Genomic DNA, 57,671 nt, shown 5'->3' with positions numbered 1-57,671 from the left:
ATTCACGTTATGAGGATTTCGATCCATTAGAGATGGACCAATATTCTTCACTCAATCAATTATCGAAATCTTTAGCTGAATCGGCATCTGACTTAGTCGATTTCAAAACAACTTTATCTGAAAAGATCCGTGATACTGAAGGTCTGTTATTACAGCAGTCTCGTATTCAAGCGGAAATTCAGGAAAGCTTGATGAGAACTCGTCTAGTACCTTTCTCAAGATTGCTACCACGATTACAGCGTATTGTTCGTCAAACAGCATCCACATTGAATCGTCCAACAGAATTGGTGGTGAATAATACTGAGGGTGAACTTGATCGTAGTATTCTCGAAAGATTGATTGCGCCTTTCGAACATATGTTACGTAATGCGATTGACCATGGTATTGAAGATCGTGAGCAACGTTTGCAAGCCAATAAACCAGAAACAGGTCATATTGTATTAAATATCGGTCGTCAAGGGACTGATGTTGTTGTGACATTCAGTGATGATGGTAAAGGTATTGATGTTAGCCGTATCAAGCAGAAAGCTATTCAAACGGGTTTGATGACCAAAGATCAAAAGCTTGAACAAGAAGAAATCTTACAATTTATTTTCCACCCAGGATTTAGTACGGCTGCACAGGTTACGCAGATTTCAGGTCGTGGTGTAGGTCTTGACGTTGTACAAAGTGATATCAAAGCATTAGGTGGTCACGTCAGTGTAGACTCAACGCTTGGTAAGGGAACAACTTTCACAATTCGTGTCCCAACAACTGTGGCGGTTAGTGATGCGTTAATGGTGAAAGCGGGTGATCAGCAATTTGCATTCCCTCTTGCACAAATTGATCGTATCGTGCGTATTTCTCCTGCAGCTTTAGAACAATATTTCGAAGGTCAGGATGATTACTTCACAATTGATCAAGAGAAATATCGCTTACGTTATTTATCTGAGTTTGTAGCAGGTCAACCAATTCCACGCTTAAGTGGAATGGTGCATTCTCTGCCTGTACTTTTGGTTAAAGGTGCGCAAGGTCAAACCACGGCTTTACTGGTTGATCAATTGATCGGTTCTCGTGGCCAAATTGTTGTGAAACCTATTGGACAACAGTTCTCGAGTATTGGTGTGATTGCAGGAGCGACGATTCTAGGTGATGGACAAGTCTGTTTGATTCTAGATGGGCAAACTATTGCTCGTCAGGCGCAGTCAACTCATCGCAGTAAACAAGCTGATGATACCTATACCAAACAGCGTTATGATGAACGTCGCTTGATTATGATTGTCGATGACTCTGTCACGGTACGAAAAGTCACATCACGTCTATTAGAACGTCATGGTTATGATGTTGTGACAGCGAAAGACGGTGTTGATGCGATTGAACAACTTGAAACAATCAAACCTGATTTAATGTTGTTAGATATTGAAATGCCGCGAATGGATGGTTTCGAAGTGACGAATCTTGTTCGACATCATGAGTTGCACCGAGATTTACCTATTATTATGATTACCTCACGTACTGGTGAGAAACATCGTGAACGAGCATTGTCATTGGGTGTAAGTCAATACATGGGTAAACCGTTCCAAGAGGAAACACTTTTGGAAAATATCGAAAGTTTACTTACGGTTCGCTGAGAGGTAGAAACGAATGGCAAAAAAAAATGCGAACACTGCTGGATTGGGACAAATTAACCAACAAGAATTACAGCATTTAATTACAGTATCTACTGGTTTTATTGATGCCTATATTATTGATTGTTTTGATAATGTTCCAATGTTATTACCACAAAATATTGTGCTTTCAGCAATGGATACTGAAACCAATGTGGATTTCATTGAGTGGCATGATCTAAAGCTACCTGTCTTTGCTGTTAATGATCCAAAGTTAGAAGAAGCTGTTGCTTTGGTCATTGAGGGTGATGATGTTTCAGAACGCTTTGCTTTGGTATGCAACGAAATGCCAGAATCTATTCGTTTACGTATCTCAGAAATGGTAGATGAAGAACGTGATATTAATGATAGTACGGTCTTCAAGTATGTAAAAATGGGAGAGAAGCAATTTTACGTACCTAATTTACAGCATATTCAAACCAAGCTAGGTTTATAAAATAAAAAAGGAACTCAAAATAGAGTTCCTTTTTTAATGCACAGGATTAAGTTAATAAATTTTCTAAAATCTGCTCATAAATATCAGTTAATGGATCAAGCTCATCTACGTTGACATGTTCGTTAATCTGGTGAATGGTTGCATTTAAAACCCCTAGTTCTAGTACTTGCGCGCCAGTTGGTGCGATAAAACGACCATCTGAAGTACCGCCACTCGTTGAAAGTTCGGTTTCAATGCCTGTTACATTTTTAATGGCTGTTTTTGCTGCATTCACCAACTCACCAACAGGTGTAAGGAATGGTAAACCAGACAAGGTCCATTGAATGTCGTAGGTTAATTGGTGTTTATCTAAAGTTTCGATAACACGTTGTTTTAATATTTCAGCTGTAACTTCAGTCGAATAACGGAAGTTAAAAGTCACTTTCAAAGTCCCTGGTACGACATTGGTTGCGCCAGTTCCTGCATGAATATTTGAGATTTGGAAAGAGGTTGCAGGGAAATATTCATTACCATTGTCCCAAACTGTTTCACATAACTCATTAATTGCTTTAGAGGCGAGGTGAATTGGATTCTGTGCAAGATGAGGATAAGCCACATGTCCTTGCTTGCCGTGGATGGTTAAAACTGCATTTAAAGATCCACGACGACCATTTTTTACAATGTCACCCAATTGATGAGTACTCGAAGGTTCTCCAACAAGACACCACGTCATTTTCTCATTGCGCGCTTCTAAGGTTTCAACAACTTTGACAGTACCATTGATTGATGGGCCTTCTTCATCAGAGGTAATTAAGAACGCAATAGAACCTTTATGATTTGGATGTTTTGCTACGAAACGCTCAGAAGCAACAACCATTGCTGCCAAAGCTGTTTTCATATCAGCTGAACCACGACCATATAACTTGCCATCTCGGATGCTTGGCAGAAATGGATCTGAGTTCCATGCATCTAAATGACCTGTTGGGACTACATCTGTGTGCCCAGCAAAACAAAAAACAGGTTGTTCTGTACCCCGACGTGCCCAAAGATTATCAACGTCTTCAAAGCGCATATTTTCAATTTTAAAACCTGCTTTCTCTAATCGATCAGCCATGATTTTTTGACAATCATGATCGACTGGAGTGACAGAAGGTTGACGAAGAAGTTGTAAACTGAGTTCTAAAGTATCGGAATGCTGGTTCATGCGAGATGTAGCTAAATCTGGTGAATTCTGAACCGATATAATAGGGGAATCTGATTAAGAAAGGTATGTAAAAATAAACCTTATCTGAGATGAGATAAGGTTTTATGAACTTACTGGATCAAGATTACATTTTTTCTTGAGTTTTTTCAGCAGTCTGAGTAACTTTGTCACCTGCTTTAGATACGTCCTGACCAAAACCTTTAAATGTATTACAACCAGTTAAAACAAAAGCAGTCATGATCGAAACAACTAAGATTTTTTTCATCATCTTCTCCGTTTAAATGTAATTATGATGTTCTTAGAGGCTAAAAAAAATACTATAAAATGAACATGATGGTTTGTTTGTAGAACTGTTATGAAATGTTACTTTATAAAAGTTAAACAACTTAAGTTTGCTTGAACAATGATGTCCTAAACATATAAAACTGAGGTTCACTATTGGGATCGTGATAGAGCCCATCTGTCCACCATTTAGTTGAGGTAGAACTTACTTCACGATTTGGGCACAACCATTCATGCCGTTGTAAGCGATGATATTGAGCGATTGGAATATGTGTTCCCCATTTTCCTATTCTGCGACGATTATTTATCCATGTGGGGAGGGGGCGTTGACCGTTGCAAACAGTCGGTAAATACAATTGACCTTTTAAAACACAAAATTTTCTTTGAATTTTATAATCATTTATTTCAGAAAACTGAAATTGTCGTTCAGTGAAATGTTGTAATTTCCTGTTCAATGTATCTTGTCGGTTGAGCCCGTACCAATGTTTTAATTCTAGATCCATTTCACCTAGATAATACTTTAATGCCACTTCCCAATGTTCAATTTCATTACTTCGCTGATTTAAAATTAAAAAATCGAGCTCTCCAATTGTTACTGCGCCGTTGATGATTTGTATGCTATGACCAAGTAATTGATAATGATGAAAATCCTGATCTAAAAGCCAAAACCACAGTAAATTTTCGAAACGCAACCCAAGTCGTGTGCTTTTTAAGCGAGCTATAAATTCGATCAAAGGGCTTGGATCATCATCTAACTGAAATAAACGTGCTTCGTAGGATTGGTAAAGCTCTTGCCAATGATGGTCATCGTGTAGCTCAAAATTGTTTTTTATTACTAATTCATGTGGCTTTTGTGAAAGGATATTCGGGCTCGAGATGCAAAATGCGAGCTGCCTGACGATTGGAGTTTTAAATTGTATCCAAGGTTCAAAAAACAGCGGCGTAGAATCGGCTTCAGACATCATTTAATCCAATCATAGAAATAAGCCAGCCAAGTTTAAGAAAGCAGCTTAAAAACACTTTATACTAGCACGCTTGTGTTGACGTATTGGTTAATAGCGCAATGAAAACTTTATTTTGGCGAAGTCTGGTCGTAATTTTCATTACGCTCGGTATTATTGGTGCAATTTTGCCAGGTATGCCAACAACGGTTTTCTTGATACTTGCTGCTTGGGCTGCATCAAAAGGATGGCCACAAATGGATGCTTGGTTACTCAATCATCCCAAATATGGAGCTACTTTACGCAACTGGCGTGAATGTGGCACTGTGCCACGCAAAGCAAAATGGATTGCATCAATTATGATGCTAATCAGTGGAGTTTTGATGTTATTTACCAATGCACCAATCTTAGTCAAAGTATTCACTGATGTGACGATGTTGATCGTTGCAATTTGGCTGTGGTCACGCCCTGAGCCTGATTCAAAAAATGATTAAGTAAATCTGAGAGATGGCTTTAATGCTGCGTTGATTTACGCTTAAATTTAACAAACCAAATGCTACAATGAGAATAATCATCATTTTTTAGTCATTTTAAACGCCGATAGATCCAAGTTTTTAAAAAATCAAAACTACAGAAATCAGCTATGATTTGTGTTGAAATAATTTAGCGTTATTTAATCTTGAGATAAAAATGTCGTATACCATCGAACAAGCTGATATTTTGATCGATCTAGCACAACAAACCTTATATTTGCCCAAACATAATAAGTTCTATGTGATTTCATCTGGCAAGAATGGCATTGGTGAACAAGAAAATAGTGGTAAAACACCACGAGGCTGGCATCGTGTTGCTCAGAAAATCGGTCAGAAAGCAGCAAAGAATTCAGTCTTCATCGCTCGTCAACCTACGGGTGAAATTTATAATCAGCAATTAGCGGAACAGTTTCCAGAACGGGATTGGATTTTATCTCGTATTCTTTGGCTAGATGGCTTAGAAGTTGGTTTTAATAAAGGTGAGGGCTGCGACACGTTCAATCGATATATCTATATTCATGGAACACCTGAAAGCCAACCAATGGGTATTCCAATGTCGCATGGCTGTATTCGTATGCAGAATGATGAGATTCTTGAATTGTTTGAACTGGTTCCTGAACATGCACTGGTCTACATTTCTGAATCGCCTTTAGAAATTTAGCTGTTAGAAATCGAATAAGTGTTTAAATAAAATACTGAAATATTAGATTTTATCGTGAATTACCTATTTTTTAATCATTCACACTGTTTTTTTAGAAAAGATGAGGAAAAGCGTTTGACAGGCTGTAAAGATTCTCTATAATGCACCTCACAAACGATGAAGACGTTAAGGGCGCTTAGCTCAGTTGGTAGAGCGTCTGCCTTACAAGCAGAATGTCGGCGGTTCGATCCCGTCAGCGCCCACCAAGCCTTTACGTTAAAACTCAAGTGCAGCGGTAGTTCAGTTGGTTAGAATATCGGCCTGTCACGCCGAGGGTCGCGGGTTCGAGCCCCGTCCGCTGCGCCACTTAAGTTTTAATAATCGTTTCTGAAATTGCAAGATCATAGTGCAGCGGTAGTTCAGTTGGTTAGAATATCGGCCTGTCACGCCGAGGGTCGCGGGTTCGAGCCCCGTCCGCTGCGCCACTTTAGGATTGCAAATTCAGTTGGAGTTAAGTAAATTAGACGTTTACTTAAACAAAGCCAAGCTTTGTTACCTCGCTCAGGGCGCTTAGCTCAGTTGGTAGAGCGTCTGCCTTACAAGCAGAATGTCGGCGGTTCGATCCCGTCAGCGCCCACCATAATTTGTGACATTAACTATCAAATAGATAGTTACCCAGTGCAGCGGTAGTTCAGTTGGTTAGAATATCGGCCTGTCACGCCGAGGGTCGCGGGTTCGAGCCCCGTCCGCTGCGCCATTTTCTTGATACCTTATTCAAGAAAATAAATGTTTTAACAAGTATCTTTATACTTGATCTCTGATACGAGATGCCATTAGGGAAATCAAAGATTTTTCTCTTGCGCTCAGACAAAGCCAAGCTTTGTTACCTCGCTCAGGGCGCTTAGCTCAGTTGGTAGAGCGTCTGCCTTACAAGCAGAATGTCGGCGGTTCGATCCCGTCAGCGCCCACCATAACTTCCATACAATATCTTGCTATCTTGATTGTGATTTTAAGTCATTTCTTTTATCATTAGCCGCAATAATGATTCTAAAATTGAAGTGATTTATGAGAAATCCTTATCAACGCAAGGCTGCGTCGAAATCTCAAACTAATTCTAATCTTTCTCCAAAAGATACTTATCGTCAGTTCATTGAACAAATTGTTATGCAGCGTCAAGTGATTGCTTTGTATCATGATGGGTGGGCGTTGTGTGCAACACCTTCTGGGCAACATGCTTTATCAATCTGGCAAAGTAAAGGATTGGCAAAATTATTAATTAAAGATAATTGGGCAAACTATCATCTACAGGAAGTTCCATTATTGTCTTTTATTGAAAAGATGATTCCCTTTTTAAAGGAAAATAATACGATCCTTTCTTTAGATCTGACACCTGAAGGTAATAATTTATTAGTGCCACCGGATACATTATTGTTAGATATTAAGAACTTTCTTTATCAAGTCTATTTACAGCGCCCTGATGTATTTGCTGAGTTAAAATTGCCCCTGCCACGTGATATCCGTTTGCATAATTAAATCAAAAAAAGATTGGGGCAGAGCCCCCCAATCAATATTCATTTAATATCCATCCGCTTGCATAAGCGAAATACTCTCTTAACCATGCATTATATCGAGTGCTTAAAGGCGTAGTTGATCCAAGTAAAATGGTTTGGCTATAACCTTGTTTTTTTGCAATCGCTTGCGCACGTAAGGTATGAAAGTCACTGGTTACGATTGCAATGGGTTGTTGCAGAGTAATGTGATGCGCTGATAGCAAAGGCTGACTATTCTTGAGGTTAAGTTCAGTGCTGGTGCTTTTGTCTTCGAGTAAAATCTGAGTGGCAGGGATTTGATGTTTTTGCTGCAAATAGCGTGACATAACAATTGCTTCGCTATCTTTCTCGCCAAAATCAATTCCACCAGAGACAATCACTTTTGCATCTGGTTGCGCTTTTGCCAAAGGTGCTGCACGATCAAGACGTTTTGCAAGTGTTGCTGATGGTTGACCATTTTCGATGCCCGTTCCTAAAACAATAATTGCTTTAACAGGTCGAATAGATTGCGGTTTCTGATTGTTATCTGTCAGATAATTAAAGAAATATCCTAGACTAATGATCCAAATCCAAAAACACGCCCATGCAAAGCGCCAAATAGAATGCATACGGAAGTGATAAAAGAAAAACCGTTCAAAATGATAATAGAAATAAGCGTAAATACAGAAAAATAGTCCAATTAAAAAGGGTAAAACTGTACCGATGTGAACCTTTTTAAGCGCAATTAGAATAGCTCCATCTAGGAATAAAATAGAACCGACTATAGCTAAAATGATACGAATCCATGAGCTTGCTTGCATAATCTTTTTCGTAAGCGATATAAAACGTGCTAAGTGTATGCAAAATTCATCGAAAGGCAAACGCTTCTATTGATGAATAAAAAATGGGTGAATATCACCCATTTTTATCTATATTCAATAAAGCTTAGTAAACATCTCGACGATAACGACCTGATAATCGTAATTCATCCAATTTTTCCTCTCCTAGAATATCGATCAATGCAGCTTCAACACCTGTTGCCATACCTTCAATGCTTCCACAAATGTATATGACAGCATCCTTAGCGATCCATGCTAAAAGCTCCTCAGCATTGTTGCGAAGAATATCTTGTACATAAATACGTTGAGCTTGATCTCTAGAGAATGCTAAGTCTAGACGTTTTAGAGTTCCCATGTTTTTCCATGCTTCGATGGTATCTTTATAGAAATAGTCACATTCACGTTGACGCTCACCAAAAATTAACCAATTTTCAGTGTAATTTTGACGATTACGTTGTTGCAACAGGCTCATCAAACCTGCGATACCTGTGCCATTACCGATACAAATGATTGGGCGATTATCATCAATCAGATGGAATGATTCATTCGTACGAATTCGTAAAGCTAGTTTATCTTTGATTTGGATATGTTCTGTTAACCATCCCGAGCCTAATCCAAGTTCACCTTGTGGGTCACGCTGTTGACGAACGACAAGTCTGAGAATTTGCTGCGGAGGAATACTAGCGATAGAGTATTCTCGAGTGGGTAGGGTAGGAAGCTGCTCGACAAGTTCATCTAGATGATTGAATGCCTGAACATCTACGCGTAAATTTTTATTCCGTAATGCCTGATCAATTTTCTGATTCAATGATTCGATTTTGGATTCAGCTGAGATTTGGTACTTTTCTAAAAAGCGTTGAATCTCTGTAGGAGTATTTTCTGGTTGAATTTCTGCAATATCACCAGGATGCCAAGTCATATCATGAGGAGCGGTGAATTCAATATTGTAAGCAGGTTGCCCAAGACTATTTGGATTGAGGAGTGTACGAGAACTTAATGTCCAATGATCAAATACTTTTTCAATGTTCATTGCATGTAGTTCTGTGTGCGTAATCTCTGATAAAGCCTGATTCCAGCGTTGGATATCATTAGGATTGACGTTATCGACTTCAATTAAGTCAAATAAAGCTGATGCCTTCGATGCTAATAACCATTGGTTTATTGCATGCCCAAAACTACAGAAACTTTCAGGATATTCTTTAGAACCCAATGCAAGCACTGCAAACTGCATTGAACTTAAATCTAGTGATTGCTTCATCATCTTTTTGCTGAAGCTAGTTGCTAAGTCAGGTGCCTCACCAGTTCCATAGGTACTCACCACAAATAAGACAAGCTCAGCTTGCTGAAGCTCACTCTCAGTCAACTGTTGAAGAGGTTTAACAATTGTTGCTTGCTGTGCTTCTTGTAAGCTTGTTGCTGTACGCCATGCGAGTTGCTCAGCCACACCTGTTTGACTTGCGTATGTGATGAGCCATGGTTTTGTATTTGGGTCAATAACTTGAGAACCGATCGTATTTCGTACCGCGAGTGTGAGTTTTTTTTGTTTGCGACGTTTTAAATAAAGCATCCAACCTGTGACGAAAAATAAAGGCATTGTTAAAGATGCCAGCATTGCTAAAAATTGATAAGTGTCACCAAAAAAGCTTCCACGATGTACAGGGAGCATACTGCTCATAATCTTTTCATTTAGCTTCTTATCTTCGTAAAGCTCAAATTTCTCAAAAGTGTTGGATTGATAATTATAAATAGCTTGGTTACGAGCACGTTCATGTTGGGGGATAGCATCAACAAAGGATAGCTCAAGCTTTGCATCGTTCTTTTTCGGAATATTAAATGTTAATGATGAATATTCACGTCCAATTTGGGCATTCACGCCTGTCCACGATTGCGACAATATGTTGGTCACTTGCTCAGGTTTAAGTTTTTCTTTTTCAGGTTTTTTTCTATCTTGGTTTGGTTCGTTGCGTTTAGGTTGTTCAACTCCCATGACTTTGAACATACCAGCACGCCACCAGTCATATGACCAATACAAACCAGTGCATGCAAATAAGAGATAAAAGACGACAAGCCAAGTTCCAACTACAGCATGTAAATCCCAAATAAAATTGCGACCCTTAAGTTTAGGCTTAATAAAGAACCATTGTTTAAAAGAATGTTTTTTAGGGAAGCGAAGATAAAGTCCACTCAGCACAAAAAAGATAAGCATCAAGGTTGATGCACCTGTAATTTGTGCGCCAAACTCGCCTGCAGTTAAGTTCCGATGCAATCGTTGGATAAATTGTAATACCTCACGGAACCACATTACTATTAATCTCAATATCGGGTTGTTTTTTATTGAAGTGTTGAAATATCTGGGCTGGGGTTAACTTTGGAGTAGAAGCAGCTTCAACAACATAGCTCTCTTTATTGATGAATTCTAAGATTTGCTGATCATATGAATAAATTGCTCCAGTTATGCCCATCAATGAAAGGATTAAACCTGCAGTGATCCCTAAGAACCAATGAATTTGGAAGAAGACTTTTTTAAGCATGGTCAAAAAATGTAAATAAAGTGGAGTTCATGTAAAAAATTATAACTCAAGATTAAGAATATAATATGGATTTTGTAGGTAATATTGATTTTGATTCTCATTTAAATTTTTACATTAAAAAAAACCTCTCATTTTGAGAGGCTTTTTTTGAATATTTTTAATTATAGCGTTTTCGGAGCGCCTACAGTTTCATTCAAATGTTTACGAACAGTATTGAATGAAAAGTTTTTTGAATCCATGCGTTTAGGAAGGATATATGCACCTTGTTGTTCATCACCTTTTGGTGTTTTTACTTTAAAGTTCACCAAAATGAAGTCAGGTGAGCTATACCACTCATAAATATCTTTCCAACCGATTGTTGCAGTACCTTCTTGAACGCCCATTTTTTGGCGCATGACGATACCGTGTGGTTGAACACCAAGACGAAGACCTTTAATTTCCTGAACTGGGAATTCATTCATTTTACGTTTCACATACCACTCAAGACCGAATCGTTTAATCAGGTAGAAGAGGGCAACGAACACGATAACAACCCAACAAAATACAGTTGAGTAAGTAGAGTAGTAGTTAATCAGTCCAGCGGTCACTAAAGAAAGCACCACAAGCGAAATCATAATGATCCACGCTTTGCGACTAAATTTATTAGTACTACGCCAAATCATAAGTTGAGCTTGACGTTGTTCAGCTTCGGAAACTTCGTAGGGAACAGGTTGTAGCGTATAAGCGTATAGCGTTTTGGCGGTCATAGTATAAAAAATGAGTGTAGAACTAGGTTAAGTTTAGCATTAATTAGCAGTCAAAGATATTATGCCAATGGTGGATAAATCAAAGAGATGCAAACTCAGTGCCATCCTGATTTGGCTCATGACTCAAGCTTTGTTTAAGCATGCTTAAGCGAGTCAAAATACCAAACATGAGTGATAATTGTTGCAAAATAATCAAGGACTTTGGATCACCTTCATCATGAGTACTGAGTCGTTGACGTATGGTTTGTAACATGTTTTGCGCGGATAAATCTGGAACCTCATCACGCAATAATGTGCCTTTAATATCGTCTAGGGCTTGATCAAGTAAAGCCAATACTTCTTGATCATGGATTTGTGCTCGATGTGCACCTAAGGCTGCGATATAGCTCAAAAAGGTATGACTCAAACACAAGAACTCGAATGCCAGTGACTTTTGTGTTGGGTCAATATTTGGCTCAGTTGCTAATGTGGAAATTAAAGAAGCAACTTCTGCATCGGTATTGTGCGCTGCGCGACGAACTACACGATAATTGAGCGCATTATTTTTACCTTCGTGGTATTGCTGAACTACTTCCGAAAGATAATTACATTGGGCTTCTATAGAACGCTGGATGGTACGTGGCAGCCGGCGAAATTTCCAATCGGGCCAAATAAAACTCACGCCAAACCATGCGAGGGCACATCCGATAAGTGTATCGATAAATCTTGGAAAGCCAGCAGCAAATGCAGAACCATCAAGATTAAAGTTGATCAGTGCCAAGATAGTGATGAATGCAGTTGCTTGAGCATATTGCTTACTTCTTAGTTCGAAAAATAGCACACCGCTTAAAACAAGCATCACCAATTGCCCTTCAAGTGAAGGAATAAAATAGATAATCGCCAATCCAACAATAATGCCGATTAATGTACCCACTATACGCAAATATAAGCGGCGTTTTGTGGCGTTGAAGTTTGGCTGACATACGAACAGTGCAGTGAGTAAAATCCAGTATCCATATGCAATATGGGTAACTTGAATAAAAATATAGCCAATAAATAAAACGATAGATAAACGGACTGCGTGTCGGAATAAAACAGACTCGGGTGTGAGATGCTGTTTGACTCGAACAAAAATATCATTCCAACCTTTGAGATCATCATCTTTAAGTTGGTGTTCAGTCTGTTGAGCGTTGATCAGTTGCAAATCGCGTTCTGTTTCTAAATTTTGCAGTTGGGCATCGATCGATTTTAAATTTTGATAGAGTGCAAATAAGGCATTTACACGTACTTGATCATAAATATTATCTTCACGTAATTTTTCTAATGACAGTCTAAGATTTTCAAAACTATGTTGAAATCTTTTGTTGTGCGTATAACGTGTGCGATTCAAGATACATTGCGCTAAGTCCTGACATGCTTTGCCTTGAATGGTAAGAATACGTTGGAAACGAAATAAAATATCACTGTGTTGAAACAGTTTAGCGAGTTTTTGATAATCAATATGAGCGGAATCAGCACGCTCGTGAATATCTTGAGCTACAAAATAATACTGTAAGCTGCGTCGCGTATCTTTTTGACCTCGGTCTCCTTTGAGACGAGTGACTAGTGCTACACGTAAATTATTGAATAATGTAATTAATTTTCCATTTTCTAGTGCTAAATCAATCATGCTTTGTTGGTAGCTTGATGCGGTCATATCGACATCAAACAGATTTGATTTAGCATATAAAAAACTACCTAAAGCATTATAAGATGCTGATAGTTGATCTTGTAACTGACGGACTGGAAATAATAAGAAGCTGATAGTTGAAATCAGACCATACCATGCTGCTCCGATCACAAGTAATGCAGGTTGCAAATACCAGTCTTCAAATAGATGAACACCAAGCATGGTATATACCGAAACCACCAAGCATCCATAAGCAATCGTTGCGTAACGTCGCCCTAACGAACCTAACAGAATCCAGCCAATACAAGAGGCGATCAAACCAAAAGCAAATGCGAAAGGGTAGGGAAATAATAATTGAACGGATGCTGCGGTAATAAAAAAACCGATGTAGGTGTAGATTAAGTTCATGATCCGCACAGAAAAGCGATCATCAATATCACTGATACCTGCAGCGACTACACCTAAAGTTAATGGAATCGTAGCCAGTTGAAAATCTAATAAATAAGGAACAAAAGCTGTACCTACAAAAGCGATCAACATCCTCACGTTATACATAAACGTGGTGTTATAAGTTAATTGTTTTAAACGTCCAAACCAAGGATTCAAGCGCTGTCCTTTTCGTATCGTGTCATGGAATTATTGTATGGGAACTGACATCTCAAAAGTGCTAGTCAGCCTGTATTATTATGCACAAAATAGCATGAGAGTGTTAAGCTTAGATCAGGAATAAACTTGAAAAGTGAAGTATTATGAAGGTCGAGCAGTCTAATTCACGTCAATATTCAACAACTTGGATTATGTTGCTTGCACTCCTTACCGCTTTAGGTCCTTTATCAATTGATATGTATTTACCCGCTTTGCCTCAAATGGCAGAGGAGTTTGGGGTAAGCACGCAAATGGTCGCAAATACTTTGCCTGCCTATTTTTTAGGGCTTGCGATTGGTCAACTTATCTATGGTCCAGTGAGCGATCGGATTGGTCGAAAAAAACCTTTGTATTTTGGTTTAACCCTTTATGTGATTGCCAGTCTGGCTTGTGTATTTGCAAGTAATGAATGGGCATTAATCATTGCACGTATTTTTCAAGCGCTTGGGGGCTGTGTCGGTGTCGTTATTGCGCGCGCTGCGATTCGTGATCGGCTGGATGTTCAAGGTTCAGCTCAAGCATTTTCAAGTATGATGATTGTCATGGGGCTAGCACCTATTTTAGCACCTATGTTTGGCGCTTGGATTCTGAACTTTTTCCCTTGGGAAATGATTTTTGCTGCATTGGCTATTATTGGTGTGATCTGTTGGTTATGTGTCCATTTCTTTTTTAAAGAATCTTTGCCAATTGAGCGTCGTCTCAAGCTTTCCACTTATCAAGTCACAACGCTTTATGCCGCAATTCTAAAAGATGCGAGCTTTAGAGTCCCCATGTTTGCAGGCTGTCTGACAGGTGCAGCTTTGTTTTGTTACATCAGTTCTGCATCAGCGGTCTTTATGGGGCAATATGGATTATCTCAACAGCAATTCTCCTATGCATTCGCTTTTAATGCTGCTGGAATTATGTTGATGTCTTCTTTGAATAAGCATCTCAATACACGAATGGATATTTATCCCCGTCTTCGTTTAGGCGGTTCGATTCAGTTCCTTGGTGCTGTATGTGTTGTGTTTGCAGGATCAATGCATAACGCTCCGTTGTGGATATTGATGTCTGGTTTATTTTTTGTAGTGTCCGGAATCGGGTTGACTGGTCCAAATGCAATGGCTTTGGCAATGTCTAAACAAGGTGCTCGAGCTGGAACTGCGAGTGCGATTATGGGAAGTATGCAGTTTGCATGTGGTTTATTAGGTGGTGTTATTCTGAACTTTTTGATTTGGAAAGCATCATTGAATATGGGGCTCATGATGTTGATGTTTACTTCAGCAGGACTGGTCGCTATCTTTAAGGTTGGAAGACAACAGAACAGTATCTCTATGTAGAGATACTGTGGCCATTAAAGTTTACTCATCAACAAAGACAGTAAAATTTTCAACAGGTTCGCGTGGTGTAATGAAGGTATTCACGATGTGATCTGGATCGGCATATCCTAATGCAATTGCACAAATAAGCTCTTCATCATCTGGTGCTCCAAGTACATCTAAGACAATCGGATAAAAGTGATTCCATGCAGCTTGAGGGCAAGTATCCAAACCACGTGCTTTAGCCGCGACCATCACATTTTGAATCATCATCGAAATATCCATCTTCGATCCGATTCCCATCGCTTTGTTGACAGTAAAGAAAAGTCCAACAGGCGCATCAAAAAGCTGAAAGTTACGCAGTTGTTGTGCTGCCATTTTTTCCTTTTCGCCTTTTTGAATACCTAATAATCCGTATAGACCCCAACCATTTGCACGACGACGATCAATAAATGGTGAAATCCAATTTTCTGGATAATATGCAAAAGTTTCTTTGTAGCGCTCTGCTAATTCTGGTTTTTGAAATAACTCAAGTTGAGCTGCACAGACGCGTTCAATCATCTCTGCACGTTTCTTTCCAGTAAGCACATAAACCTTCCATGGTTGAGTGTTTGTACCTGATGGTGCTCGGCTTGCGACTGACAAAATGTCTTTAATCGTTTGTACATCAACAGGTGTGTCTAGAAATGCACGTACTGAGTGGCGAGAAGTTATTGCTTCATCAACATAACGGACTTGTTCCGTATTCATATAAACTCCAGCTCTTTTAGCTATTTTCTCATTGGGTGAGACTATAAATGAATCTGGTGTTTTTGCAGATGGTTTTTTAGTCGTATTGCAAAATTTGTTTTAAAAGTAATCGTGTTTTCGTTTCATCAGTAAAGGCTGAATAATTTATGTGCGGTTTTGTTTTGTTTGTGTGAAAAAGAAATATATTTGTAACATAATGAAATAGAACTATTATTTAGCCAAAATTGTTTAAAACTGAGTTTTTATTCGAATAAAAAAATACACACAATATTCTAAATTTATGCATAATACGCCCTTTTTAAAAATTGATTAGGCTTTCCTTACTGATTGGGTGAGGGGGATTTTCTATTACAAACATAGTGAATTTATCCAATTTTATGTTTGTAGAAATGTTGAAATATACATCGAATACAAGGAGCTTCTCATGAGTTTACCTCTCATCCGCAAGCCGTTCTTGATTCAGGGTTTGGCATTTACTGTTGCTATCTTGATGATGAACACGACACAGGCTGCTACTGAGCAAGAGCAAATTCAACAACTTCGTGATGAAGTGAAAGAGTTGCGCGCTTTACTTGAACAATATGTTCCTCATTCAAAACAAAAAACCACATTGCCTGTTTCAGATTCCGCTCAAGTTCTAGCTGCTCAGACTACAACTCCATCATCTGATACAAATAAAAAATCGCCACTCTCTTTTCAAACAGCATCTGGTGCTGATGTAAAGTTATATGGTTTCTTGCGTGGAGATGCTTCTTATCAAGCCAAAGGTGGCGATGGTATTTTTAACCGAATTAATAAAGTCGATCTCGAAAATAATGAGAAAAATAGTGACCGATTTTATAGCACTGCGACCGTGACTCGTTTGGGCTTAGATTTTAAAGCACCTGTACAAGGTGCAGATGTTGGTGGAAAGCTAGAAGTTGATTTTCGCGGTGGAACTAACAACGATACAATCCGTATCCGCCATGCGTATTTGACTTATAACGACTGGTTGTTTGGTCAAACTACATCAACATTCTTGGCGACAGATCTGCAACCTGAGATGCTTGATTTCAATTCACCTTTAGGTATTGGTACATATCGAACTCCAATGGTTCGCTACAGTGGTTCTTTGAATCCTGTCACGAGTTATGCGATTGCATTGGAAAAAGGTAGTGATGATAATCGCGCGCCTGCACTTAGCTCGAAAATCAAATACGATTTTGCAGAGGGTAAGGGGACAACTTCAGCTCGTGCACTTTTGACAGAGGTGCGTAGTAGAGTGAGTTATGAAGATAAACTAATAGAAATTGATAAAGACATATTTAAATAAGAGCGAAAGCAAATCACCTCGAACGAATCTGACTTAGGTTGGGGGATTGCGCTGGGTGCAAAATACAAATTTACAGATTCTTTGCAAGCGATGCTTGATTACTCACATGTGAAAGGTGATAGCAAATTTTTGCTTTACACCAATAATGCGTTCAATGTGAATCCGACAAATTATGATTTAAATCTCAATGAATTTGATGCTGTGACTGTGGGCACAACGTATCAGATCACGCCAAAAGTTCGTAGCACTTTGGCGTATGGCGCGATGTTTGCTAAAGATAACAATGCATTTGCTCAACAAGCATTGCTAGATACTGCGCAAAACAAAACGCTACAACAAGGTTGGTTGAATGTAATGTTTTCACCTGTTACGCCAATCACGTTCGGTTTAGAGTATATCTATGGCGAACGCAAAACCTTCAATGGTCAAAAAGGTAAGGATAACCGTGTAGGAGCAATGGCTCGCTATAACTTCTAACCTATCCTATAGGTGTAATCATCCGTGAAAACCATCTGTTAATACAGGCTGGGTTCTTACAAAGAACTGTATGTTTTTTATTAACTTGATTGAGTTTTCACTCATTTTGAGAGTTACTGTTTTATTAGTTGTGTGATGGAAAAACTATCTAAAAACTAATGAAATAAACGGAAGAGGATATGGAATTTACTTTCAATGGTTTTTATACCCTAATTTCGGCGGTTATCGTCTTGTTATTAGGGCGTCTGCTCGTTAATAAAATTGACTTCTTAAGACGTTACAACATCCCAGAGCCTGTCGCAGGTGGTTTGGTTGCAGCAGTTGTATCTTTGCTGGTGCACTCAATGTGGGGATATAGCATTGTTTTCAGCAGTCAATTGCAAACAAGTTTTATGCTGATCTTCTTTGCTTCAATTGGTCTAAGTGCTAATTTTATGAAGCTTCGTGAGGGTGGTATTGGACTCGTTATATTCTTGATCTGTGTGGCTTCTTTTATCGCAGTACAAAATGCGGTAGGTATGAGTCTTGCGTCATTGTTAGGTATTGATCCATTGGTTGGTTTGATCGCTGGTTCGATCACGCTCACAGGTGGTCATGGTACTGCTGGTGCTTGGGGTGAAATTCTTGAAACCCAACATGGGATTCAAGGTGCATTAGCACTAGGAATGGCAAGTGCGACATTTGGTCTAATTATTGGTGGGATCATTGGTGGTCCACTGGCTAAATTATTGATCAATCGTTATAGCCTTGCACATGAAAAAAGTTCATTAGAAATCAAAGATCGCGATACGCATCTTGATAAACATCCTGATGAACTTGCTCCATTTGAAAACCCACATCAAGTACGTTTAATCACAGCAGATAATGCAATCACAACATTGGGTATGTTCGCTGCCTGTCTTGCATTTGCTGAGTTTATGACGGGTTATAGCAAAGGGACATGGTTCGAGTTACCAACCTTTGTTTGGGCGCTTGGTGGCGGTGTTATTCTCCGAAATATTCTTGAAAGCGTATTGAAAATTGATATTTTTGATCGTGCAATTGATGTGTTTGGTAACGCGTCGCTTTCATTGTATTTGGCAATGGCATTGCTTTCGTTGAAGTTATGGCAATTGGCAGATTTGGCTGGACCACTGGTTGTTATTTTAGGTGCTCAAACCATTACTATGGCTCTATATGCAGCCTTTGTAACCTTCCGTGTGATGGGTAAAAACTATGATGCTGCTGTTCTTGCTGCGGGTCATTGTGGTTTTGGTATGGGGGCAACACCGACTGCGGTTGCAAACATGCAAGCCATTACGAATATGTATGGACCTTCCCATAAAGCGTTCTTAATTGTTCCGTTATGTGGTGCATTCTTTGTTGATTTAATTAACGCAACAGTAATTCAAGTTATCTTGAAATTCTTTGCCTAAGTCGGATCAAAAGCCCCATATGGGGCTTTTTTGATTCATCCATTTTTATCGTATATGTGTTTGATATACATATAATTTATTAAAGCGAATAAGTGATGAATGAACAATTAAATGCCACGCTGATGTCGTGGGTGCAATTCTTTAATGATCCGCTCTGGAATTTCTTGGTTGTCTTGTTGGTTGCAGTGGGTGTGTTTTACACATTAATCACAGGTGCGGTACAGCTTCGCTTATTTTTACACAGTATTCGTGTCATGAAAGGCAGCCGTAAAGAATGTGTGGATGAGCACGGGATCACACCGTTTCAGGCATTCGTTACAGGACTGGCAAGTCGTGTAGGGGTGGGTAACGTTGCTGGCGTTGCGATTGCGATTGCGATTGGTGGACCAGGTGCAGTGTTTTGGATGTGGTTTACTGCATTCTTAGGTATGAGTTCTGCATTTGTGGAATCATCGCTCGCACAGTTATTTAAGGTACGAGACCATCAAAACAAACAATTCCGTGGTGGACCTGCGTATTACATTACTCAAGGTTTAAAGCAAAAATGGTTAGGGATTGTTTTCGCACTTTCTCTCATTTTAGCTTATGGGTTTGTGTTTAATGCTGTTCAGGCGAATGCGATTATTGGTGCAACTTCTCATGCTTGGGGATGGGATAAGGCCAATCTAACTTTAGATTTGGGTGGTTTAGACCTAGAAATCTCATGGGTTGGCATTGGACTAGTGACAATGACAGCATTGATTATTTTTGGTGGTATTAAACGTATCGCAAAAGTTGCTGAAGGTATCGTGCCATTCATGGCATTGCTTTACATAATCGTAGCTTTGTACATCGCTATCATCAATCTGCCAATGTTGCCAGAAATCTTTAAACTTATTTTCACAAAAGCTTTTGAGTTTGAAGCAGCAGCTGGTGGTTTCTTCGGTGCTATGATTTCTATGGCAATGATGATGGGGATTAAACGTGGTTTGTTCTCAAATGAAGCAGGTATGGGTTCTGCCCCAAATGCTGCTGCTGCATCAGATGTAAAACATCCAGTAAACCAAGGTTTAGTGCAAATGCTAGGTGTCTTTGTAGATACCTTTGTTGTGTGTTCATGTACTGCGATTATCATTATGGTGTCAGGCATGTATCACGAAGCAGGTTTTGAGGGCGTAACTTTAACGCAAAAAGCGCTTGAGAGTCAGATTGGCAGTTGGGGCGGTGGTTTCCTCGCTATTATTCTGTTCTTATTTGCCTTTACGTCGATTATTGGTAACTATGCATATGCGGAAAGTAATGTGCAGTTCATCAATAACAATCCTAAAATTATGCTTGTTTTCCGTATTTTAGTATTAGTTATGGTGTACTTCGGTGCAATCACTAGTGTTCCATTGGTTTGGTCTATGGCAGATTTATCGATGGGATTGATGGCAACTATTAACCTGATCGCAATTCTATTGCTGACTCCGATAGCATTGATTTTATTGAAAGATTATACCTCTCAGCTTAAAAAAGGGATTAAAGAACCTGAGTTTAAGATTGATAACTATCCTGAATTGAAGAAAAAAGTCGATTCCGATATTTGGTAAATTGATAAAAAGCTCCTGTAAAGGAGCTTTTTTTTGTGGCATAGAAATCAGTCAGCAAAGAATTGATACAGCTTTTAAAAATCGCTCGGAGTAAAATTTGAGAGTGATATAAAGTGAATATGGCATCAAATGCAGATGAAACAGCTTAAATTATTGACTCTAGGACTATCGATGATGTTTGTGGCGGGTTGCCAAACCACATCACAACTACGACCTGTTGTAGAAGATGCTCAGGTACAAACCATGAGTCAACCTTTTGCTGCGATCAAAAAACAACAGAAACGTCCTGTCATTGCGCTGGTATTAGGAAGTGGTGGTGCGAGAGGTTATGCTCATATCGGAGTGATCGAAGTGCTTGAACAGCAAGGCATCCGACCTGATTTGATCGTAGGTACAAGCGCAGGCAGTATCGTGGGTTCAATATATGCCAGTGGTAAAAGCGCAGCTGAATTAAGAGATATTGCACTCAAACTCAAAGCCAATGATGTACGTGATGTAAATGTGAGCCTCAAAGGTTTCTTTGATGGTAAAAAAGTTGAAGACTATGTCAATCAACAAGTGCTTAACACACCGCTACAAAAGTTAAAAATTCCAATGTATGTGGTTGCAACTGAACTCAAAAATGGGACGAAAACCGTATTTAACTATGGCAATACAGGGCAAGCCGTCCGTGCATCGACTTCTATTCCAAGTATGTTTGTGCCGACTAAGATTCGTAATGTCGAGTATGTTGATGGTGGGCTAGTGAGTCCTGTCCCAGTTGAAGTAGCACGGGAACTAGGTGCGGATATTGTGATTGCTGTAGATATTTTGGCGCAGCCAATTCATACCGAAACCACCAATGTATGGGGCTTGTTCAATCAAAATATTAATATCATGCAAGGGCGATTAGCCGAAGAAGAATTGAAAGATGCGGATGTCGTGATTCAACCTGATCTACGTGAAAAGGCACATATCTTTGATGTGAAAGGACGTGAAATGACTATGCAAGCTGGGATTGATGCAGCACAGGCTAAACTTGCGGATATTCAATCGACAATTCAAAGTAAGCAAAATTCAGCCACTCAAGCGCAGCAAGATTTTGCATTGAAAATAAATTCCGTAGCACCCTAATCGGCTATTTTGCTGCCAGTAAATCAATACAAGATAAGGCTTGGTTTGCTGGCAGATGTTTTCTAATAAAACAATTTGTAAATCCTCTACAAAAAGCTATGAAAAAATCAAGAAAACAGGTAAATAACTACAATTCATTAAACTTTTTATTAAACAAATTTAAGTTTTGCATTATAGGATGACGCATCGACGTCATCAGTAACACCACAAGGATTGTTAAACACGATGTTTAAATCATTTTTTCCTAACCCACGCCTTTTTTTTATATCGGTGATTGTATGGTTAGCGCTCAACATGCTGCTTTGGTACACAGGTGGGCATGGATGGGGAGAGTACTTGGGTTTTCCGAAAGGTTATGCTGAAGCTGAATTACCGATTGGCGTGAGTCGCTTTTGGTCCGCAGCCTTTATTTGGTTCTATATTTGGTTTTTAGTATCAACAGCATTATTCGCTGCCTTTTGGCGATTTTTATCTGATAATAAATGGCAAAAGTGGTCGATTTGGGGATCGGCATTCATTCTGTTTAATATCTGGTTTGGTGTTCAGGTGAGTGTTGCGATTAACGCATGGTATGGTCCATTCTGGGACATGATCCAAAAAATGCTCAGCGATGGTGGTGGTGACATCAATGATCTTTACAAAGGCACATTGACCTTCCTTTATATCGCGATGGTGGCAGTCACATTTGCAGTCATTAATGCATTTTTTACCAGTCACTACGTATTCCGTTGGCGCACAGCAATGAATGAATACTACACCGCCAACTGGGATAAGCTGCGACATGTAGAAGGTGCGTCACAGCGTATACAAGAAGATACCATGCGCTTTGCGACCATCATGGAAGACTTAGGGGTGGAGTTAATTAAGTCAGTGATGGTACTAATCGCATTCTTACCTTTATTGTTCCAAATCTCGCAGAAAGTTCCAGTCTTACCGATCGTGGGGGAAATTGAACATTCTTTGGTGTGGGCGGCTGTTGTATGGGCGATTGCTGGTACAGTTATTCTAATGTTAGTCGGGCAGAAACTTCCTGGTTTGCAATTCAATAATCAGAAGGTTGAAGCTGCTTATCGTAAAGAGTTAGTCTATGGTGAAGACCATGAGAATCGTGCTGATCCTGTTACGTTAAAAGAGTTATTTAGTAAGGTACGAGTCAATTACTTTAGACTTTACTTTCATTATGCCTACTTTAACTTAGTGGCAATTTGGTACAAGCAACTCGATATTTTATATAGCCTTGTCGTATTATTCCCTGCGATCGCATCTGGAAAAATGACGCTTGGTTTGATTAACCAAATCAGTAATATTTTTGATAAAGTCCGTGAATCATTCCAATATTTGATCAGTTCATGGAAAACCATTATTGAACTATTATCGATTCACAAGCGTCTAAAAGCTTTTGAATCTATTCTTGATAAAGACTAGATCCTACAAAGAAAAAACCTGCTTCGTGCAGGTTTTTTTATTGCTTAAAGTAAGCAAATTCCTAATCCAGCACCTAATGCCATGACCCACAAAGGATGAACTTTTTTAAACATCCCAAGAATTGCAGTCAAGATCACAATTAAGATCAGTAAGGCATTTTGTGCAGAAGCATCTGCAATTAGCCATGCACTGACTAGGACTAAACCAACTGTAATTGGCTTTAAGGCTTTTTCAAATCTTGCTCGTAAAGGATGGTCCTTAAAGCGTTGCCAAAATTTGAGCACATACACTGTGATAATAGATGATGGACCAAACTTCGCTAAGGATGTAACCAATAGACCCGCTGGACCAGCGACATGCCAACCAACTAGCGGCACGATCATCATATTGGGGCCGGGTGCAGCCTGTGCCATTGCAAAAAGCGAACTAAATTGTTCCGCAGTCATCCATTGATGTACGGTTACAACTTGATGCTGCATTTCAGGAAGGATGGCATTACCACCACCAAAAGCTAGTACAGAGAGTTGTGTAAAGACGATCACTAATGTCCATAAGATCATGATTTTTTCACTCCAAGTACCAACAAATTAATCGCAACTAAGATAAATAAAGTCAGTGCCAAAGGAAGTTTGATTAGCAGCATAAATACAAAGGTCAATGCAATCGTCAAAACGGTGAGATAGCTTTTTAAAATGGGGCGTAACATTTTAAATCCTGTGGCAAACAATAAGCCTGCGGCAGCTGCCGCTAGTCCTTGGATCATGTGTTGTACTGCAGTTAAATATTGGAAATGCTCATAGACTTGGTAAATGATCAAGACAATCGCTGTTGGCGCTGAAATTAAGCCCAATACAGAACTGATTGCACCTTTAATACCTTGGAACTGCATACCAATTGCAACTGACATATTGATAATATTACCGCCAGGAAGTAACTGACATACGCCAAGTAAATCGGTAAATTTTCCTTCATCTATCCATTTTTTTTCTTCAACGATAATGCGATGGGCTAAGGGCAGTACCCCACCGAATCCCATTAATCCTAACTGCATAAATCCCGTAAATAATGCCTTGCAATCAGGCGCTTCTGATACTGGTTCACGCTCTATTGATATTGCTTCGGCTTTCATCGGGACACCTCCTCATCTCTTTTACTCATGATAGGATGGTGGAATAGTGGTATATTTACAAATGCTATTTTTTACATCATCTATACTTTTAGGGTATGTTTAATGGATATTCATAAGCTTCAAGCATTCGTTGCTGTGGTTGAAGAAAGTAATATTTCAAAAGCTGCTGTCCGTCTGCATATGCAACAACCACCATTAACTCGTTTAATCAAAAGTTTAGAAGAAGAACTCGATACCGCTTTATTAAAACGTTTACCTCGTGGTGTAGAAGTTACAGAAGCAGGGAAGGTCTTATATCAAGAAGCGATTACAATTTTGGCACATGCCCAGTCAATTCCTAAAAGAGTCAGAAATATTGCACAGGGTTTAGAAGGTCAGATCAATATTGGCTTTACCAATTCAGCAGGATTACATCCATTTTTACCCGCATTATTGCGCCAATTTCGTGAGAAATTTCCTGCTGTGGCAATTCATTTGGAAGAGGACAGCAGTACAGCCTTAACAGATGCCGTGATCAATGAAAAACTAGATATTGTATTTTTACGCAAGCCTGCACCCATTCATAAAGACGTACAAAGTCTTCATGTCTTGGATGAGCCGCTGATCGTGGCTTTACCGAGTAATCATCCATTGGTAGAAAAAGAGGGTGCGATTCGCTTACTTGATTTGGAACCATATGAATTTGTACTTTACCGCCGTTTAGCAGGGCAAGACTTATTCGATAATATTTTGGCAAATTGCTATCAGGCGGGTTTTAGTCCGAATATTGTCCAAGAAGCCCCACGTTTGACATCAAGTCTCAACCTGATCGCAGCAGGGATCGGACTCTCAATCGTACCGGCTTCGATTCAAGACTTTTGGAATAAACAAATTATTTACCGTCCTTTGGAAGCCAAGAAACCTTGTATTGCACCGATCTATGCAATTTATAGAGCCAAAGATAATAATGTTCGAGTAGCACATTTTTTGGATTTACTTAAAGCGAGCCAAGTATTAGAAAATGCGTCTACTACTAATGCGTAAAGTGATAGAAGTTTAAAATTGGTCCAACCAAATGTTGTTGAGATTTATCTAGGGTGACTTTGATTTCTTGAAAGTTAAAATCGCTATCATCACGATATTTCGCTATGCCATGGGTTTTGTTATTCATTTTCGGAATCTGATAACTAAAGAAAGCAACGTATTTGGATGGATGTACTACATGAATTAACTTTTGTGTGTCTTTATAACCGCCAAATTCATTCTCAATGCTTTCTTTTAAAAGGTTTGGAAAATAAAGAGTTGCGTAGGGCATACCGCAACCAACACAAACTGAAGAATCATATAGTTCAATCGCTTGTTTTTGATTCGTGCTCATTAGCAATGCTGAACCTGTACCATTTGCCCCTGCATTTGCTTCGATATCTTGCCAGTCTTTTGGGACGAGCACAGCACCAATTTCAGGTAGTCCGACCAATTTAAGTTGCTTTGCCAGATTAGCATCTAGCTTAAAATCAAAATGACAGCTTTTTGCTGTACACGATTTAAAGTCTTTTAACAGTCCATCATCGAAGGGATTAGGCGCGGTAACACCATAAAAAGGAACGCGAACATCATTGCTAAAGGAGACTTCACCCAATGCATATATTTGATTCATTGCTTGGCGTTGTTTTATCGTATTTGAAAATTGAGGAAAAATTGGTTCAAATTGACTGACTCCAGCGTGAGTTATTGGAGCAGACAACAGTAATAAAATCGTGGAAATAGAGCATAATAATTTCATTTTTAAAATTTGGTCAAATCAACGTAGTTTGAATCTTCTATCTTCTGCAATAATATGATTTAACACAAGGGTGCCGTAGTCATTTAAACGCTTTACCATACTTTATAAAAATACGAGTGATAAAAAATGAATCCGATGAAAAATATACTTTCTGTTTGCTGTTTTGTGGCGCTAAGTTGTCCTGCTTTTGCGCAGGAAATCAAAGGAATTTCATTTTCACATCAGGATTGGGAAATATATTGTACCAATACAGGAACATGCCGAGCAGCAGGCTATTCGGATGAATATAGTCATGAGTCTATTGAGCCAGCATCACTCTTACTGACACGTAAGGCTGGAGCAAAGCAAGCCGTCAGTGCTGAATTTGCGTTAGGTAATTTGGAGCAAGAATCTCTATCTCCAGCTAAACTTAAAAATTTACGTTTTTATGTGAATGGAAAAGATTTAGGGCAAGTGATTGTTGATGGTGCGGACTTCCCAATCATGGGGAAACTCACTGCCGTTCAGGTCAATGCATTGCTGCAACAAGCCAAACAAAAGACAGATATTGTATTTAAAAATGCCAATGTCCAATGGCGTATCTCTGATGCAGGTATGACTGCTGCATTGTTAAAAATGGATGATTTTCAAAAGCGAGTCGGTACGGTTGGGGGGCTAATTAAACAAGGCAAAGCTGATGAATCAAAAGTGTTATCTGCTCAACCCAAACTCACAGTGAAACAAGTAAAAACCTCAGATCAGCCATATTTAACTTTAGAACCAACATATAAACGTTATACCGCCATTCACCAAATCTTAATGGCTGCTCAACCATCACCCAAAGAAGATGATTTCTGTAATGGACTTTATGATTACGATTCTGATGGATCGAAACCCCAAGCAATTCAATTTTACAAACTCACAAATCATAAAGTTTTGGCGATGACGATCTGTTGGCGTGGAGCGTATAACGAAGGATATGGTGCTTGGGTGTTAGATGAATCACTCACGGGTAAAGCAACTTTTGTGACGGAACATGCCTCGGATTTTTATAAAGGTGTAATTCAGAGTGCTCAAAAAGGTCGTGGTATCGGGGATTGTTGGTCAAGTGATGAGTGGGTATGGGATGGTCAGAAATTTGTACACACCAAAGATATGTGGACAGGCATGTGTAAAGGGCTTGCTGCGGGCGGTGTATGGGAGCTTGATAAAATCGAAGCCGTTGTAAAATAAAGCGTTACATCAATAAAATAGCCTAAGGAAATATCATGCTGAATAATAAAATTCATTTAAGTGGGCTGATTTTAACGGTTTCACTCAGTTGTTTTAGTTCTTCAATTTTGGCTGTGCCATTGCAGATATTAGACTTTAAAAAAGGACAACTCAGTCAGGTTGAGCAGCAGCAAATTTGTGAACAACTTAAAGATCTCTGCCAACAGCAAGCGCAATGGCGCAGTTTAAAAACAGTAGATCAAAATCTATGGCTATTGTCAGGAAGTGATATTGCGCAATTTCGTCTATCGACAACTGGACTTAAATTAACCAATCAGTGGCGTATACAATTAGCACCCTCTGAGGAAATGGAACGGACTAGCCAATATATTTTTCCTAAACTATTTCCTATGGATCAAAACCGTTATGCCGTTGCCGTGATTGATACCGTTTCAGAAATGTATTCGGGTGGTGGTGCAGGGATTGAGCGCGCTAGTTTTTATGAATTAAAGGATTCAGGGCAGACACATCGCTTTATTGAAAATTATCCTTTTAGTTTTAATCGCATGATTCGGGCATGTTTCTCTGAACAGGATTATGAAACTTCTCAAGGTAAATGCCATGATGAAGATCGTTTGAGTCTAGATATTCGTCCGATCAAGCCGATGCTTTGGCAATTCCGTTACCGCTATAGTCTGGATGTGTCACCTGCGTCAGATTCGGGTGAAAAATCATTTAAGGGTAGTCGCAATCTCAATATTGATCTAAACAAAGTGCCAAAACAGCCAAATATTCCTGCACATTGGGATTATCAAGGACAAGGCTAAGTTCGGGTTTTACATTTTGCCTAAGTTTTCAGGCTTTGGACTTACGCAATTTACAGCGTCATAACAGATGGTTTGTATAGTGCGTGATACAAAGAAACTGATTGCTTTTTGGAACTGTGCTTATGTCTCCTGTTTATTTTTCATTTCGCCGTAAATTTTCTCATTTGAGTCGTTCTGTGATCATTGCTGCGGCTGTGTTGGGTACAACACAAGTGGCGATGGCAGGGCCAACCGTCGATCAACTCAGTGATTGTTTGGTGAAAGCCACGACAGCAGCGGATAAAACCACAGTTTTACAATGGACATTTACCGCTTTGGCTGCACATCCTGATTTAAAGGGTTTTAGTAGTGTTACACCTGAGCAAAAGAATCAGTTAGATCAGAAATTAGCACAAGTTTTACAGCGTGTGATTGTTGAGCAGTGTTCGACACAGACTAAGGCTGTGATTCAGGCTGAGGGGATTCAAGCGGTTGGTGAGGCTTTTCAGCAGTTAGGCCAGAGTGCGGGTGAGGATATTGTCAAAGACCCAGCGGTCAGACAACAGTTACAAGGCACGTTGCGTTATATTGATTTAAATAAGTTAGTCACGACTTTTTTAACACCTGATATTTGGAATAAGTTGGGTGTGTTAAGAGGGGAGTAACCATTCCTAAAGGTAGAGATTATGTCTATCAAATTGATTACATGATAAAGTCTCTCTTTCTTAAAGCAGAGAAGCGAAGCTTCGAAAGGGGGGCGCACATAAAAAAGGACTTTGAAGATTGAGTACGTCGAAAGCCTTCGAGTTTAGTGATAGAAAAAACTTATTGATGATCATGCTTTAAATTAAATAATTTTGAAAACTATTACATTGATATTATAATTTATGAATTTGATTCTAAGGTGATTCGTGTATAAGATTTTTGTGGTTAGGGATAGAGGCCTATATAAAAATATAACTGAAGAAAATTTTGTGCTAATTTCACCAAATAACAAGAAGGATGGTTCACTTTTTTGTGAAATAGAAGTTTTTGAAGATTTTCAGTCGGTAGTGAAAATCTATGGACTAATTTGTTTTTATCATGTAGGAGAGCGATTAGATCTATTTCAATTTTTAAATTATCAAGGTGATAAATTAGTAAGTCTTTTCCTAGGAAGCTATAGCTTATTTACTATTTTAGAAAATATTGAAGAATATGATAAAATTAGAGATCTAAAAAACTTTAAAAATATTCTTGGTACAATAAACGATGTTTCCTATTTGAATTTTTATGAAAGAAGTGAAAGAAGGAGTTTCTATAAATTCAAAAATACGGATTTTTTTATGAATGAATTTTTAGCAAGTAGGGAGCGGTTAAAAGCTTATGGTAATGGATTTGATGGAATTAATAAATTAAATATATTGGAGAATGTTTGTGTTGAAATTAATAATGGAGCAAAAATATCCTTTAAAATAAATAAAAAAAAAGATTCTTTATTTCCTAATGCGATATATTCCATTGTAGGGAAAAATGGTCTGGGTAAAAGTATAGCGCTAAAGGAAATTTATAAAAAATATATAAATAACTTTAATAAAATTCAGGTTTTTTCAAGTGGATTAATTTCGCAATCTTACTTTCAAGGACTTGCAAAAAATGATGATTCTTATATAAATGTTTCAAAAAATTCAAATTTCAACTATTTGATTTCAGAGCTTTTGCTTTTTAGGGGAGAAAATTTATCATCAATGCTCTTTTTTTTGTTAGCAGATATTTTTTCGGATGAAAGGTACGATAATGTTTATATTAGTAGACTACCATTTAAAGAAAAATTAAATCTTAAACAATTTTTTGAGAAATTAGGAAAAAGTGGGTTTTTTAATGAAGCTGACTTTTCAAGCATGAGTATTCAAAGAATTATTGATGGACGGAACTATAGTTTGAGTAGCGGGGAGAAGGTTATTTTAAATGTTGTTTTTAATATGGTTTTGACTGTTTTAAAAAATGGTGGTGAAAATTTGTTTATATTTGATGAGCCTGAAAATCATTTACACCCAAATTTTATTTCTCAATTAATGAATTTTATTAATAAAATTTTATATCCGTCGAACTCCTATGCAGTGATTGCAACACACTCTCCATTTATTATAAAAAATTTACTAAAAGAAAATATTTTAGTTTTGAAGCAAAACAATGATTTAGTGGTTGCTGAAAAAATTACGTTCAATACTTTTGGGGCAAATGTAGAAACTATTTCTCAATTTGTTTTCGGCAAGAATGATCTTATGGAGCTAGAACGGGAAGTCGTAAAGGAGTTAGTAGAGAGTTACCCTAGGGATTGTAATTTTGACAAGAATAAAATTATAGAAAACTTATCAACTCATTTAAGTCCTGAGTTAGTTGTTGAAGTTATTGAAGAATTGAGAGGGGAAAATGAAGTTTATAAGTAAGGATATTCTGGATGTTGATGATTTTTTGAATTTAAATGGGATTAATAAGCCGCCAGATAGCTATAAACACTTGAAAGTGGTTTATGATAATAAAGATATATTAAAATCTTCTTATATAAACTATATTTTTTTTGCAAAAAAATACAGAGTTGTTGATATTCCTAGGAATTCAATTGTTAAGAAAATAGGTAAGCATAGCTTTGTTGAACACTATAATAACCCTAAGGGTTTTTCTAGTTTTATTGATAAGTTTAGAGGTGATAATCGGTCTGGTTTTTGCTATATGTGCGGAGCACTGAGTGCTGGTACTTTAGATCATTTATTACCTAAAGATGAATACCCAGAATTTTCTTTTTTTTCTAAAAATTTAATACCTTCTTGTGATTGTAATCAAAAAAAGAAGGAAAATATTTCATCCGGTCTGAATCCTCATTTTTATGAAGAGTGTGATGAAGAGTTGTATTATTTAGACATTAGCTTAAATGGTGTTATAAATAATCAAATTTCGTATGATTTCGAAATTAAAGTAAAAAAAGATTTTAATAGTAATTTTTATGGGTTGATTGAATATCATTTAAATAATCATATTCTAAAGTTTTCTGATATAGATAATTATATGAGAAATCGGTGTGCAAGTATGTTAAATAATCCTATAGATGCACTTTCTATTAGAAAGAAAATAAGTAAAAATCAGTTGAGAGAGAAAATTGAAGATTTTTACTGTGCAGCTAAACATGAAGCAAAATCGTCAAATCGATGGGATGTTATATTCTATAAAAGTTTATTGAAGCGTTCAGTTTTCTTATTTATCTTTGGAGAAATTCAAAAGAAATATCCATAATAAAGAAAACCCGCTCTTAAGCGGGTTTTTGTGAAATTAGATCAGTTTAACCAATCAATTTCTTCATTAATTCATTCACTTGAGCTGGGTTAGTTTTACCTTTTTCAGCTTTCATGACTTGATCGACAGATCATTAAAGGTTTTTCCATTTCAAACTAACTCAGCTTCTAAGCGCTCTTTTTAAAATGCCATTTTCACCAAATAGCTTTTCACGGTATTCTGCCTCGAGTTGTTCTGTTTGCATATTCAGTGGGTCGAAATGTTGATCTCTGACATCAAGCATTTCGATAAAAGTGCGAGAAAAAATACCTAAACGATTCACACCACCAAATGCTAAATAAAATGCATCTTTTAGTTCTTTGGCTGAAAACTTAATATCCTTACGTTTTAAAATCCGAATCCAATAATCAAAGGTGATTGGGGCAATAAAGCGAGCTACCCGAATCAAAGCAATTCTTCGATGTCTAACCGTATTACCACCAATTGCTTTCAGCGCATCAAAAGCAACAGATTTATGCTCCAGCTCTTCCAGCGCATGCCATTCCCAAAGATTTCGACTTTCTTGAGTGGTTTTCTGTTTGATTAATGGATCAGTCAACAGCAAGCGAGCAAGAGTAGCAGTGAAATGCTCCATCACTACAGTCGCCGCTAATTGCTCAACTTTGGGAAGTTTACGAAATTTATCTAATCTGGCTTTGGTTAAGGCTTCGATTTCGACTACTTCTGGATAATTTGATTGAATCAGATGCTCATTCAGAGATTTATGTTCTCGACTATGAAAAGCTTCTTGCGCAATAAAATTACGAATATCTTCGAGCAATTTTTCATCCGTAATTTGATCACGAACATTACGCACGCTCTCGATGAAGAACATTTCACCCGGTGGAAACATCGCAGATAAAACTACAAACAGAGAAGTCACAACAGAATTATCTTCATAGTAAAAAGTAAATTTTTTGTTTTTATCTAAAGGAATAATGACATTACGTCGGACGATTCGTTGTAGAGATTGTACTGATATATTCATCTTTTTTCCCTGTCATCTATAGAAGATAATTTGAACAAAAATTTAGTATGTATATAGAATCTATCAGTGAATTTATACGGAAAAAAGACGGATTTAAGGATGAGGTTTTTATAATGGTAACTATAAGAAAACCAAAACAAAGTAGGTCTAAAAATACTTATAGGTCTATAGTTGATGCAGGATTTATATCAGTAAAAAATAATGGATTGGATCACACTACCGTGTTGAAAGTTTGTGAGATTGCGGGTGTAGGTTCTGGAAGCTTTTATGAATATTTTAAAAATAAAGAAGCCTTGTTTGTAGAGATGCAACAACACTTTATCGCTGAGCTTGCTAAAGTCATTTACGAGGTCATTCCAACTATTCAGGAAATGGAAATTCCTGAAGCAATTCGATCTATTTTTTTACATATTGGTGAGTTTTTAGCAGCGGATGAGAATAAATATTTTTATTGGCTGAGCGTTTCAAGTAAATACAGTACCGAAGCCAGTCATGTAAAAGCAGTCAAGGCGATCAATACATTAGCGATTGAATACGCGGTGAAACATCCTGAGGTATTGAGAATAAAAAATCTAAAAATGATGGTTTATATTTTAATTAATTCTAGTGTCGCACTGACGATGAATTTCTTTTCATCTCAAAATATGGGTTTTACTTTTGAAGAATTAATTGATTGTCTGATTGATATTACAATGTCCTATATTGATGATGATCGTAATAAGTTAAAAATATAAAAAACCCGCTCTAAAGCGGGTTTTGTTAGAAATTAGATCAGTTTAACCAATCAATTTCTTCATCAATTCATTCACTTGTGCAGGGTTAGCTTTACCTTTAGCAGCTTTCATGACTTGACCAACAAGACCGTTAAAGGCTTTTTCTTTACCAGACTTGTACTCTTCAACCATTTTTTCATTGGCTGCAAGTACTTCTTTGATAATCGCTTCAATCGCACCTGTATCAGTTTCTTGCTTTAAGCCTTTCTCAGCAATAATGTCATCTGCAGATTTTCCTTCTGCTTCCCACATAAAGCCAAACACTTGCTTCGCAATTTTGCCGTTAATGGTGTTATCGACAATACGTGCGATCATGCCACCCAATTGCTCAGCAGAAACAGGAGAGTCTGCTAAATCTAGGCCTGCTTTGTTTAAAGCACCTGAGAATTCACCCATCACCCAGTTTGCTGAAACTTTACCTTGCTTCGCACCGCCAGCAGCAGCTACAACAGCCTCGTAGAAGTCTGCCATTTCGCGTGACAGCGTTAATACATGTGCATCGTATTCAGTCACGCCGAAGTCAGCAATAAAGCGCTCACGACGTGCAGCAGGCAATTCTGGCAGGGCAGCGCGTGCCGCTTCGATTTGCTCATTTGAAATGATCACTGGTAACAAGTCAGGATCAGGGAAGTAGCGATAGTCGTTCGCTTCTTCTTTTGAACGCATTGAGCGAGTTTCCATCTTGTTTGGATCGAACAAACGAGTCTCTTGATCAATCTCGCCGCCGTATTCCAAAATTTCCATTTGGCGTTCAATTTCAACATTGATCGCTTGCTCAATGAAACGGAATGAGTTTAGGTTTTTCAACTCACAACGCGTACCAAAAGGTTGACCCGGACGACGCAATGATACGTTACAGTCGGCACGGAATGAACCTTCTGCCATGTTCCCGTCAGAAATACCTAACCAACGCACAAGGGTGTGAATGGCTTTGATATAAGCAACTGCTTCTTCAACCGAACGCATATCAGGTTCAGACACGATTTCAAGTAACGGTGTACCTGCACGGTTTAAGTCAATCCCTGACATCCCTTCGAATTGGTCATGGATTGATTTACCTGCATCTTCTTCAAGATGGGCACGAGTCACGCCGATGCGTTTTACAGTGCCATCTTCAAGTTGGATGTCGATATGACCCAAGCCTACGATTGGGTTATCCATTTGGCTGATTTGATAGCCTTTTGGAGAATCTGGATAAAAGTAGTTCTTGCGTGCAAATACAGATGCTTGATCGATATACGCATCGATCCCCAAGCCAAAGCGAATTGCAAGATCAACGACTTCGGCATTCAATACAGGCAATACACCCGGCATCGCCAAATCAACAAGGCTGGCTTGTGTATTTGGGTCTTGACCAAATTCAGTTGATGAACCAGAGAAGATTTTAGACTTGGTCGCCAACTGCGTGTGGATCTCAATCCCGATAACGACTTCCCAACCGTCAATTAATTTCAACTTTTGAGCTTCAGCCATTATGCATTCTCCTCAGCAATTGCCGCACGTTTGGTATGCCAGTCTGTGTTTTGTTGATATTGATGCACAATCGAAAGCAATTGTGATTCTGACCAGTAGTTACCAATCAACTGTAAACCAACAGGTAAGCTGTCTTTATCAAAACCTACAGGTGCATTGATGGCTGGTAGACCTGCCAAGTTCACAGCAAGAGTATAGATATCGCCTAAGTACATTTCAGTTGGACTAAGGTTCGCACCGATTTTGTACGCAGTCGTTGGTGCAGATGGCGCTGCAATCACATCGACATTTTCAAATGCTTTGAGGAAGTCTTGTTGGATTAAACGACGTACTTTCTGTGCTTTCACATAGTAAGCATCGTAGTAACCTGCAGACAGAGCATAAGTACCGATCAAAATACGACGTTGTACTTCAGCACCAAAACCTTCTGAACGTGAACGTTTGTAGAGGTCTAAAATGTCTTTTGGATTTTCAGAACGGTAGCCATAACGAACACCATCGTAACGTGACAAGTTTGATGACGCTTCCGCAGGTGCGATCAAATAGTAAGTCGGAACGTAGGCTTCAGTCATGTTGAGATCAATCTCAACCAAAGTTGCACCCATTTCCTCAAGCTTTTTCAATGACTCTTCAACGCGGGCTTTCACGTCTGCATCCAAACCAGCGACATTGAAGTATTGCTTTGGAATACCGATGCGTAAACCTTTCACCGCTGTACCATTTAGGTTAGCAACGTAGTCATCGACTTCTTTGTCTACAGAAGTTGAGTCTTTAGCATCATGACCAGCAATCACATTCATCAAATATGCACAGTCTTCTGCTGAGCGTGCCATTGGACCACCTTGATCCAATGATGATGCATACGCAATCATACCAAAGCGAGATACACGGCCATAAGTCGGTTTTAAACCAGTTAAGCCGCAGAATGAAGCAGGTTGGCGAATAGAACCACCTGTATCAGTACCTGTCGCAATAGGCGCCAAATCTGCCGCCACAGCTGCTGCAGAACCGCCTGATGAACCACCTGGAACATGATCTAATGCCCAAGGGTTACCTGTCGCACCAAAGTACGAGCTTTCAGACGTTGAACCCATAGCGAATTCATCCATATTCACCTTACCTAAAGTCACAAGACCTGCAGCCTTAGCTTTAGCAACCACAGTTGCGTCATAAGGTGAAATGAAGTTATCGAGCATTTTTGAACCCGCAGTGGTTTTGATCCCTTGGGTACAAAAAATATCTTTATGAGCAAGTGGAATGCCTGCGAGTGCATGTGCATGACCTGCTTTCAAGGCAGCATCTGCGGCATCCGCTTCTGCTAAGGCTTGTTCTGCTGTAACCGTCACATAACTCTTTACTTTTGCGTCAATTTTGGCAATACGTTTTAAATAATGTTCAGTCAATTCACGTGACGAAAATTGGGCTTGTTTTAAGCCTTCAGAGAGTTCACGGATGGATAATCGATGTAAATCTGTCATATGAAAAATTTCTTTACATTCTAAATATAAAATATGAGTTAATTGAATAGAAATTATTCAATTACGCGAGGGACAAGGTATAGACCTGCTTCTGTAGCAGGGGCTACAGCCTGATATTCATCACGATGATTCGTTTCGGTGACCACATCGGCACGTAAAGGCTGAGGATTGTCAAATGGGCTCTTTAAAGGCTCAACATTATCGGTATTAATCCCTTTTAAGCTTTCCATCATACCAAGGATTTTATTTAAACTTTCAGCATATTCAGTAGATTGCGAGTCGCTTAGTGATAAGCGAGCAAGGTGCGCGATTGCTGAAACGGTCTGTGCATTTAAGTCCGTTGTCTGCTGAGCATCAGATGATGTAGACATAACTTTACCTAATTCAGTATCAAAAAATTGCAAAATATCGTGCGTTATAATAAGCGATTGACTTGTTCAAAGCATCACATTTCGTTAAAGTTGCCACCTTGCATCCATACAAAGTTTAATTGAGAACGCCCCCGTGATTCTAAAACGACTAATTGGCCTGTTTTCGCCGGATTTAGCCATTGATTTAGGTACTGCAAATACACTTATTTATGCACCAGGCCGTGGCATTATATTAAATGAACCAACTGTGGTGGCAATTCGCCATAGCGGTTCGCAAAAAATTGTTGCTGCTGTAGGTCTTGATGCTAAACAAATGTTAGGTCGTACACCAGCGAATATATCAGCAATTCGTCCTATGAAAGACGGTGTAATTGCTGATTTCGAAGTAACTGAAACCATGTTGAATCAGTTCATCGGCAAAGTACATGAAAAGCGTTTGTTCCCACCTGCGCCACGTGTTGTGGTGTGTGTGCCATGCAAATCAACTTTGGTTGAGCGTCGTGCGATCCGTGAAGCAGTATTTAATGCTGGTGCTCGCGATGTACGTTTGATCGAAGAGCCAATGGCAGCAGCGATCGGTGCAGGTATGCCAGTTGAGCAAGCATGTGGTTCGATGGTTGTAGATGTAGGTGGTGGTACCACTGAAATCGCAATTATCTCGCTACAAGGTTGCGTCTACGCAGATTCACTTCGTATTGGTGGCGATGTATTTGATGAACAAATCATTAATTATGTTCGTAAAGCACATGGTTGCGTGATTGGGGAAACAACGGCTGAAGTCATCAAGAAAGAAGTCGGCATGGCTGTAACAGATGGCAAAACACTTGAAATCGAAGTACGTGGTCGTAACTTGGCTGAAGGTGTACCTCGTGCTATCACTGTAACTTCTGATGAAATTACCCAAGCGATTGCTGATCCATTACAAAGCATTGTAAGTGCAGTTAAATCAGCTCTTGAACAGACACCTCCTGAACTTTCTTCGGATATCGCAGAGCGTGGTATCGTGTTGACTGGTGGTGGTGCATTGCTTCGCAACTTAGACAAGCTTCTTGCTCAAGAAACTGGTCTTCCCGTTGTTGTTGCAGAAGATCCTTTAACTTGCGTGACACGTGGTGGCGGTAAAGTTTTAGAATTCTTTGATAATCCAAACCATGACATGCTTTTTGTTGGCTAAATCATAAGGACTAGGCGGTGCAACCGAATCTTTTTTCAAGACAACCGCCATCTTTTCGCTCATTTGTCATTGCGGTAATTACATGCTTGGTTGTGCTGTTCTTTGACTGGCGCATGCCTTACGTGATTCAACCTGCAAGGGATGTCTTGTATGCCGCGTATAATCCAATTTATGCGCTGGCAAGCTATCCTGTACTGTCGAGAGAATGGCTTAACCAACAAACCAAATCTGAAGCCCAATTGCGCCGTGAAAACACCGCAATGCAAGCTGAACTTCTACAAGCTCAAGTTCGATTACAGAAACTATCCGAACTCTCTGCGGAAAATAACCGTTTAAGAGGGCTTTTGGATACGCCATTAATTATTGATGGGCGTATGCAGATCGCAGAAGTGATTGGAACAGATGCTGATCCATTACGTCACATTATTATTATCAACCGTGGTTCTGTTGATCATCTAAAAGTTGGACAAACAGTTTTGGATGATAAAGGGATTATGGGGCAGTTGGTTGATGTCTATCCGCATAGTTCACGCGTCATGTTGCTTTCTGATAAAGAACATTCATTGTCTGTTCGCTTAGAGCGTACGGGGATGCGAGCAATCGTTTCTGGTAAAGGCGATTTGGGTCAACTCAAAATGGATTATGTCCCAACCAGTGCCAATATTAAAATCGGGGATAAGGTCTTTAGTTCAGGTTTAGGTGAACACTTTCCTGCGGGTTATTTAGTCGGAACAGTGTCTAAAGTGAGTCGTCATACATCGGGTGAATTCGCTGAGATTGGTGTTCAACCAGCAGCACAATTGGCCAGTGGTCATCACGTCGTGATTCTGTTTTCAGAGTCTTTAGCGAAGGAGCAACCTTATGCCGATCGCTAGACTAAATTATGAGAAACGAAAAGATCCACTTTGGATGATCATTATTTCGATTTTGATTGGTTCAGTACTGCTTATCTATCCAATTTCATACGAAGCAGCGGGTTGGCGCCCGCCAATCATGATGATGATCATGTTGTTTTGGATTCTTTATCAGCCTGTTTGGTGTGGAGTGTGGTTTGCATTTGCAATAGGGATTTTTACTGATCTATTGCTCGATGCACCACTGGGATTGAACGCACTTAGTTTTGTGTTCATTACGTTTGGAACACGTTATTTTATTCGCGAAAGACGTATTCTCACTTTTGGCAATTCATGGGTAATTGCGATACTTGCGATTATCGCGCATTTGTTGTTTTTATGGATTAGTCAGACTATTTCAGGTACTCATTTCTCAATTGCTCGTCATTGGCAACCTATTTTGACGACAACTTTGGCATGGCCTATTGTATATTACTGTTTACATAAATGGCGAATATAATTCTTGCGTCAAGCTCGCCTCGACGGCAGGAGCTGTTAACACAACTGGGCTTGGACTTTAAGGTTCATAGTCCTGATGTGGATGAGACGGTTTATCCTGATGAAAGCGTTAAGTGTTATGTTGAACGCTTGGCTCGTGAAAAAGCCCAAGCTGTTTTAACTCTGTATCCTGATGCAATTGTGATCGCTGCTGATACCAGTTTGAGTTTTGCAGGTAAAATTATTGGTAAGCCTGATTCAAAACAGCATGCTTTTGAGATTTGGACTCAGTTATCAGGTCAATGGCATGACGTATATTCAGGCATATGTGTTGCATCTCGATCTAAAATGTTAAGTGATGTGGTACGTACTCAGGTTGAATTTATGCAGCTTAGCTCAAGCGCAATGGAAGCGTATTGGGACACAGGTGAACCTATAGGTAAAGCAGGGGCATATGCTATTCAAGGTATTGCTGCGCGATTTATTCCTCAAATAAGAGGAAGTTATAGCAATGTTGTGGGTTTGCCTTTACATGAGACAGCACAGTTATTAGAAAGCGTTAAGGCATTTGGCTAATACACTTTCGGGTATAAGAATTTTTATAAAAGTTTTGAGTTGGTTATGGCAGAAGAATTGCTGATTAATGTTACGCCGATGGAATGTCGTGTAGCTTTAATTGAAAACGGTACAGTAAACGAGTTATTTGTCGAACGTACTGTGAAACGTGGTCTCGTGGGGAATATCTATAAAGGTAAAGTTGTGCGTGTGTTACCAGGCATGCAAGCTGCTTTTGTGGATATTGGTTTATCTCGTACAGCATTTCTACATATCAACGACATGGTTTGGCCGCGTTCACAGCCTACGCCAAATGTTTTCGAGCTTTTGCATCCTGGACAGACCCTTACTGTTCAAGTGATGAAAGATATGTTGGGGACTAAAGGCGCACGCCTGAGCACAGACCTTTCAATACCTTCACGTTATTTGGTTTTGATGCCATATGGAAATCATATTGGTGTATCGCAACGTATTGAACAAGAAGAAGAGCGTGATCGTTTACGCGGTATTATTGAGCATATTCAGACTGAACATAAACTACCTGGTAGCGTGATTGTACGAACTGCAGCTGAAGGCGTGGATGAAGCTTCGATTGCTCAGGATATGTGTTATCTGAGTAAATTATGGGAATTTATTCAACGCAAACAAAAAGAAGTTTCTACACCAGAGCTGATATTCGAAGAACTACCTCTACCTCAACGTATTGTTCGTGATTTAGCTAGCGATGAAACTGCCAAGATATATGTCGATTCACGGGAAATTCATGGCAAATTGAGTGAATTTGTCCATGAGTTTGTGCCTTCTATTGAAAACCGCTTAATCCATTATCCTGGTGAAAAACCGTTATTTGATTTATATAACGTTGAAGAAGACATCCAAAAAGCATTACAGACGCGCGTCGCATTGAAGTCTGGTGGTTATTTGATGATTGACCAGACGGAAGCGATGACCACGATCGATGTAAATACTGGTTCGTATGTAGGTGGTCGTAGTTTAGAAGACACTGTATTTAAAACCAATATGGAAGCAACACAGGTAATCGCACGCCAACTTCGTTTGCGGAATCTGGGTGGTATCATCATTATTGATTTTATTGACATGCAAGAAGCCGAGCATCGTGCCGAAGTCATGCGACAGTTTGAGAAAATGCTAGAGCGCGATCATGCTAAAACCAAAATTACTCAGGTTTCTGAGCTTGGTTTGGTTGAAATGACGCGTAAAAGAACACGCGAGTCTTTAGAACATTTGCTTTGTGAATCCTGCCCAACTTGTCAGGGGCGTGGATATGTGAAAACAGCAGAGACAGTGTGTTACGAAATATTTCGAGAAATTCTGCGTTATGCACGTGCTTTTGATTCGAAGAGTGGCTTTACTGTTGTTGCGCATCCAGCCGTGATTGATCGACTTTTAACAGCAGAAGCCCCAGCCGTCGCGGATTTAGAGCATTTTGTGAACCGCGTCATAAAATTCCAAGTTGAAAATTTATATACGCAAGAGCAATACGATATCATTTTAAGCTAAAGTTGTAACAAGATTTCGCTTAATCCTTGTTACAACTGAAATTTTACTTTCTATCACGAATTTTAAATACTAGAACTATAAGATTAGCGATAGGCATCTTCGGATGTCTTAGCCAACAATAATTGAGGTCTATAATTATGAATGTAAGTGAAAGATTAGTGAACCACGGTTTTAAACATGTTTTGGACAGTAACCCAGTTAATACATGTTACATGGTGGATAGCCAAGGTAAAGAAGTGCAGATCACAACTGCGATGATTCGATCAGCCTGCCATCAGCTTTTACAGCGTTGCAGAACGATTAAAAAATAAGGGGCAATTTAAAGCCCCTTAATTTTTTTCAGGTTTAACCTTCAGCTGCCTGTTTAGGCAAACTCAAAATTGCAGCTTCAAAGCGTTGAATTTCATCTTCTAAATGCGTGAGTAGATTTTGCATTTTTGGTAACGCATTACGACAAGCGGTCAACCCTACTTCTAATTTATCTAAATAACTGGTCATTGTGATATTTAACGCCTGACCATCCATCACAATTGATGCTGGATAAAGTGCATCAAGTTTCGCTCCATTCCAATACAATGGTTCACGTGGACCAGGTACATTGGAAATCACAAGGTTAAATGCTTGGCGTTTTGGCAACATACCCGAAACAATATTGAGTCCTGCAGGACCATATACCAGTGCACTATAATTCAAAATTTCATTAGCAGTCATACGGCTAAAACGTTGTTTAGAGTTTTGCACGCTACGACGAATGATTTGTAGACGCTCGATTGGATCTTCAATGTGTGTAGCTAGGTTTGCCAAAATCATGGTAATACGATTGCTGAAATCAGAATCATCAGTACGCAATGAAGCAGGAACCATCGCAATCAAAGGTTTTTTGGGCAAACTATTTTGATTGATAAGATATTCACGTAATGCACCAGAGCAAACTGCTAGTACTACGTCATTGAGTGTTACACCAAGTGTTTTAGCGATAAGGCGGAAACGTTCCAACTCAAAAGATTGTGCAGCAAAACGGCGAGAAGAACTCACACGTTGGTTTAAGATCGATGGTGGTGCTTGAAATGTTGAGACATAATCAGGGTTTTTCCCGATTTCCTTAAATAAGGTTTGTGAAAGTTCCTGCATCACTTTAGGTGCAACTTCACACTGTGATTTAATCGTATCCAAGACTCCTCTGATTTTACTTGCAGTAGGGGCTTTAGGTGCCTTTAAGCGTTTAGTTCGCTTCCCTTCGACACACCATAATGGTACGACATGCTTTTCATTTGGGTCTTTGGAGAGTGATTTTTCGATCAATCGCATTCCTGCAACACCATCCACCATCGCATGGTGAATTTTGAAATACATTGCAAAACGATTGCCTTCAATGCCTTCAATAATGTCGCATGTCCATAGTGGTTTAGCACGGTCAATCAAGGAACTGTGTTGCTGTGAAATATAGACCAATAGTTCACGAATACGCCCTGGATTTGGTAACGCGATATGACGGAAATGATGATCGATATCGAATTCAGGATCTTCACCCCAGAATAATCCTGTCAGTTGATTGTTAAATGGAGGAACCGGAATACTCTTTGATTGGCGGATATCTTGAACAAGATCATGCACGAATGTCGGAGATGCATTTTCTGGGATTTCAAATAAAAATAATCCCCCTACATGCATAGGTTGCTGTCTTTTCTCTAGTGAAAGAAAAATAAAATCAATAGGGTGTAATGGGCGCATAGCAGATATAGCCTCTCATTGCATTTTTTATAAGATACTCTTTGAGCTCTTATTAGAATTATTGAACCGTTAAACTAAGTATATACGGTTTGTTCTGGTTAAAATATGACTTTGTACACAGTAGTTAATAAAAATAAAACCACTGATGAATCAGTGGTTTTAGTTATTAATCTCGTGATTTTTTATTTTTTGAGATTGCCTGCATGAAGCCCGCATTCTTTGTGGGTCGCTTCTTCCCACCACCAACGACCTTCACGTTCGTGTTGGTTCGGGAGAACTGCGCGTGTGCATGGCTCACAACCGATGGAAATAAAACCACGTTCATGTAGTGGGTTGTATGGAATTTCCATCATGCGGATATAACTCCACACATCGGCACTTGACCAGTTTGCAAGTGGGTTATATTTGATAAGTTGTTTACCTTCACCTGAGAACCCAACGTCAGCTTGAACTACAGGTACATCACTACGTGTCGGGCTTTGATCTTTACGCTGCCCTGTAATCCAACCATCTAAAGTCGCTAATTTTTTGCATAGAGGTTGTACCTTGCGTACACCGCAGCATTCTTGATGACCATCTTCAAAAAAACTAAATAGCCCTTTTTCATTGACCAATTGTTGCACTGCAGCAGATTCGGGAAAACAAATTTCAATATTGATATTATAGTGTTTACGGACTGTTTCGATGAATTGGTAGGTCTCTGCGTGCAAACGGCCCGTATCTAAACTGAAAACACGAAAAGGTTTGCCAATTCGAGATGCGATGTCAATGAGAACTACATCTTCTGCACCTGAAAATGAAATGGCAATTTCACCTTCTTGACTCAAGGCTAATTCTAAAATTTCTCTTGGTGATTTATCTGCATATTCAGCAGCGAGCGCATCTACATGGTCAATAGTCGGAATAACAGTCATGAATGTTCCTGGCGATAGGCTTGGGCACAATTGTAAATCATTCTAAGCAAAACCGTTTGCTTGCTTTCGACTTTAATCTTGCAGAATAAAATCGTTTTCTTCAACAACAGCGCAAAAGTGAAAATGTTAATGGTATGATACAGCAATTTTTAACCAACATTGGAAGCATTCATGGAAATCGTATGCCTAGATCTTGAAGGGGTGTTAGTTCCGGAAATCTGGATTAATTTTGCAAAAAAAACAGGGATTAAAGAGCTCGAGGCGACCACACGTGATATTCCAGATTACGATGTCTTAATGACTCAACGTTTAAACATCCTAAGAGAGCACGGTTTAGGATTAAATGATATTCAAGAAGTGATCGCAGACATGGGACCTTTTGAAGGTGCAAAAGAGTTTGTTGAATGGGTACGCACACACTTTCAATTGATTATTCTGTCAGATACATTCTATGAGTTTGCACATCCATTGATGAAGCAGTTAGGTTGGCCGACAATTTTCTGTCATAAGCTTGAGACAGATGAAAATGGCATGATTACGGCTTATAAATTACGTCAACCTGATCAAAAGCGTCAGGCAGTAAAAGCATTACATGGTTTGAATTTCCGTGTGATTGCAGCTGGTGATTCTTATAATGATACGACAATGCTTGGTGAGGCTGATCACGGTTTCCTGTTCGATGCACCAGCAAATGTGATTGCTGAATTCCCGCAATTTCCACCACTTCATGGTTATGAAGCATTGAAACAGGCGATTCGTTCTGTATCACAACGTAATATCCCTGAATAATCGATTTTCCTCAACTATCTTTTAAATATGTTGTGGAAAATTAAAAGATAAAAGGCGCTTAAATAGCGCCTTTTATCTTGAATCAATAATTAAAATTTATAACCAATTTTCATACCATAAGCGATGGCGTCATTATTCTCAAATTCAGCAACATAATTCGGTGTATTAAACTGAGAGCCTGATTGTGCTTTGGCATCACCCAACCAAAAATATTTTACTCCACCAGCAATAAAGTAGTTGGGAGCAGGGCTATATTGGATACCTAAACCAACATTCCAATATCCTTCTGTTGGTCCTAATGTGGTCACAGGGTTACCTGCACCTGAGTCCCAACCAATCGATACATTACCTGCCCAATGATCATTCACTTTACGACCTACACCAGCAGTAATTAAGTATTGATCTTCTGTATAGGCTACTAGATCAAAACCATCTTTTTTACCTGTTGCTGCAACAATTGGTGGTAATACAGAAGCGGCACCGAACTTGTATGGACGAATCGCAAAATCTTTCCAGTTCACCCAACGTAGGTTGGCGAATGCCACTGTATTTTCCATAATGCCTGTCTGGAAATCAAAGTTCACTGATTGAGGTGTGGTGATTTCAGTTGTGCCTTCAGAATTATTAATTTTATTTAAAATAGCATCAAAACCAGCATTGCCCGTCATTCCCGCAATACCATGGTTTTCATAAGCATTCATCTCATGCTTGATTTTAGCGCGGTAAGTGATCGAGGCTTTGAGAGCAATTTCGGGGATTTGATATGCTGCACCTGCTAACCAGCCTACCGCCTCATCCTTACCTGTTTTAAAGTCATAGCCACTATAAGCACTATAACTCGTTCCACGTAATAGGACTGTACTGTCTAGTGTTTGGTAAACTGCGCCAGCATAAAGATTCCAGTTTTGGTTAGGTTGGAAACCAAATAATAAATTTAAGTTTTCAGTATCAACAGTAACTGATGTACCACCTTTGAATGGTAAGGGGCGACTTTCAATGAAATTACTTTTTCCTTTATATTCTGCATCAGCACCATAGGGTTGATCATAAATCAGTCCGACTGAGAGTTGTTCAGTGGCTTGAATCTTTAATGCAGCATGTGGAGAGTAGTAATGATTTGCCATATTACCAGTATTGTTTTGAGAGGTATCCTGACCTGTAACATTTGGATCAAGTACTGTTAGACCTGCTTCAAAATAATTATTGGGTTGTAGGAAGGGTGCAATCGACTGACCAGAGCGGTCAAGTGCAGCTGCAAATGTTGAACCTGCTGGAACCGTACACAAAAGAATAGCTTTAGTAATAGCATGAAGCTTCATTAAAAATGTCTCGCATTTCAAGATGGAACTAGAAAGGAGCGCAAAGTAACATAATTTTTTTTAATGCAAATATTGTACAAATGTCAATAAATGAACTGCTAAAGTCATGAAAGATGCTTGAGTTAAATAATTAATTTTGATTGTATTTTTATAGTTAATATTTTACTGATTTATTTTTTCTATATTTGTATTTACGTGATAATGGTAGGTATAAAAAAGACCATCACAAGGATGGTCTTTTTGTTTATATATTTTTGATTAGAAGCGGTAGCCCATTTTTAGACCGTAAGCGATTGCATTGTTGTCTTCAAATTCAGCAACAAAGGTGTTGTCGCCAGCTTGTGCACCAGTTTGTGCTTTAGCATCGCCTAACCAGAAGTATTTTACACCACCAGCAATAAATGTAGCTGGCGTAGGGCTAAATTGAACACCTAATCCAACGTTCCAATAACCTTCTGTTGGACCTAGAGTCGTTACAGGATTACCAGCCCCTGAATCCCAACCGACTGATACATTTCCAGCCCATTGTTCAGAAAGTTTACGACCCACACCCGCATTTACAGACCATTGGTCATCCGAGTATTCAACAAGGTTAAAACCATTTGGACGGTTAACAAGTGGACCGACTGCTTCAGATACTAAACCAAATTTGTAAGGGCGAATTGAAAAATCTTTCCAATTTACCCAACGAACATTCGCGAATGCAACAGTATCCGCCATGATCCCACTTTGTAAATCAAGGTTAACAGATTGTGGGGTCGTGATTTTAGTCTCACCACTTGCAGCGGCAATATTTGCAGCAGCAGCAGCTCCACTTGGCCCCAATAGCGCTAATGCGGGAAGCGTTGGGATACTTTCATTAATGTTGACATCGTGGTCTATTTCAGAACGGTAAGTTACAGATGCTTTAAGTGCGATTTCTGGAATTTGGTATGACACACCTGCTAACCAGCCAAGAGCACCATCTTCTGGAATATCAGCATCGTAGCCATTGTAAAGAGAGTAGGCTTGACCACGCAGAGCAAGTTTACCTTTAATGGTTTGGTAAACCGCACCACCGTAAATATTCCAATTTTTGTTTGGTTGGAAGCCAGCGATGAAAGATAGATTTTGACTATCTACTTCCACCGAAGTGCTTCCTGTACCTAATAAACCATTTGCACCAGCTAAACCAGCGTCTACAGCAGCAGTTACGTTGTTAGTTACAGCAGTTGTTGCAGCTGTCGTGATCGCATTGGTTACACCAGCGGTGATAGCTGCCATAGCATTCGCATTAGCACGAACAGCCTGTTCAGCGGTTGCTTGATCAGGTGCTTGACCACCAGCAACTAATTGAGCAGCTTGTTGAGAAACCTGAGCATTTACGCCATTAGTCAAATTAGCCGCTAGAGCACCATTAATTGCAGGCTGAAGATTTGCTGCGATTTGTGCATCAATTGTATTTTGACGCAAACCAGCCAAAGTTGCAGGCGGAAGAATCGTATTGGTAGCATTTGAAACAAAGTTATTAGTGCCAGTGTAAGTTGCATCAGCACCATAAGGCTGGTCATACAAAAGACCAAATGAGAAATGTTCTGTTGGTTGTAATTTTAAAGCTGCGCTAGGAAAATAATAGTCGCCAGCCATATCGTCAATTTTATTACCAGATGTATCTTTACCCTCTACAGTTGGGTCGAGAACCGAAAGACCAGCTTCGAAGTAGTTACCTGGTTGTAAAAAAGCAGAAATTGATTGACCAGAGCGATCTAGTGCAGCTGCAAAAACTCCAGTTGCAGGTAGCGTTGCTAAGATCATGGCATTGCTAAGATATTTTAATTTCATTTTAAATCTTTCCTTGAACTTCAAGATTCTAAGTATTGACGAAACTATGATTGGCTATAGCCTCATGTAACAAAAATACCATAATTAAAATAAGAGTAAATGTTCTAAATGAACTACCCAGTACGATTGATTACATGAAATTTAACAAAAAAATGCTATAAATAATTATATACATATGTGTTTTTATTGATAATATGATGAAATATATAAAGTATTAGTTTGAATTTTTGTACTCAAATAATTGCATTTTTGCAAAAAAAAATTTTTATTAGGTCAAAGATTTTTTGTAAAAAATTAGATTCTATCTACAAAATTTGTCATATATGTGCAATTTCTCTGATCAAATAATTTTTCATATAAATTTTACAGAAAATTTACGCGGTTCACTTTTTCTAACATAGAGAATTTACGCAGTCAATTTCCATACTAGTGCTGACTTATTTTTTAAATGGCATGTGCTATGTGGGAATTTATTTCCGTATTTATCCTTGCATTGATTTTAGCCTATCCATTAGGACGCTATCTTGCAGATGTGATGTAAGCTCAACCATTGAGAAGCGATCGTTTCTTTAAATGGATCGAACAACCAATTTATTCCATTTTGAACGTGAAACAAGTGGGTATGAATTGGCGACAATATCTTGGTGCATTTATCCTCAGTAATCTTTTGTTGTTGGGTATAAGTATAGCGATCTTGATGACGCAAGCTTGGTTACCTTTGAATCCAGATCGTATTCCAAATATGAATTGGGATTTAGCAGTACACACAACGATTTCATTTCTAACCAATACCAATCAGCAGCATTATTCAGGACAAGCTCAATTGTCTTATCTGTCGCAAATGACAGTGATTATTGGTTGGCAATATTTATCTCCAATTATGGGTTTGGCTTTACTAACAGCCATGTTAAGAGCTTTATTTTTACAGCCCAAAGATCAAGCTTTGGAAAATATTAAATCCAAAAATGCGTCACAGATTAATCTTGGAAATTATTGGATGGATATGATCCGACCATTATTCAGATTCTTTATTCCTTTGGGTTTAGTTTTTTCTCTATTACTGACTTTTCAAGGTGTGCCATCTACACTTTCTGCTGGTCCAACTGCGCAAGTTTTAGATCGAAGCACTGAAGTTCAGACCCAGCATATTCCTCTTGGACCTGTTGCACCGATGGTGGCGATCAAGCAATTAGGCAGTGGTGGTTGGTATGGTCCAAACAGTAGTGTGCCTTTAGAAAATCCAACGCCATTATCGAATGTGCTGGAGATGCTTGCGATTTTACTGATTCCAATGTCGGTTGTGTTTATGCTTGGTCGTTTTGTGCAACGCAAAAAATTAATGTGGATGATTTTGGGCACAATGTTGTTGATGTCATTGGTTTCTACCGTATTCATATTATGGGCTGAAAAATCATCTTTAATCCCAAATACGGCGTTAATGGAAGGTAAAGAAGTCCGCTTTGGAGCTGAAGCCTCTGCATTATGGGGAAGTTTAACCACACAGGTAAATAATGGTTCGGTCAATATGATGCATGACTCAGCTTCACCATTAACGGGTTTGGTTGAGCTATGCAATATGCTGATCAATGCCATTTGGGGGGGGATTGGTTGTGGTTTATTACAGTTCTTTATTTATCTATTTTTAGCTGTATTTATCGCGGGTTTGATGACAGGTCGCACGCCTGAATTATTTGGACGAAAAATCGAAGTCACTGAAATTAAGTTATTGGCATTGGTCATTCTTTTACAACCAGTGCTGATTCTTGGTTTAACTGCAATCGCCATCGCTTTCCCATCTTTAACAGGAAATTCAAACCCTGCATCGCATGGTATTAGCCAAGTCTTTTATGAATATGTGTCTGCGTTTGCCAATAATGGTTCTGGTTTTGAAGGTTTAGCCGACAACACTTTATGGTGGAATCTAAGCACCAGTGTTGCGTTATTAGCAGGTCGTTATAGCGTACTGATCATTCCAGTTTTAATTGCAGTCAGTCTTGCAACCAAACCTAAAGCAGATGAGACCAAGGGTTCTTTACAGATTGAGTCGCCTACATTTGCGCTGACTTTAGTCGGAATTGTACTGATTTTAACGCTATTGCAATTTATGCCAGTGTTGGTGATTGGACCAATTGCTGATTATTTATCTGTAAAGATCTAGTGGAGCAAGTACCATGAATCACTCAAATGCGACACAAATGGATATCTTGAATAAAGAAATTATTCAGCAAACCTTTTATAAATTATTACCACAGCATGCCTTTAAAAATCCTGTGATGGCATGTGTTTGGATTGGAACGGTATTAACCATCGTGGCAACGTTGATGGGTAGCACCAGTTTTGGATTTGGTATTTTACTGGGGGCTTAGGAAGTTAAGCATATCAAAAAGTATGATAACTTCCTTATATGAAATCAAAAAATAGATACTATTCCCGTTCAAGAATCACAGAGGCAAAATTCAGACAGATCATTCGCTTTTTTGCCATGGATTTAACTGCTTCAGATACAGCTAAACTCACCAATATTTCTGTACGTTCCATCAATACAATTTACATCAGGTTGCGTAAAAAGATTGCGGCACAATGTGAGGAAATATCTCCTTTCAACGGTATCGTTGAACTTGATGAATCCTACTTTGGTGCTCGTCGTATTCGAGGAAAACGTGGACGTGGTGCATCAGGAAAAACCATTGTATTTGGACTACTCAAAAGAGATGGAAACGTATACACAGAAATTGTGCCTGATTGCTCCAAAGCTACGCTACAGGGCATTATTCGGGGGCAGATAGAGCTTGATTCTGTGATCAATACAGATGGATGGAGAGGCTATGATGGTTTAGTTGATATTGGTTTTGACAAACATTTAAGAGTGAATCATGGGAACAACGAATTTGCATGCGGGGAGCGTCATATTAACGGCATAGAATCATTCTGGGGATATGCTAAAAAGCGACTCGTCAAGTTTAATGGAATTGACAAAAAGATGTTTTATTTGCATCTTAAAGAAACGGAGTATCGCTTCAATCATCGGAACGGTAATTTATATCTCGATTTGCTTAAATTACTCCGTAACAATCCTCTTTAATTTCCTAAGCCCCAAAAGAAATACAGCTTTTGGCATTACTGATTCACCACCAAGGAAAGATTGTTACCCAAAAACAAATCATGGCTGAGCTATGGGGTGTCAGCCACGAAGAGGATACTCACTATCTCCGAATTTTAGTTAAAAAATTGCGTACTAAGATAGGTGATTCAGCACTCACGCCATCTTATATTTTTACAATTGCAGGTGTTGGATTACGTTTTTTAGATCCAAACTAAGGAAATGACCTGTTTATTCAGTTAAAAAAAGAGAGTTTTAAACTCTCTTTTTTTTCAATTTTATTTGAGATTTGGATCGCCCTTTTTCAAAAAGAAATGCAAAGCGAGTTTTTGTACCCAAGTTCCGTAGGGTGGATAGAATAATTGGGTTGGGAAAAAGCGCTGACGGGTAAAAATAGTTTTTGCATGCGAAAGCTCTCGGAAACCTTCAACACCATGATAAGTTCCCATACCTGAGTTACCGATACCACCAAAAGGAGCATCATGGTTGACTACATGCCAACCCCAATCATTGATCGTCACACCACCTGAATGAGTTTGTTTTAAAATATAGTCACGTTCATTGGCATCATGGGTAAAGCAATACAGTGCTAATGGGCGTTCACCCACTTTGATGTAGGTAATCGCATCATCAATCGTATCGTATGCAACGACTGGTAGGATGGGACCAAATAATTCTTCCTTGAGAATGCGCATATCTGCTGTGCAATTCAATACAAGATGTACAGGCATACGACGAGCATCACGTTCTGGATGATATTCACCACATACAATAACCTCAGCACCTTTAGCCTTTGCATCCTCAAGTATCTCTAGCAATCGTTTTAAGTGACGATCATTGACGATGGAGGTGTAATTGCTATTTTCATCAATCGTGTTGCCATACATAGATGTGAAATGTGATTTACATTGTTCAGCAAACGGAATTACTTTTTCTTTTGGAACAAGTGCATAATCTGGTGCTACACAAATTTGCCCACAGTTGGTCGCTTTCCCATGCAGGATACGCATGGCAGCATCAGCTAATGGATAATGACGACTCACTAAAGCTGGTGATTTACCGCCTAGTTCTAAGGTGACTGGGGTCAAATTCTCTGCCGCAGCACGCATTACCACACGACCGATCGCGGGTGACCCTGTGAAAACGATATGATTGAAAGGCAGGGTCGTGAATAGCGAAGGATCGGTAATTTCCTCGCCAAAAATAGCGACTTCATCTTCACTAAAAACTTCAGCAAGCATGCGTTTCATAACAGCATTGGTCGCAGGTGTGATTTCAGGTAATTTGATCATGACCCGATTGCCAGCAGCTAAGGCTGCCACCAATGGTCCTAAAGCCAAGTAAACAGGGAAATTCCAAGGTACAACAACACCGACCACACCTTTAGGTTGGTATTGGACTCTTAGTCGATTTGATAAAAAAAGTAATTCAGTACTTCGTTTGCTTGGACGCATCCATTTTCTTAGATAGCGGATCGCATGTTCAGCCTCTAGAACAGAACCAAGTAAATCGAGCAGTTTAGATTCATCGATTGATCGAGAATTAAAGTCGGTATTAATGGCTTCGGCGATGACATCTTGATAACGAATAATTTGCTTTTTTAGCTTAAATAATTTGCTACGTCTTGAATCTAAATCGGGATATGGAAGAGCATTAAATGCGGAACGTTGTTGGTTGAAGATGTTAAAGAGTTGCTCATGGGCAGTATCGCGGTGTCCCTGAGATTCATAAAGATTCATTTTTTGTTCCTTCCATGCGTTATGTCTTTGCGTTATGTCTTTGTTTTATATCGTTTAGGATCAAACTATCTATGATTATAATTAAAATTATGATTTTAGACAGTATTCTTTTTTTGATTGTAATGTTATCCGCTAGAATGTTTTTTGAGGATTGTTTTAAATAATATTTTTATTATAAAAATATAGATTTTTAATAAATAAATCATTTTTGGATTTTTATTCTTTTTTCGGGTGTTAAATAAAATAATTGTTTGAATATTAACCTGCTCTCGGTTGGGTATTATTTATTTATTATATATGTTTTTCTAATTAGGTTTATTTGTTTTAATTGTTATATTAATAAAATAGTTAAAAAATAACCAATATTTGCACTATTATATTGCATAGATGTGGTAAATATATAGTATTTTTAAATATTATTTTCACCAATTTTTTATCATTTGGTTGTATTTGTTTTTGTATAAAAGCATTAAAATCAATAACTTGTTTTTGATTGTTGATATTATATGTTTTTTGTTTATTTTTCATGTGAATGTATTTGTTGATTGTTATAATAAAATTAAATGAATTATTTTGATTTCTATCGCATAGAATCTCGGCTGGTTTAGGAGTTAACCAGTCACAATATTAATTATGCTAAGGATTGCTTAAAATGCTTACTTTTTTAGGTATTAGCATGATCATGTGCTTTATGTATTTGATCATGTCAAAACGTCTTAGTGCGTTAGTTGCATTAATTTTAATCCCATTCTTATTTGCAATTATTGCATGGGGATTGGGTTTTTATTTTGAAAGTCTTAGTCATATTCAATTAGCCGAGCTCGGCAATACCATGTTAGATGGTATTAAAAAACTTGCACCAACGGGCGTAATGCTTCTTTTTGCAATCCTTTATTTTGCATTGATGATTGATACAGGGTTGTTTGACCCATCGGTTAGATGGATTCTGAAGAAAGTCAAAGGTGATCCACTCAAAATTACCCTAGGAACTGTTTTTCTAACCTTATTGGTTTCCTTAGATGGTGATGGTTCCACGACCTACATGATCTGTGTTGCAGCCATGATGCCACTATATAAACGTGTCGGCATGAATCCACTCATTATGACTTGTTTGATGTTGTTGTGTAGTGGAGTTATGAATCTTACGCCGTGGGGTGGTCCAACAGCACGTGCCGCAAGCGCGCTGCAAGTGGATGCAAGTGAAGTATTCATTCCAATGATTCCCTCGATGATCGTTGCGGCTGCTTGGCTATTTTTCTTGGCTTATCTGTATGGTATGTACGAACGTAAACGTTTAGGTGTTATTGAGCTGGTAGATATTAGTCATGCTGATGATATCTCGATCTCAAAAGACCCTGATGCGCAACGTCCACATTTACGCTGGTTCAACGGTATTTTAACCTTGTTGTTGATGGCATCTTTGGTGAAAGGGATTTTACCGATGTCGATCTTATTCATGCTTGGTTTCTGTATTGCTTTAGTTGTGAATTATCCATGCGTAAATATGCAGAAAAAACGTATCGCGATGCATGCAGACAGTGTGCTTGCAGTCGTGGGTGTGATTTTTGCGGCGGGCGTATTTACGGGCATCTTATCGGGTACAGGTATGGTTGAAGCGATGTCGAAAGGCTTCGTCGCGATTATTCCACCAAGTATGGGACCTTATCTTGCACCGATTACAGGTGTATTGAGTATGCCACTCACTTTCTTTATGTCGAATGATGCTTTTTACTTCGGTGTGCTACCGATTTTAGCTGAAGCGGCTTCGCATTATGGTATTCCACCTGTTGAGATTGCGCGCGCATCGATTATTGGTCAGCCGATACACTTATTATCACCACTTGTTCCTTCAACTTATTTGTTGTGTGGTTTGGCAGCTGTAGAATTGGCAGATCATCAAAAATTCACTTTGAAATGGGCATTTATTACCTGTTGCGTATTGATGGGTAGTGCTTTGATTTTCGGTGTTTTCCCTTTTTATCATATGTAATTAAATTCTCGGAAAACTCATGTGTAGATTGAAATACATGAGTTTTCTCAAGTGCTTACAATTCTTTCTTAAATCATGATTTTGCTGATATCAGCGAAATATGGGTTTTTTTTGTATTTTTTAGATGGTTAGGATGACTAAAATGAAGATGAAAATTGTATGTGCAGCGATTTTAAGTGTTGTCACTAGTTCAACATTTGCAGCACCAAAACTCTATGGTGAGATAGATGCAAGTTTAGATTATTTACCTGAAAATAATGCTAACTCATCTGATCGCGATGTATGGAAAATTAATAGCAATAGTTCATTTTTAGGCATTAAAGGCGAAGAAAAATTATCTGATCGTTTGAGCGCTGTCTATTTAGCAGAGTGGGCATTTTATGCTGATGGCGACAAGAATGATTGGTCTCAAAGAAATCGTTATATTGGTTTAAAAGATCAGCATTTAGGAACTATCAAAGTCGGTAAACATAATACTCCGCTCAAAGAGTTATCTAGTCCTGTCGATAGTTTTAATAACTATATAAGTAATAAAGCCGATATCACAGGCATTATGACAGGAGAAAATCGTGTCAATAATGTGGTGGTGTACGACTCTCCAGAGCTTGCTTTTCAAGGCGGTAATATTGAAGCCAGTGTTTTGTTGGCTACTGGCGAGAGTCGAGGTATTGAAGATGATAAACGCGGTGGTGTAAATACGGCTGGACGTGGATTAGGGGATGCATGGTCTGCTTCTTTGAGTTATACCCATCCATTATTTTTTACTTGGCGTTGGTTATGACAAAGCTATTCCAAGTGATTTTTTGGGACACGGTTTATTAAATGCAAAAGATACAGAAACCAATGTAGATGAGGTTTTTGCAGCGGGAAATACATTGCGATTGATTGGTCGAATCACACCTGTTGAGGGATTGATGATCAAAGCGCTTTATCAAACTTCTGAGGTTGAAAATAAACTTGGAAATGATGAAGCTGCTGCAAATATTGATGATTCTAATGGTTGGTTGATTGGTGCTGAGTACAAAGTACCAAATTATGCCAATTGGACAGTCAAAGCTCAGTACAGTCAGAATTCGACTTCATTTAAAACAGAACAGGCAGATTTTGATGCTCAGCAAATATTGTTGGGTTTAGATTATGCTTTCAACAAACAAGTTAAAGTCTACGGATATACAGGTTATTCAACTTTTGAACAGGCTGATGCTAAGGATAAGCAACCTGTTGTGGGTACTGGCTTAGAATTTAAATTTTAAATCGATAAGACATTCTTGCAAATAGTTCTAAATGCTTCTATTTGCAAGAATAATTCTCAGTTACAAAAGTAAGTTTTTGATATCAATAATAATGTGAATAGTAAAGTATAATGATTTCATCATTCTTTCATCTTACTTGCCTACATTAAAACGAGTTTCTTTGTGATAGATATCAAGACCGTGGATAAACATAATATGATCTTTGAGGAAACAAATATTTATTTGTTTCATAGTATCAATTCACTAGCGACCCAATTCCCTATCATAGACAAGATCGCAGTTTTTTTAGCGGATGATCTAAATACTGTTTTTATCAGTTTGCTGGTTCTGATGTTGGTTCTAAAATGGAAAACACATCATCTAATCTTTGCTAAAACCTTATTTATAGTGCTTATCTCTTTGATATTAAGTGACTTAATCGAATATTTTTATCATCATCCTCGTCCATTTCAGTTGGATTTGGGACATAAGTTGATTGGGCATGGTCTGAGTTCATCTTTTCCTAGTCAGCATACGCTAACCGTTGTCATTATTGCATTTGCTTATCTACTTGCTGGATTTAAGACAATTGGAATTATTGGCTTGTTCGTCAGTCTGGTTGTTGGTTTATCTAGAATTTATGTCGGAGTTCATTTTCCATTTGATGTGGTTGGTTCGTTTTTAATCGGCTTTTTACTGGTTGTTTTTAGCAACTATATGTTGAAAGAAATGAGCTTGCGTATAAGACGAATGAGGTTACAGCAGTTGTTTGATTAAATAGAAAATGCGATTTAATATGCATTTTATCTTTTTGAATTTATGATTTTTTTACTGGATAGGTAAAATAATTTATAAAGTCTTTACGTTACAACTTTTGTTGCATTCACTAAGCTGATTAGATCGAAATAACTTAGGTCTATAGCCATGAGTGCAGCATTAGCTGAGATAAATTCTGCGACTAAAATTAATAATAATCTTCAACCCTTAATTGCACGCAGTAGGGTTAATGACTCCATTCATAATCACCGCTTCCTCAATGAAGTGGATAGCTATTTAGATACTTATCCTAATACTAAGCACATCGATATTTTCCTTTATGATCTCAATGGGCATTTACGAGGCAAAAGGATAGATATCAGTTGTCTCAAAAGCTTAGATAAGGGTTGTTATCTACCGCTGTCTATTTACGCCATGAGTTTGGATGGAAATGTTGTTGAGGAAACTGGACTAGGCAAGTTTGTCGGTGAACCAGATTATTTATGTGTACCTGTGTTGGGGTCATTACGTCCCAATCCTATAGATCCACATATCAATGCTCAGTTACTTTTAACGATGAAAGAAAATAATTTACAAGCTTGTCGTTATGAACCGCGCAATATTTTAAATAAATTGCTGAATCGATTACATCTGTTAGATTATTTTCCATGTATCGCTGCTGAGCTTGAGTTTTACTTACAGCCTTTATCCCAAGAGAGCCAAAAGTCAGCCATCCCTAAACAATGTTTTGATTTAAACCCACATGCTGATATCCAAGCAGTGTTGGATGAAATAGAAACGATTGCTGAAATACAGGGAATACATATCACTGGAATCGTTTCTGAGTCATCGTCAGATCAGTATGAAATTAATCTGCCGCATGGAACTGATATTTTGAAGCTCTGTGACCAAATCTTGATGTTAAAACGGAGTATTAAACAAGTTGCAAATAAACATGGCTTTAAAGCTAATTTTTTAGCAAAACCAGATTTGCATAAAGCAGGGAGTGGAATGCATTTTCATATGAGTCTACTTGATGCTAACAAACATAATATTTTTAGCTGTTCTGAACGTGACTTTGCAAAGCCATTATTAAATGTAATCAGTGGATTGATTCATTTTATGCCAGATTCTATGGCGATCTTAGCCCCTAATTTCAATTCATATCGCCGATTTAAGTTAGGTCAGCATGTCCCTTTGGAAGCAAACTGGGGTTGGAATAATCGTAATGTCGCACTGCGCATTCCATGTTCGGATTCAGAAAATCAAAGAATCGAATATCGAGTAGCTGGAGCCGATTGTAATCCATATTTGGCAGTCGCCATCATATTAATGGGAACGCTGCATGGCTTGACTCACATATCAGCAATTCCCAAATCAGTGAATCAATCTAAGCAGATTGGTGAACATTATTTTCTTCCGACAGAACAAATGGATGCATTGAAGAGATTTAAAGCTA

The 57,671-nt window shown here is 38.6% G+C and carries 47 protein-coding genes, 6 tRNA genes and 7 pseudogenes (2 of these 60 cut by a window edge); 39 read left to right on the top strand and 21 right to left on the bottom strand.

Annotation, left to right across the window (positions count from 1 at the left end):
- Both Q9Q86_RS09315 and Q9Q86_RS09310 read left to right on the top strand, forming a co-directional pair.
- A protein-coding gene (locus Q9Q86_RS09315; protein ID WP_112986174.1) for an Hpt domain-containing protein crosses the window boundary here: on the top strand, positions 1–1,610 show its final stretch. Its footprint begins 3,454 nt before the window's first position; only the last 1,610 of its 5,064 coding nucleotides appear in the window; its start codon lies beyond the left edge, outside the window; it ends in the stop codon at positions 1,608–1,610.
- 13 nt (positions 1,611–1,623) lie between these two features.
- The gene (locus Q9Q86_RS09310; protein ID WP_112986173.1) at positions 1,624–2,082 is read left to right on the top strand and encodes a hypothetical protein; all 459 of its coding nucleotides are present in this window, start codon (positions 1,624–1,626) and stop codon (positions 2,080–2,082) included.
- A 46-nt stretch (positions 2,083–2,128) separates the two neighbouring features.
- Here Q9Q86_RS09310 and dapE read toward each other — a convergent pair whose 3' ends face one another.
- The 3 genes from dapE to Q9Q86_RS09295 form a co-directional block, all read right to left on the bottom strand.
- Positions 2,129–3,265, bottom strand: a complete 1,137-nt coding sequence (gene dapE, locus Q9Q86_RS09305) for a succinyl-diaminopimelate desuccinylase (protein ID WP_112986172.1) — start codon at positions 3,263–3,265, stop codon at positions 2,129–2,131.
- A 124-nt stretch (positions 3,266–3,389) separates the two neighbouring features.
- The gene (locus Q9Q86_RS09300) at positions 3,390–3,533 is read right to left on the bottom strand and encodes an entericidin A/B family lipoprotein (RefSeq protein ID WP_171293769.1); all 144 of its coding nucleotides are present in this window, start codon (positions 3,531–3,533) and stop codon (positions 3,390–3,392) included.
- A 118-nt stretch (positions 3,534–3,651) separates the two neighbouring features.
- Entirely contained in the window at positions 3,652–4,509 is an 858-nt protein-coding gene (locus tag Q9Q86_RS09295; protein WP_112986170.1) for a DUF1853 family protein, read from the bottom strand.
- Between the two features lie 101 nt (positions 4,510–4,610).
- Here Q9Q86_RS09295 and Q9Q86_RS09290 point away from each other — a divergent pair, with 101 nt between their 5' ends.
- The 9 genes from Q9Q86_RS09290 (at position 4,611) to Q9Q86_RS09250 (ending at position 7,194) form a co-directional block, all read left to right on the top strand.
- A complete protein-coding gene (locus Q9Q86_RS09290) occupies positions 4,611–4,982 on the top strand; it encodes a YbaN family protein (RefSeq protein ID WP_042893785.1) in 372 nt (123 codons plus the stop codon).
- Between the two features lie 196 nt (positions 4,983–5,178).
- Positions 5,179–5,682, top strand: a complete 504-nt coding sequence (gene elsL, locus Q9Q86_RS09285) for a cell wall-recycling L,D-carboxypeptidase ElsL (protein WP_004963873.1) — start codon at positions 5,179–5,181, stop codon at positions 5,680–5,682.
- Positions 5,683–5,851: 169 nt separating this feature from the next.
- A tRNA-Val gene (locus tag Q9Q86_RS09280) sits at positions 5,852–5,927 on the top strand.
- Positions 5,928–5,950: 23 nt separating this feature from the next.
- A tRNA-Asp gene (locus Q9Q86_RS09275) sits at positions 5,951–6,027 on the top strand.
- Between the two features lie 42 nt (positions 6,028–6,069).
- Positions 6,070–6,146, top strand: a tRNA-Asp gene (locus tag Q9Q86_RS09270).
- Positions 6,147–6,225: 79 nt separating this feature from the next.
- Positions 6,226–6,301, top strand: a tRNA-Val gene (locus Q9Q86_RS09265).
- Between the two features lie 40 nt (positions 6,302–6,341).
- Positions 6,342–6,418: transfer RNA gene (locus Q9Q86_RS09260), tRNA-Asp, on the top strand.
- A 138-nt stretch (positions 6,419–6,556) separates the two neighbouring features.
- A tRNA-Val gene (locus Q9Q86_RS09255) sits at positions 6,557–6,632 on the top strand.
- A gap of 94 nt (positions 6,633–6,726) precedes the next feature.
- On the top strand, positions 6,727–7,194 hold the full coding sequence (locus tag Q9Q86_RS09250) for a DUF2750 domain-containing protein (RefSeq protein WP_112987283.1): 468 nt from the start codon (positions 6,727–6,729) through the stop codon (positions 7,192–7,194).
- Between the two features lie 31 nt (positions 7,195–7,225).
- Here the strand turns inward: Q9Q86_RS09250 and Q9Q86_RS09245 are convergent, their stop codons facing one another.
- The 4 genes and pseudogenes from Q9Q86_RS09245 to yccS form a co-directional block, all read right to left on the bottom strand.
- A complete protein-coding gene (locus Q9Q86_RS09245; RefSeq protein ID WP_112987284.1) occupies positions 7,226–8,011 on the bottom strand; it encodes a YdcF family protein in 786 nt (261 codons plus the stop codon).
- A gap of 124 nt (positions 8,012–8,135) precedes the next feature.
- Positions 8,136–10,560: pseudogene (locus tag Q9Q86_RS09240) on the bottom strand (PepSY domain-containing protein).
- A gap of 161 nt (positions 10,561–10,721) precedes the next feature.
- Positions 10,722–11,306, bottom strand: coding sequence for a YcxB family protein (locus tag Q9Q86_RS09235; RefSeq protein WP_004908704.1), 585 nt, complete (start codon positions 11,304–11,306; stop codon positions 10,722–10,724).
- 79 nt (positions 11,307–11,385) lie between these two features.
- Positions 11,386–13,560, bottom strand: a complete 2,175-nt coding sequence (gene yccS, locus Q9Q86_RS09230; RefSeq protein WP_112987285.1) for a YccS family putative transporter — start codon at positions 13,558–13,560, stop codon at positions 11,386–11,388.
- A 143-nt stretch (positions 13,561–13,703) separates the two neighbouring features.
- Between yccS and Q9Q86_RS09225 the strand changes: the two genes are divergently transcribed.
- Complete coding sequence (locus Q9Q86_RS09225; RefSeq protein ID WP_039047127.1) at positions 13,704–14,918, top strand: multidrug effflux MFS transporter; 1,215 nt, start codon at positions 13,704–13,706, stop codon at positions 14,916–14,918.
- 21 nt (positions 14,919–14,939) lie between these two features.
- On the opposite strand, the gene Q9Q86_RS09220 is transcribed toward Q9Q86_RS09225, so the two are convergent.
- Positions 14,940–15,647, bottom strand: coding sequence for a nitroreductase (locus tag Q9Q86_RS09220; protein ID WP_087539783.1), 708 nt, complete (start codon positions 15,645–15,647; stop codon positions 14,940–14,942).
- Between the two features lie 676 nt (positions 15,648–16,323).
- On the opposite strand from Q9Q86_RS09220, the pseudogene Q9Q86_RS09215 reads away from it, so the two are divergent.
- The 5 genes and pseudogenes from Q9Q86_RS09215 to sbmA form a co-directional block, all read left to right on the top strand.
- Positions 16,324–17,436 (top strand): annotated as a pseudogene (locus tag Q9Q86_RS09215) (DcaP family trimeric outer membrane transporter); the annotation flags it as partial.
- Positions 17,437–17,615: 179 nt separating this feature from the next.
- A complete protein-coding gene (gene gltS, locus Q9Q86_RS09210; protein ID WP_004950593.1) occupies positions 17,616–18,851 on the top strand; it encodes a sodium/glutamate symporter in 1,236 nt (411 codons plus the stop codon).
- 95 nt (positions 18,852–18,946) lie between these two features.
- Positions 18,947–20,422 carry a sodium:alanine symporter family protein gene (locus tag Q9Q86_RS09205; protein WP_112987286.1) on the top strand — a complete coding sequence of 492 codons (1,476 nt, stop codon included), beginning with the start codon at positions 18,947–18,949 and terminating at the stop codon, positions 20,420–20,422.
- Between the two features lie 135 nt (positions 20,423–20,557).
- The gene (locus Q9Q86_RS09200; RefSeq protein WP_112987302.1) at positions 20,558–21,535 is read left to right on the top strand and encodes a patatin-like phospholipase family protein; all 978 of its coding nucleotides are present in this window, start codon (positions 20,558–20,560) and stop codon (positions 21,533–21,535) included.
- 225 nt (positions 21,536–21,760) lie between these two features.
- On the top strand, positions 21,761–22,960 hold the full coding sequence (gene sbmA / locus Q9Q86_RS09195; RefSeq protein ID WP_004908683.1) for a peptide antibiotic transporter SbmA: 1,200 nt from the start codon (positions 21,761–21,763) through the stop codon (positions 22,958–22,960).
- Between the two features lie 44 nt (positions 22,961–23,004).
- Here sbmA and Q9Q86_RS09190 read toward each other — a convergent pair whose 3' ends face one another.
- Both Q9Q86_RS09190 and Q9Q86_RS09185 read right to left on the bottom strand, forming a co-directional pair.
- A complete protein-coding gene (locus Q9Q86_RS09190) occupies positions 23,005–23,520 on the bottom strand; it encodes a chromate transporter (protein ID WP_112987287.1) in 516 nt (171 codons plus the stop codon).
- Complete coding sequence (locus Q9Q86_RS09185; RefSeq protein ID WP_112987288.1) at positions 23,517–24,089, bottom strand: chromate transporter; 573 nt, start codon at positions 24,087–24,089, stop codon at positions 23,517–23,519. The genes Q9Q86_RS09190 and Q9Q86_RS09185 overlap by 4 nt, the downstream gene beginning before the upstream one ends.
- Before the next feature lie 102 nt (positions 24,090–24,191).
- Here Q9Q86_RS09185 and Q9Q86_RS09180 point away from each other — a divergent pair, with 102 nt between their 5' ends.
- Positions 24,192–25,112 carry a LysR family transcriptional regulator gene (locus Q9Q86_RS09180; RefSeq protein WP_112987289.1) on the top strand — a complete coding sequence of 307 codons (921 nt, stop codon included), beginning with the start codon at positions 24,192–24,194 and terminating at the stop codon, positions 25,110–25,112.
- Here the strand turns inward: Q9Q86_RS09180 and Q9Q86_RS09175 are convergent.
- A complete protein-coding gene (locus Q9Q86_RS09175; RefSeq protein WP_039047135.1) occupies positions 25,102–25,851 on the bottom strand; it encodes a DUF4850 domain-containing protein in 750 nt (249 codons plus the stop codon). The genes Q9Q86_RS09180 and Q9Q86_RS09175 overlap by 11 nt on opposite strands.
- Positions 25,852–25,977: 126 nt before the next feature.
- Here Q9Q86_RS09175 and Q9Q86_RS09170 point away from each other — a divergent pair, with 126 nt between their 5' ends.
- The 5 genes from Q9Q86_RS09170 to Q9Q86_RS09150 all read left to right on the top strand — a co-directional run bounded on the left by Q9Q86_RS09170 (position 25,978) and on the right by Q9Q86_RS09150 (position 31,118).
- A complete protein-coding gene (locus tag Q9Q86_RS09170) occupies positions 25,978–27,063 on the top strand; it encodes a DUF1176 domain-containing protein (protein WP_112987290.1) in 1,086 nt (361 codons plus the stop codon).
- 35 nt (positions 27,064–27,098) lie between these two features.
- Positions 27,099–27,869 carry a hypothetical protein gene (locus Q9Q86_RS09165; protein WP_112987291.1) on the top strand — a complete coding sequence of 257 codons (771 nt, stop codon included), beginning with the start codon at positions 27,099–27,101 and terminating at the stop codon, positions 27,867–27,869.
- Between the two features lie 122 nt (positions 27,870–27,991).
- Complete coding sequence (locus Q9Q86_RS09160; protein ID WP_112987292.1) at positions 27,992–28,513, top strand: hypothetical protein; 522 nt, start codon at positions 27,992–27,994, stop codon at positions 28,511–28,513.
- 246 nt (positions 28,514–28,759) lie between these two features.
- A complete protein-coding gene (locus Q9Q86_RS09155) occupies positions 28,760–30,277 on the top strand; it encodes an AAA family ATPase (protein WP_112987293.1) in 1,518 nt (505 codons plus the stop codon).
- A complete protein-coding gene (locus tag Q9Q86_RS09150; protein ID WP_112987294.1) occupies positions 30,261–31,118 on the top strand; it encodes a hypothetical protein in 858 nt (285 codons plus the stop codon). Before Q9Q86_RS09155 ends, Q9Q86_RS09150 begins: the two co-directional genes overlap by 17 nt.
- Before the next feature lie 46 nt (positions 31,119–31,164).
- On the opposite strand, the pseudogene Q9Q86_RS17485 reads toward Q9Q86_RS09150, so the two are convergent.
- Together Q9Q86_RS17485 and Q9Q86_RS09145 are read right to left on the bottom strand one after the other, a co-directional pair.
- Positions 31,165–31,245, bottom strand: a pseudogene (locus Q9Q86_RS17485) (hypothetical protein); the annotation flags it as partial.
- Between the two features lie 33 nt (positions 31,246–31,278).
- Positions 31,279–32,145, bottom strand: coding sequence for a metal-dependent hydrolase (locus tag Q9Q86_RS09145; RefSeq protein WP_112987295.1), 867 nt, complete (start codon positions 32,143–32,145; stop codon positions 31,279–31,281).
- A gap of 113 nt (positions 32,146–32,258) precedes the next feature.
- Between Q9Q86_RS09145 and Q9Q86_RS09140 the strand changes: the two genes are divergently transcribed.
- On the top strand, positions 32,259–32,879 hold the full coding sequence (locus Q9Q86_RS09140; RefSeq protein ID WP_004950638.1) for a TetR/AcrR family transcriptional regulator: 621 nt from the start codon (positions 32,259–32,261) through the stop codon (positions 32,877–32,879).
- Positions 32,880–32,921: 42 nt separating this feature from the next.
- On the opposite strand, the gene gatB is transcribed toward Q9Q86_RS09140, so the two are convergent.
- Genes gatB through gatC form a run of 3 tightly spaced genes read right to left on the bottom strand, consistent with a single transcriptional unit; the run spans position 32,922 to position 36,240 of the window.
- Positions 32,922–34,391: an Asp-tRNA(Asn)/Glu-tRNA(Gln) amidotransferase subunit GatB gene (gene gatB / locus Q9Q86_RS09135; protein ID WP_099949067.1), complete on the bottom strand. Its 1,470-nt coding sequence runs from the start codon at positions 34,389–34,391 to the stop codon at positions 32,922–32,924.
- Complete coding sequence (gene gatA / locus Q9Q86_RS09130) at positions 34,391–35,869, bottom strand: Asp-tRNA(Asn)/Glu-tRNA(Gln) amidotransferase subunit GatA (protein ID WP_112987296.1); 1,479 nt, start codon at positions 35,867–35,869, stop codon at positions 34,391–34,393. Before gatA ends, gatB begins: the two co-directional genes overlap by 1 nt.
- A gap of 53 nt (positions 35,870–35,922) precedes the next feature.
- Positions 35,923–36,240, bottom strand: coding sequence for an Asp-tRNA(Asn)/Glu-tRNA(Gln) amidotransferase subunit GatC (gene gatC / locus Q9Q86_RS09125; protein WP_004908649.1), 318 nt, complete (start codon positions 36,238–36,240; stop codon positions 35,923–35,925).
- Positions 36,241–36,373: 133 nt separating this feature from the next.
- On the opposite strand from gatC, the gene Q9Q86_RS09120 reads away from it, so the two are divergent.
- From Q9Q86_RS09120 to Q9Q86_RS09095, 6 genes are all read left to right on the top strand, one after another.
- Positions 36,374–37,414 (top strand): rod shape-determining protein, encoded by a 1,041-nt coding sequence (locus tag Q9Q86_RS09120; RefSeq protein ID WP_004908648.1) that lies wholly within the window; start codon positions 36,374–36,376, stop codon positions 37,412–37,414.
- A gap of 17 nt (positions 37,415–37,431) precedes the next feature.
- The gene (gene mreC / locus Q9Q86_RS09115; protein WP_004908644.1) at positions 37,432–38,289 is read left to right on the top strand and encodes a rod shape-determining protein MreC; all 858 of its coding nucleotides are present in this window, start codon (positions 37,432–37,434) and stop codon (positions 38,287–38,289) included.
- Positions 38,276–38,767 carry a rod shape-determining protein MreD gene (mreD, locus tag Q9Q86_RS09110; RefSeq protein WP_112987297.1) on the top strand — a complete coding sequence of 164 codons (492 nt, stop codon included), beginning with the start codon at positions 38,276–38,278 and terminating at the stop codon, positions 38,765–38,767. Before mreC ends, mreD begins: the two co-directional genes overlap by 14 nt.
- Positions 38,755–39,321 (top strand): Maf family nucleotide pyrophosphatase, encoded by a 567-nt coding sequence (locus tag Q9Q86_RS09105; protein WP_004963819.1) that lies wholly within the window; start codon positions 38,755–38,757, stop codon positions 39,319–39,321. The genes mreD and Q9Q86_RS09105 overlap by 13 nt, the downstream gene beginning before the upstream one ends.
- A gap of 45 nt (positions 39,322–39,366) precedes the next feature.
- A complete protein-coding gene (gene rng, locus Q9Q86_RS09100) occupies positions 39,367–40,821 on the top strand; it encodes a ribonuclease G (RefSeq protein ID WP_004908637.1) in 1,455 nt (484 codons plus the stop codon).
- A gap of 137 nt (positions 40,822–40,958) precedes the next feature.
- Positions 40,959–41,132, top strand: a complete 174-nt coding sequence (locus Q9Q86_RS09095; protein ID WP_004775299.1) for a PA1571 family protein — start codon at positions 40,959–40,961, stop codon at positions 41,130–41,132.
- Between the two features lie 34 nt (positions 41,133–41,166).
- Here the strand turns inward: Q9Q86_RS09095 and Q9Q86_RS09090 are convergent, their stop codons facing one another.
- Both Q9Q86_RS09090 and Q9Q86_RS09085 read right to left on the bottom strand, forming a co-directional pair.
- On the bottom strand, positions 41,167–42,552 hold the full coding sequence (locus Q9Q86_RS09090) for a wax ester/triacylglycerol synthase family O-acyltransferase (protein WP_112987298.1): 1,386 nt from the start codon (positions 42,550–42,552) through the stop codon (positions 41,167–41,169).
- 182 nt (positions 42,553–42,734) lie between these two features.
- The gene (locus Q9Q86_RS09085) at positions 42,735–43,466 is read right to left on the bottom strand and encodes a phosphoadenylyl-sulfate reductase (RefSeq protein WP_112987299.1); all 732 of its coding nucleotides are present in this window, start codon (positions 43,464–43,466) and stop codon (positions 42,735–42,737) included.
- 171 nt (positions 43,467–43,637) lie between these two features.
- On the opposite strand from Q9Q86_RS09085, the gene thrH reads away from it, so the two are divergent.
- The gene (gene thrH / locus Q9Q86_RS09080; protein WP_004963809.1) at positions 43,638–44,255 is read left to right on the top strand and encodes a bifunctional phosphoserine phosphatase/homoserine phosphotransferase ThrH; all 618 of its coding nucleotides are present in this window, start codon (positions 43,638–43,640) and stop codon (positions 44,253–44,255) included.
- A gap of 89 nt (positions 44,256–44,344) precedes the next feature.
- Here the strand turns inward: thrH and Q9Q86_RS09075 are convergent, their stop codons facing one another.
- Together Q9Q86_RS09075 and Q9Q86_RS09070 are read right to left on the bottom strand one after the other, a co-directional pair.
- A complete protein-coding gene (locus Q9Q86_RS09075) occupies positions 44,345–45,574 on the bottom strand; it encodes an OmpP1/FadL family transporter (protein ID WP_112987300.1) in 1,230 nt (409 codons plus the stop codon).
- Between the two features lie 258 nt (positions 45,575–45,832).
- Positions 45,833–47,395 (bottom strand): long-chain fatty acid transporter, encoded by a 1,563-nt coding sequence (locus tag Q9Q86_RS09070; RefSeq protein ID WP_112987301.1) that lies wholly within the window; start codon positions 47,393–47,395, stop codon positions 45,833–45,835.
- A 460-nt stretch (positions 47,396–47,855) separates the two neighbouring features.
- On the opposite strand from Q9Q86_RS09070, the pseudogene kdpA reads away from it, so the two are divergent.
- From kdpA to Q9Q86_RS09050, 4 genes and pseudogenes are all read left to right on the top strand, one after another.
- Positions 47,856–49,553, top strand: a pseudogene (gene kdpA / locus Q9Q86_RS09065) (potassium-transporting ATPase subunit KdpA).
- Positions 49,554–49,566: 13 nt separating this feature from the next.
- Positions 49,567–49,752: pseudogene (locus tag Q9Q86_RS09060) on the top strand (hypothetical protein); the annotation flags it as partial.
- A gap of 47 nt (positions 49,753–49,799) precedes the next feature.
- A complete protein-coding gene (locus Q9Q86_RS09055) occupies positions 49,800–50,477 on the top strand; it encodes an IS1595-like element ISAju1 family transposase (protein WP_305155960.1) in 678 nt (225 codons plus the stop codon).
- Positions 50,478–50,491: 14 nt separating this feature from the next.
- Positions 50,492–50,713 (top strand): annotated as a pseudogene (locus Q9Q86_RS09050) (helix-turn-helix domain-containing protein); the annotation flags it as partial.
- A 60-nt stretch (positions 50,714–50,773) separates the two neighbouring features.
- Here Q9Q86_RS09050 and Q9Q86_RS09045 read toward each other — a convergent pair.
- Positions 50,774–52,234 (bottom strand): coniferyl aldehyde dehydrogenase, encoded by a 1,461-nt coding sequence (locus Q9Q86_RS09045; RefSeq protein ID WP_112987142.1) that lies wholly within the window; start codon positions 52,232–52,234, stop codon positions 50,774–50,776.
- Positions 52,235–52,886: 652 nt separating this feature from the next.
- Here Q9Q86_RS09045 and Q9Q86_RS09040 point away from each other — a divergent pair.
- From Q9Q86_RS09040 to Q9Q86_RS09025, 4 genes and pseudogenes are all read left to right on the top strand, one after another.
- Positions 52,887–54,224: a CitMHS family transporter gene (locus tag Q9Q86_RS09040; RefSeq protein WP_004908617.1), complete on the top strand. Its 1,338-nt coding sequence runs from the start codon at positions 52,887–52,889 to the stop codon at positions 54,222–54,224.
- Positions 54,225–54,366: 142 nt separating this feature from the next.
- Positions 54,367–55,477 (top strand): annotated as a pseudogene (locus Q9Q86_RS09035) (porin).
- Between the two features lie 195 nt (positions 55,478–55,672).
- Positions 55,673–56,233 carry a phosphatase PAP2 family protein gene (locus Q9Q86_RS09030; RefSeq protein ID WP_004963780.1) on the top strand — a complete coding sequence of 187 codons (561 nt, stop codon included), beginning with the start codon at positions 55,673–55,675 and terminating at the stop codon, positions 56,231–56,233.
- Positions 56,234–56,380: 147 nt separating this feature from the next.
- A protein-coding gene (locus tag Q9Q86_RS09025; protein ID WP_112987144.1) for a glutamine synthetase family protein crosses the window boundary here: on the top strand, positions 56,381–57,671 show its 5' portion. Its footprint extends 122 nt past the window's final position; only the first 1,291 of its 1,413 coding nucleotides appear in the window; its start codon is at positions 56,381–56,383; its stop codon lies beyond the right edge, outside the window.

This window comes from Acinetobacter sp. A22, assembly GCF_030913345.1.
Lineage (GTDB): Bacteria > Pseudomonadota > Gammaproteobacteria > Pseudomonadales > Moraxellaceae > Acinetobacter > Acinetobacter junii.
Note: the sequence above shows the minus strand (reverse complement) of the source record. Positions and strands in the feature narration are given on the sequence as shown.

Bases quoted from the DNA above. Each gene is read 5' to 3' on its own strand.
- Q9Q86_RS09030 (WP_004963780.1), top strand. From the start codon at position 55,673: ATGATCTTTGAGGAAACAAATATTTATTTGTTTCATAGTATCAATTCA.
- elsL (WP_004963873.1), top strand. From the start codon at position 5,179: ATGTCGTATACCATCGAACAAGCTGATATTTTGATCGATCTAGCACAA.
- gatC (WP_004908649.1), bottom strand. From the start codon at position 36,240: ATGTCTACATCATCTGATGCTCAGCAGACAACGGACTTAAATGCACAG.
- Q9Q86_RS09200 (WP_112987302.1), top strand. From the start codon at position 20,558: ATGAAACAGCTTAAATTATTGACTCTAGGACTATCGATGATGTTTGTG.
- Q9Q86_RS09140 (WP_004950638.1), top strand. From the start codon at position 32,259: ATGGTAACTATAAGAAAACCAAAACAAAGTAGGTCTAAAAATACTTAT.
- gatB (WP_099949067.1), bottom strand. From the start codon at position 34,391: ATGGCTGAAGCTCAAAAGTTGAAATTAATTGACGGTTGGGAAGTCGTT.
- Q9Q86_RS09175 (WP_039047135.1), bottom strand. From the start codon at position 25,851: ATGAAATTATTATGCTCTATTTCCACGATTTTATTACTGTTGTCTGCT.
- Q9Q86_RS09105 (WP_004963819.1), top strand. From the start codon at position 38,755: ATGGCGAATATAATTCTTGCGTCAAGCTCGCCTCGACGGCAGGAGCTG.
- Q9Q86_RS09180 (WP_112987289.1), top strand. From the start codon at position 24,192: ATGGATATTCATAAGCTTCAAGCATTCGTTGCTGTGGTTGAAGAAAGT.
- Q9Q86_RS09150 (WP_112987294.1), top strand. From the start codon at position 30,261: ATGAAGTTTATAAGTAAGGATATTCTGGATGTTGATGATTTTTTGAAT.
- Q9Q86_RS09245 (WP_112987284.1), bottom strand. From the start codon at position 8,011: ATGCAAGCAAGCTCATGGATTCGTATCATTTTAGCTATAGTCGGTTCT.
- rng (WP_004908637.1), top strand. From the start codon at position 39,367: ATGGCAGAAGAATTGCTGATTAATGTTACGCCGATGGAATGTCGTGTA.
- gltS (WP_004950593.1), top strand. From the start codon at position 17,616: ATGGAATTTACTTTCAATGGTTTTTATACCCTAATTTCGGCGGTTATC.
- Q9Q86_RS09190 (WP_112987287.1), bottom strand. From the start codon at position 23,520: ATGATCTTATGGACATTAGTGATCGTCTTTACACAACTCTCTGTACTA.
- Q9Q86_RS09145 (WP_112987295.1), bottom strand. From the start codon at position 32,145: ATGAATATATCAGTACAATCTCTACAACGAATCGTCCGACGTAATGTC.
- Q9Q86_RS09070 (WP_112987301.1), bottom strand. From the start codon at position 47,395: ATGAAATTAAAATATCTTAGCAATGCCATGATCTTAGCAACGCTACCT.
- Q9Q86_RS09085 (WP_112987299.1), bottom strand. From the start codon at position 43,466: ATGACTGTTATTCCGACTATTGACCATGTAGATGCGCTCGCTGCTGAA.
- Q9Q86_RS09160 (WP_112987292.1), top strand. From the start codon at position 27,992: ATGTCTCCTGTTTATTTTTCATTTCGCCGTAAATTTTCTCATTTGAGT.
- mreD (WP_112987297.1), top strand. From the start codon at position 38,276: ATGCCGATCGCTAGACTAAATTATGAGAAACGAAAAGATCCACTTTGG.
- Q9Q86_RS09185 (WP_112987288.1), bottom strand. From the start codon at position 24,089: ATGAAAGCCGAAGCAATATCAATAGAGCGTGAACCAGTATCAGAAGCG.
- Q9Q86_RS09250 (WP_112987283.1), top strand. From the start codon at position 6,727: ATGAGAAATCCTTATCAACGCAAGGCTGCGTCGAAATCTCAAACTAAT.
- Q9Q86_RS09170 (WP_112987290.1), top strand. From the start codon at position 25,978: ATGAATCCGATGAAAAATATACTTTCTGTTTGCTGTTTTGTGGCGCTA.
- Q9Q86_RS09220 (WP_087539783.1), bottom strand. From the start codon at position 15,647: ATGAATACGGAACAAGTCCGTTATGTTGATGAAGCAATAACTTCTCGC.
- thrH (WP_004963809.1), top strand. From the start codon at position 43,638: ATGGAAATCGTATGCCTAGATCTTGAAGGGGTGTTAGTTCCGGAAATC.
- Q9Q86_RS09090 (WP_112987298.1), bottom strand. From the start codon at position 42,552: ATGCGCCCATTACACCCTATTGATTTTATTTTTCTTTCACTAGAGAAA.
- Q9Q86_RS09205 (WP_112987286.1), top strand. From the start codon at position 18,947: ATGAATGAACAATTAAATGCCACGCTGATGTCGTGGGTGCAATTCTTT.
- Q9Q86_RS09095 (WP_004775299.1), top strand. From the start codon at position 40,959: ATGAATGTAAGTGAAAGATTAGTGAACCACGGTTTTAAACATGTTTTG.
- Q9Q86_RS09235 (WP_004908704.1), bottom strand. From the start codon at position 11,306: ATGACCGCCAAAACGCTATACGCTTATACGCTACAACCTGTTCCCTAC.
- Q9Q86_RS09290 (WP_042893785.1), top strand. From the start codon at position 4,611: ATGAAAACTTTATTTTGGCGAAGTCTGGTCGTAATTTTCATTACGCTC.
- Q9Q86_RS09225 (WP_039047127.1), top strand. From the start codon at position 13,704: ATGAAGGTCGAGCAGTCTAATTCACGTCAATATTCAACAACTTGGATT.
- dapE (WP_112986172.1), bottom strand. From the start codon at position 3,265: ATGAACCAGCATTCCGATACTTTAGAACTCAGTTTACAACTTCTTCGT.
- Q9Q86_RS09295 (WP_112986170.1), bottom strand. From the start codon at position 4,509: ATGTCTGAAGCCGATTCTACGCCGCTGTTTTTTGAACCTTGGATACAA.
- Q9Q86_RS09165 (WP_112987291.1), top strand. From the start codon at position 27,099: ATGCTGAATAATAAAATTCATTTAAGTGGGCTGATTTTAACGGTTTCA.
- Q9Q86_RS09045 (WP_112987142.1), bottom strand. From the start codon at position 52,234: ATGAATCTTTATGAATCTCAGGGACACCGCGATACTGCCCATGAGCAA.
- Q9Q86_RS09310 (WP_112986173.1), top strand. From the start codon at position 1,624: ATGGCAAAAAAAAATGCGAACACTGCTGGATTGGGACAAATTAACCAA.
- Q9Q86_RS09075 (WP_112987300.1), bottom strand. From the start codon at position 45,574: ATGAAGCTTCATGCTATTACTAAAGCTATTCTTTTGTGTACGGTTCCA.
- gatA (WP_112987296.1), bottom strand. From the start codon at position 35,869: ATGACAGATTTACATCGATTATCCATCCGTGAACTCTCTGAAGGCTTA.
- Q9Q86_RS09040 (WP_004908617.1), top strand. From the start codon at position 52,887: ATGCTTACTTTTTTAGGTATTAGCATGATCATGTGCTTTATGTATTTG.
- Q9Q86_RS09300 (WP_171293769.1), bottom strand. From the start codon at position 3,533: ATGATGAAAAAAATCTTAGTTGTTTCGATCATGACTGCTTTTGTTTTA.
- sbmA (WP_004908683.1), top strand. From the start codon at position 21,761: ATGTTTAAATCATTTTTTCCTAACCCACGCCTTTTTTTTATATCGGTG.
- Q9Q86_RS09055 (WP_305155960.1), top strand. From the start codon at position 49,800: ATGAAATCAAAAAATAGATACTATTCCCGTTCAAGAATCACAGAGGCA.